The following is a 54,627-nucleotide window of genomic DNA, read 5'->3' on the forward strand; positions in this document are numbered from 1 at the left end:
AGATACCAATCTGCGCCGTCGTCATATCAATCCCCGCCCTGTGTCTGTCAGGCAAGGCTATGACTTCAGACGCCCAGACACCAGCGCATCACCGCCTTTTGCGCATGCAGACGGTTTTCCGCCTCGTCCCAGATCACAGAATGCGGGCCGTCCATGACGGCACTGGTCGCCTCGTCCTCGCGATGCGCAGGGAGGCAGTGCATGAACAACGCATCGGGTTTGGCGTGTTTCATCAGCTCTTCGTTCACCTGATAAGGGCGCAACATGTTATGGCGACGTTCCTTGGTGGACTGACTGTCATGCATGCTGACCCATGTATCCGTCACCACCAGATCGGCCCCCTCGACGGCCTTGGCCGGATCGCGTTCGATCTGCACCGTGCTGCCCGCCTTGCGGGCAAGACCGACGAACTCATCCTCAGGATCGAGTTGCGACGGGCCGGTAAAGGTGAGATCAAAACCGAACTGCGCGGCGGCATGCAGGAACGATGCGCAAACATTATTCCCGTCGCCGGACCAGACCACCTTTTTCCCGGCGATCGAGCCCCGATGCTCTTCATAGGTCAGAATATCGGCCATGATCTGGCAGGGATGGGTGCGGTCGGTCAGGCCGTTGATCACCGGTACATCCGCATATTCGGCCATTTCCAGCAACACGGATTCATCGAAGGTGCGGATCATGATAAGATCGACATAGCGGCTGAGCACGCGGGCGGTGTCGGCGATGGTCTCACCATGACCAAGCTGCATATCAGTCCCGGAAAGTACCATGGTTTGCCCGCCCATCTGGCGCACCCCGACATCAAAGCTGACACGCGTCCGCGTCGAAGGTTTCTCAAAGATGAGGGCGACCATATGACCGGCAAGCGGCGTGTCATCGTCGACCGTTCCGCGTAGACGACCCTTGCGGGCTTCTTTCATCGTGCGGGCGTTGTCGATCATGCTCCGCAGGTCGGCGGGGTCGGTTTTGTGGATATCAAGAAAATGGTTCATGGTTACGGCCTTGGTTGTCGGGGTCAGGGGGCTCTGCCCCCGCCGCGCCATACGCGACTCCCCGGAGTTTTTCGGGACAGTGGAAATCAGGAATCCTGGCTGGTTTCGATCTGGACAGCGGCGGTTTCAAGGCGGGCAAGCGCCTCGGTCACCTCATCGTCGCTGAGGTTGAGTGGCGGCAGCAGGCGCACCACATCGTCGGCAGCCGGCACCGTGATCATCTGCGCGTCATAGGCGGCGCCCACCACATCAGCGGCAGGAACCTTGCATTTCAGCCCAAGCATCAGCCCCGAGCCGCGCACATGGTCGAACACCTTCGGGTGCGAGGCCACCAGCCCCTCCAGCCCCTGCCGCAACCGTCCTGCCTTTTCATTGACCGATTGCAAAAAATCCGGGTCCGACACGATGTCCATCACCCTTGCCCCGACCGCACAGGCCAGCGGGTTGCCGCCATAGGTCGATCCGTGCGTTCCTGCTGTCATGCCGCTGGCAGCGTCCTCGGTGGCCAGTACCGCCCCCAGGGGAAAACCGCCGCCGATACCCTTGGCCACCATCATGATATCCGGGTCCACCCCCGCCCATTCATGGGCGAACAGCTTGCCCGTGCGACCCATGCCACATTGAACCTCGTCGAGGATCAGCAAAATGCCCTTCTCGTCACACAGATCGCGCAGCCCCTTGAGGCATTGATCGGGCAGCGGGCGAATACCGCCCTCGCCCTGAACGGGCTCGATCAGGATTGCGGCGGTGGTCTCGTCAATGGCGGCATGCAGACCGTCATGATCGCCCCATGCCACCTGTGTGAAACCCGGCAAGACAGGGCCAAAGCCCTTGACCATCTTTTCCGACCCTGCCGCGGCGATGGCCGCATGAGACCGCCCATGAAACGCCCCTTCAAAGGCAATGATGCCGATGCGTTCCGGTTCGCCCTTTTCATAGAAATACTTGCGCGCCATTTTAACGGCCAGTTCACAGGATTCCGTGCCGGAATTGGTAAAGAACACCGTATCGGCAAAGGTCGCATCGACCAGTTTGTCGGCCAAGGCCTGCTGCTCGGGAATCTGGTAGAGGTTCGAGGTATGCCACAGCTTCCCGGCCTGTTCGGTCAGCGCCTCGATCAAATCGGAGTTCGCATGGCCAAGCGCATTGACGGCGATCCCGGCCCCCATATCCAGAAATCGGCGCCCGTCAGCCTCGATCAGCCAGCTGCCTTCGCCTTTGACGAAACTCAGCGGTGCCCGATTATAGGTCGGCAGAACGGACGGGATCATGTGCGTATCCTTTGCTAGGAAAGCCCCTTGAGTGCATCAGGTGCGGGGGCAAGTCAATATTTTCGCGAAACTGCGGCGCATGCGGCGCCAGGGATCAAACAGGCGGACGTCTCAGACGCAGGAGCGTCGACGTCGGCAGGCAATATGAGTACGGCGTTTGATCATGCACATCCCTTAGCGCCTCCGGCCCGTTACGGAAAGCAAAATCTGCACAGCGCTTTCGCGCTTGCCGCCATACGGTTTTACGGCCACAGCTTTTTACATGGAAATACCGCGCCCACAGAACCCGGCCCTTGCCGCCATGCTGACCCTGGCGGCCTCGGCCTTTGCCGCCGGAACCACCCTGTTGGCCAAGGCCCTTGGAACAGGCGTTCTCGGGCCTGAGATGCACGCATTGCAGATCAGCCATGGGCGGTTCCTGTTCGCCTTCATCGCCATCACCATGATGATCGCCGTCATGCGCCCACGCATGACGCGTCCCGATTTTCGCCTGCATGCCGTCCGTTCGGCATTCGGCTGGGGTGGGGTGACACTGATGTTCGCGGCGGCGGCGTTCATTCCGCTGTCGGACGCCACGGCGATCAGTTTCCTTAACCCTGTATTCGGCATGATGCTTGCCATCCCGCTGTTGGGCGAAAAAGTCGGGCCGATCAGATGGTCCGCAGCCCTGATCGCGCTTGCCGGGGCCGCGATCCTGACCCGTCCTGGCGGTAGCGCGATCGAGTTCGGCGCAATGCTGGCGCTAGGGTCGGCCCTTCTTCTGGGGGCCGAGTTGATCGCCATCAAGCGGCTGTCCGGACGCGAGGGACCCTATCAGATCCTGCTGGTCAACAACGGTATCGGCCTGCTCATCGCAACTCTCGCCATGCTCCCCGTCTGGCAGATGCCGACGGCGCAGCAATGGGCGGCCCTTGCCGGAGTCGGTGTGTTGATGGCCATGGCGCAAGCCTGTTTCGTCAACGCAATGGCGCGCGCCGATGCCAGTTTCGTTGCCCCGTTTTTCTATGCGGCGCTCGTGTTCGCCGCGATCTACGATGCGTTGGTCTTTCACGTATTGCCCGACACAGTTTCAGTCGCCGGAGCGCTCATCATTCTGACCGGCGCCGGGTTGCTGGCCTGGCGAGAAGGACGCAGACCCCGCGCCCCCGGCAGTGCGGGGCAATAGGGCGGGTTTGACGCTACGCCACCTTTGACAAACCGGCATGGATTTTGGCTAGATCAACGGGAGGGAGGAACATGCCATGCCGCTTGGCATTCTGGTGCCGTTGGTGATCGCCGGGATCGCAGGGATCGCGGTGCTGCTGCACATTCTGGGGCTGTCCCGCCCCGCGACACTGGCAAGCGAAGACGCTGCGCGCACGGCATGGCTGGATGAATTTCCCGACGATCCCGCGCTCCGTATCGTGCTGAGCCACGATCATACCGCTGCCCTGATCGAAACCCGCGACGGCCATGGCATCGTCTGGCCGATGGGGGCCGATACAACCGCCCGTTACCTGACAGGCGCCAGGATCGAACGAACAACCAATGGGCTTCGTATCGACCTGCCCGACTATACCGCGCCGCGCATCCGGCTTCGCCTCGCCCCGGACGAGGCAGAGCTTTGGCCCCACCTGATGGAGACCCCGGCATGACCGATCAGATCACCTTTCCCGATATTGTCAGTTGGGCAGTGCCCTTTTTCATCGCCGCCATTCTGATTGAGCTGCTTTGGATCGTGATCAAGGGCCGTGGCGGGCGCTATGAAACGCGCGATGCGCTGACCTCGTTGATCATGGGGGCGGGCAATGTCGCCTCGGGTATCCTTCTGGGGTTCATTGCCTACGGATTCTTCATGGCCTTGTGGGCGACCACACCGCTGGACCTGGGCACATCGTGGTGGGTAATCGCGCTTTGTTTCGTATTGGACGATCTGCGCTATTACTGGGTGCATCGGTTTGGCCACCGCATCCGGTGGGTCTGGGCCAGCCATGTCAATCACCATTCAAGCCAGCACTACAACCTGACAACCGCACTGCGGCAGACCTGGACCGGCACATTCACATTCATGATGATCGTGCGCGCACCGTTGATCCTGCTGGGGTTCCATCCGGCCATGGTTCTGTTCTGCGGGGGGCTGAACCTGATCTATCAATTCTGGATTCATACCGAGGCCATCGGAAGAATGCCTCGCTGGTTCGAGGCCGTGATGAACACCCCAAGCCATCACCGGGTTCACCACGGACGCAACGCACGGTACCTGGATGCCAATTACGCCGGCGTCTTCATCGTCTGGGACAAGATGTTCGGCACCTTCGTGCCGGAACTGGAACAGGAAAAACCCCGGTACGGGCTGGTTCACAACCTGGGCACCTTCAACCCGATCCGGGTGGCCTTTCACGAATGGGTGGGCATTTTTCGCGATGCCACGCAACCGGGCCTGACCTGGCGTGACCGGCTGATGTATTGCATCGCCCCGCCGGGATGGAGCCATGACGGCAGTCGCGACACGTCAGAGGAAATCAAGCGCAAGCATCTGGCTCATCATCCAGAAGACCGCGGATCGCCGGGGTTTTCCGCTACCGATTGATCCGCTCAGCCGGTTCCGACGCGATCCAGATGAGAGCGCAGTTGCTCGGCCTCGTACCGGGCCTCGCGCAGCCCGTCCATCGTGGCGGCAAGTTCAGCCTCGGTTTGTGCCAGTTGATTGGTCAGTTCGGCTTCACGCTGTTGCAGATAAGTGATCGCCTGATCGCGCGTTTCCTCGGCCTCGTGCAACTCTTGCGCCATTTTTTCGAGTTCACCCACGTCCGATTGCGCAACGCGGATGAAACGATGCACCAGCCAGTTTGCAAACCACCCCATGCAGAAAGCCACGAAAAGAATAATCGCCGTGACGATAATGAATTCAGTTCTGTTCATCTGACGTGTCTTCCTGACCTTGCTGGGCCTGATCGTCACCTTCTTCGCGCGGTTCTTCAAGGCTTTCAAGCGTTGTCTGCTCTTCTTCGACCGGCTTGGGCCGAATCAGGCGAAACTCGATACGGCGATTGGCCTCGCGGCCTTCTTCTGTATCGTTGTCCGCAATCGGCTGACTTTCACCATACCCCTTGGCGGTAAAGGACGATGTCAGAACCCGGCGTTTGCGCAACTCGTTCAGAACCGTCTGCGCACGTTCCTGACTCAGGTTCTGGTTCATGATTTCGCGGCCCTGACTATCGGTATGACCGCCGATTTCCATGCGAATATCGCCGCATTCCTTCAGGATGGTGGCGATATCGTCCATGATCGCCACCCCGGCCGCGTCAAGCCGCGACGACCCCGGTTCGAAGTTGATCTTACGCTCGGTCAGGATTTCGGCGATGTCGGCTTCACATTCGTCGGGGGTCGGCAGGCTGGCAATCGGATCGAGCTCTTCCTTATAGGTGACATCTATCGAAAACTGTTCTCCCTCGCCCAGTTTGTCCGACAGAAAGCTCGAGATCATCGCATTGGCGTCCTTACGCCCGGTATTGCCATTGACTGTCACCTCATCGGGCTTGACCATGACCGAACCGTTCGACAGGTAGCTGAGTGCTTCAACCCCTGTCAGCACACGCAGGGACCAGTCGCGCGGCAATCCCTCGACCACTCGGGCGGTTGTATGCACCGCATCCGAGGTGAACCGCGCCTTGGCGAAACTGTCGACCGTTTCCCGCGCCAGTTCACTCGCGACGCGCCCCCGGATTTGCACCAGTCCTTCAGGCGACAGCGTCGCGGTAAATTCCGGCTTGATCGTTTCCTGGTCCTCAGGCTTGGGCAAAACCGCATGCAATGCGAACACTTCGGGCAACGAGGTTTCAAGACGGCCGACGACTTCGTCGAACTGCGCCTCGGACGTACCGGTTGCCGCGATAAGTGAGATATCGGCATCCGAAAATGTCAGGCTGCCATTTCCCAGTTCGGCAAGCGCATCGATAGCCATTTCCACCGCCTGCCCCCATTTCGGGGAGGGAACGCCAAGGCCGATGACACATTCCGCTTTTTCCGCAAGGCCAGCCCTGCCCGCAGCGGTCAATATACGGTCGCGGGCCTCTTCGGTGTCGGCGGCGCAGGCATCGAACCGCGCTTGACCATCTTCGATCAGAAACCGCAAGGCAAACGGTGTGATCACGGGACGCGGAGCAGAAATATCCAATGCCAGACGAATATCGGTCGGAGCATTGCGCGCAAGATCGATCTCGAGCTGGCGTTTCGCGGCCTCGCTGTCGACCATGGCCGTGATCAGAACGCGCTCGGCATCCACGGAGATCTTTGCGCGCGGCAACAGCTTCAGGGAGTCGACCGCATATTCCAGCGCTTCTTCCCAGGCTTCGGGCTGTGGGTAATCCGCCGATTCCAGCAAATCCGACGCTGCCGCTCCATCCGCGACGTCGGTGATCTCTTCCATCAACGCGTCACGGTCGGTTGCGGCAGGGACCAGCCCGATAAGCGAGATGCCACTGTCATTTCGCAAGATTTCAATGGAAAATCTGGGCGGTGCGACATTCTCGCTGTCTGCCACCAGCATCTGGTCGATAACCCGGGCGGCGTCTACCACGGTTCCAGCAACGGACAACGCCTTGAACCTGACCGCCTCCGACGGGGCTGTGCCAGCCAGAAACACTTGTAAGCCGTTGGCATCGACCTCGGCCCATACCATGTCATTCTGGTCGAGCGTGTCACGCACGGCGGTGCGCGACGAATCCTCAATCGCGGTGACGGCGAAACGGGCCGCCATCAGACACATGGCGGCGGAAATCAGAAAAGTGGCTGCGATAACCAGTATCGTAGACAGGCGCATGAGGGTGAGGCCCGCAAGTTATTGTTGAGGCAGTGTTTAGGCCCTGCCGGAGCCGAGTTCAATCACAGCAACAGCGCGACGGCGAAAATCAGCACAGGCAGCAATCCGGCATCGCGGTTCGACCGAAACAGCCTGAGCAGCCGCTCACCATCGTCGAGCTTCAGCCGACGCAATTGCCAATGCATGTGAAGCCCCATGGCCCAAGGTGCCAGAAGCGCCACCAACAAGGCAAGCGAACTTCCCCCGATCCCGGCCAGTATCACCGCAAGCATCTGCAAAAGCATCGTCAGGATCATAAAGCCCAGCAACCAACGTGGTGTCGCATCGCCAAACAGGAGGGCCGTGGATTTCACCCCGATCAGCGCATCATCCTCTTTGTCCTGATGGGCATAGATCGTGTCATAGAACAGTGTCCAGGCGATCCCCGACAGGTAAAGCAGAACCGCAGGCCATTCCAACTGGCCGGTATGCGCCGTCCAGGCCAACAGCGCGCCCCAGTTGAAGGCCAGGCCCAAAAACACCTGCGGCCACCACGTAAACCGCTTGGCAAACGGGTAGATGGCCACAGGCAGCAACGCCAGAATACCCAGCCCGATGGCGGCCAGATTGAAGGTCAACAGGATGCAGAACGCAATCAGGGCCTGCACGACCAGCCACATCAGCGCCTGCCTGACACTGACCTGCCCCGACGGAATCGGGCGCGATGCGGTACGCGCCACACTGCCGTCGATATTCCGGTCGGTAATATCGTTCCACGTGCAGCCCGCCCCACGCATCAGCCACGCACCGATCCCACATCCCGCGAATATCCACAGATCATGCCAGCCAGCCAGCCCGTCATGCAGCATCGCCAGCAGCAAACCCCACCAGCAGGGCAGCAACAACAGCCATGTCCCGATCGGGCGGTCGGCACGAGCAAGCCGCAGATAGGGACGTGTCGAGGCCGGGGCTAATCGGTCCACCCAGTTGCCCTTGACCGCGTCGGCCACCTGACCTGTCGTGGCCTCTGGCGTCTGGTTCTTGCCGGTCATATGTTGCCCCCATGGCAGATGCGAAAATCAGGCTTTATGTAGATCACCCCCTGGGGGAAGGGCAAACGGTTCCTCTGGACCGCGATCAGGCGCATTACCTGTTCGGCGTAATGCGACGCGGCGAGGGCGATACCGTGTTGCTGTTCAACGGGCGGGATGGCGAGTGGCACGCGACAGTGCAGGCGGCCTCCAAGCGAAGTGGTCTGCTCAGGACCGACGAGCAGACGCGCGCGCAGCAAATGCCCCCCGACCTTTGGCTGCTCTTCGCCCCGATCAAAAAGGCCCGCACCGACTTTATCGTCGAGAAAGCCACCGAAATGGGCGCGGCGCGGATTCTGCCGGTACAGACCGCGTTTACCAATTCCGAACGGATTCGGCAGGACCGCTTGCAAGCGCACGCGGTCGAGGCCGCCGAACAATGCGGGGGCACCTATGTGCCCGAAGTCGCCAATCTGCAAAAGCTTGATCGCCTGCTGTCAGATTGGCCGGAAGACCGGCACCTGATGTTCTGTGACGAGGCTCTTGTCGGTGCGGCTCAGACCCTTGGAACGGTGGGTGGCAACAAATGGGCGATCCTGATCGGCCCCGAAGGCGGCTTTTCCGACGATGAGCGTACCCGGCTGAACGCCCTGCCCTTTGCCCACCCCGTCAGCCTTGGCCCACGTATCCTGCGCGCCGATACCGCTGCCGTGGCCGCCTTGACCGTCTGGCAAACGACGCTTGGGGACTGGTCATGAGTTTCGTCCGCCCGCAGGCCCGCGCCGCACTTTGGCGTTGGCGCGAAGGGCTGACCGGCGCGGCATTGCTTGCACTTGGACTGTGGTGGGCTCTCGGCACGTTTGGCATGCTGCACTGGCTGGGCTATGCCCTGATCCTGGCCGGGATTGTATTGGCCATCGCCGGGTTTCAGCGGGCCCGTTTTCGTACCATCCAGGGTGGCCCCGGCATCGTACAGGTCGATGAACGGCAGATCGCCTATTTCGGGCCGCTGACCGGCGGCGTGGTGGCCCTTGGTGAGATGACCCGCCTGTCGCTCGACCGTGCCGCCCATCCTGCGCATTGGGTTCTCAGCCAGCCGGGGCAGCCGGATCTTTACATCCCGCTCACCGCCGGCGGTTCGGATCTTCTGTTCGATGCTTTCGCCACGCTTCCGGGAATTCGGACGGAACGGATGCTGGCGCAAATGCGGCGTGACAGCCATGACTCCATCGTGATCTGGCAGAAACACACAAACGCCCTGCATTGACACCCCGCGAGAATACGGCCACTTGTGGCAGTCATTGTTGCGCGGCAAGGCAGGAGAGACGCTCATGTCCATACCCCAATCCGGAGGCGGGCCGATCGAACGGCACGAACAACTGGCGGAGTATATGGAAAGCGGCTGCAAACCGCCCGAAGACTGGCGTATCGGCACCGAGCATGAAAAGTTCGGCTATTGCAAGGACACCCTCAAGCCCCTGCCCTATGAAGGCGAGCGTTCGATTTTGGCCGTTCTCGAAGGCCTGCGCGACCGTCACGGCTGGTCCGAACTGCGCGAGGCCGACAAGCTGATCGGCCTGATGAAGGACGGTGCGAATGTCAGCCTCGAACCCGGCGGGGCACTGGAACTCAGCGGTGCACCTCTGGAAACGATCCATGAGACATGCGACGAGGTCAACGAACACCTGCGTGAGGTGAAAGACATCGCCGACGAAATCGGCGTCGGTTTCATCGGGCTCGGCGCAGCGCCGATATGGACGCACGAGGAAATGCCGCTGATGCCCAAGGGGCGTTACAAGCTGATGGATTCCTACATGCAATCGGTCGGCACCATGGGAACGTCGATGATGCGCCGAACCTGCACCGTTCAGGTCAATCTGGATTTCGGCTCCGAGGCGGACATGGTGCAGAAGATGCGTGTCGCGATCGCCCTCCAGCCCGTTGCGACCGCATTGTTTGCCAATTCGCCGTTCTTTGAAAACAAGCCCAACGGCTTCAAAAGCTGGCGCAGCCGCATCTGGCGCGATCTTGACGCAGACCGCACGGGAATGGTGCCCTTCATCTTTGACGAAGGCTTCGGGTTCGAGGCATGGGTCCAGTATGCCCTTGATGTCCCTATGTATTTTGTCTATCGCGACGGGGTTTACATCAATGCGCTCGGTCAGTCCTTCCGTGATTTCCTGAAGGGCGAACTGCCCGCATTGCCCGGTGAAAAACCCACCCTCTCGGACTGGGCCGATCACCTGACCACGATCTTCCCCGAGGCACGGATCAAGAAATTTATCGAGATGCGCGGTGCCGATGGCGGGCCTTGGCGGCGGCTGTGTGCGCTGCCCGCGTTCTGGGTCGGATTGACCTACGATCAGACCGCTCTGGACGCCGCATGGGATCTGGTCAAAGGCTGGGATGCGGAGACCCGCGAAGCGCTGCGTGTGGCAGCGGGCAAGGACGCGTTGCAGGCCAAGGTGGGCGGGATCGACATGCACGATCTGGCGCGCGAAGTTCTGGCGATTTCCGAGGCAGGCCTCAAGGCGCGTGCGCGCACGGGCGCCAACGGGATGATCCCGGACGAGACCCATTTCCTCAATGCACTCAAGGAAAGCGTGGAAAGCGGACAGGTGCCTGCCGACGAGTTGCTGGAGCATTACAACGGCGACTGGCAGGGCGATCTGACCCGGATTTACAAGGAATATTCCTACTGATCACCGGGGGCATTTTGCCCATCGGTACAACGTCGGTATCATGTCGGTATGACGTCGGTATCTGCCAGACGGGCAGGCCGGAGGATCACGGCTTATTTCTGGCCGATCTTCGGTTCGGTTCCGGCCTTCAGCCGTACGATATTCGCGCGGTGCCGCCAGAAAATCAGCAGCATCAGCAGGAAACCGAGCACCACCATTTTCCCCTGACCGAGGAAGAACATCCAGATCGTCGATGACGCTGCCGCCACGATCGCGGCAAAGGACGAAATCCGCACGATCAGGGCGGTCACCAGCCATGTCAGGCAACAGGCCAGACCGACGGGCCAGGCCAGCGCCAGCATCAGGCCCAGAAAGGTCGCCACTCCCTTGCCACCCTTGAAACCCAGCCAAACGGGATAGCAATGCCCGAGGAACGCCATCAGCGCCGCAAGCTGTGCGGCGTCTTCACCACTGACCGCCCGCGCCAGCAGAACGGCCACCGCCCCCTTGGCCCCGTCCAGCAGCAACGTGGCCGCCGCCGCCCCCTTGGAGCCGGTACGCAAGACGTTGGTCGCCCCGATGTTGCCTGACCCGATCTCGCGCAGATTGCCGAGGTTCATCGCCTTCGCCAGCACCATGCCGAACGGAATGGAACCAAGCAGGTACCCGATGACGGCCCACAGGATCAAAAGCGACTGGCTGGTTTCAAAATCAGGCATCAGGCGGCCTCGAAAACGGGGGTTCCCGCAACATAGGTCGCCAGCACCTTACCTTGCATGCGCTGACCGTCAAACGGCGTGTTCTTGGATTTCGAGCGCAGCGTCGTGCGGTCCATGACAAAGGGTTTGTCGGCATCGAACAACACCAGATCGGCAGGCGCGCCCGCCGACAGCCGCCCCGAAGGCAGGCCGAGCCGCCGCGCCGGATTCAGCGCCATGGCCCGAAACAGCGTGGGCAGGTCCAGATCGCCCGAATGATACAGGCGCAGCGCGGCAGGCAGCAGGGTTTCCAACGCCACCGCGCCGCTGGCAGCCTCTTCGAACGGCAGGCGCTTGGATTCCTCGTCCTGCGGGGTATGCATGGAACTGATCACGTCGATCAGGCCCTTGCGCACGGCCTCGATCACTGCCTGCCGGTCGTCTTCCGAGCGCAGGGGCGGCTTGACCTTGAAGAAGGTGCGATAGTCGGCCACGTCCAGTTCGTTCAGGGTCAGGTGATGGATCGAGGTACCGGCGGTGATGTTCAGCCCGTTACGCCTGGCGCGCTCAAGCGCGGGCAGCGCGCGGGCGGTGGTGATCTGGTCGGCGTGATAGGCCGCGCCCGTCATTTCCAGCAGGGCGATATCGCGGTCCAGCCCCATGCGTTCCGCCATGGGCGACACGGCAGGCAACCCGCGCAGAGAGGCGAACTTGCCGCTGGTGGCCGCCGCCCCGGCACTCAGACCCGGCTCTTGCGGGTGGGCGATGATCAACGCGCCAAGGGAACGGGCATAGGTCAGCGCGCGGCTGAACACCTTGGTGTTGGCGATCACATGATCGCAATCGGTAAAGGCCACCGCGCCCGCATCCATGAGAAACCCGATCTCGGTCATCTCGCGACCTTCGCGCCCCTTGGTCAGCGCCGCCATGGGGCGGACATGCACGGGGCCGGCCGCATTGGCGCGGCGCGCGACGAATTCCAGCGTCTCGGGGCTGTCGATGGCGGGGCTGGTATCGGGGCGGGTGACCATGGTGGTGACCCCGCCCGCCGCCGCGGCCAGACCGGCGGAACGATAGGATTCCTTGTGCCGCTCCCCCGGCTCGCACACCTTGACGCCGATATCGACGATACCCGGCGCAAGGCATTTGCCCCCGCAATCGACCATCTTGTCGGCCTCCGGCCTCTCTGCCCCCACCCCAGTTGCCGCGATAGCACCGTTTTCGATCAGCAGCCAACCGGGCGCCTCGGTGCCTTGTTCCGGGTCGATCAGGCGGGCATTGGTGAGAAGGGTTGTGGTCATTGCACGGCTCCGGTGATCGCGGTTTCGATCCGCTTGCAGGTGGCGTCGCGGTCGGATTGGTATTTCAGAAGATGCTTGTCGCCGGAGCGTGTCACGATCTGCACGGCGCTTCCCAAGGTGCGGATGGTCTGAATGTCGCGCAGGAAAACGGCGCGGGTTTGCGGCCCCAGAAGGCGGCGGTCGGTCAAATCCCACCGGGCCTGCATTTCGTCCGAGGCCACGTAAAAGGCGCGCACCGCCACCGCCGCCAGCCCGCCGACGGCCCCGGTCCAGACATGCGGATTTCCCATCCCCCACAAGATCACCATCCCGATGGCCATGGCCCCGGCGGCCAGCCACGCGTGATCGCGCCAATAGGCCGCCCTGTCCGGGTGGAAACTGTGCATAACGCGCTCGCCCTCGGCGAGGGGGGTGGTCGGCGTCATGGAATGGATCAGGCTTTCACTCATGACGCGATCCAGATGACGACCGCGACCAACAGGAACAGCACCAGCAGCGCCAGACTGGCAATGCGCCCCGACATGGCGGCATCGTTTGGGCCGGGTTTGTCACCAGTCGTGCCGCGCGCGGCCTCGGACGGCAGCGGATCGAACGACACCGGCGCGGTTTCCTCGTTGAAGCTGGCGATCAGGTGCAGGGGGGCACGGGGCGTCAACACCTGCGCTTGCCCGTCAAAGGCGCGGGAGGTCACGATCAGAACATGGCCCGCCAACCCGTCAAGCCGCGCCCGCATGCCTGCCAGTTCGGCAACGGGAATCCCGTGGCCTTGTTCCAGATAGCCGCTCAACCCCAGTTCATCGAGATCGGAGAGCGGGAACAGTTCGACATGATCGGGGTTCAGCGCTTCCGCGCCAAGCGCCTGTTGCAGCGGCCAGTTGCCGTTCCGGCGATTGAACGCCTCGACCTGATCGGGGGTCAAATCGACGGTAAACACACGGACGACGCCGTGTTCCGTCGGTTTGATCTCGATCCGGTCGCTCATACCAGCACCTCGTGCGGGCGGGCGCGCAGGTTACGCGCCAGAAGGTCCATCGCGGCCATGCGCACGGCAACGCCCATCTCGACCTGTTCCTGAATGACGCTGCGATTGATGTCGTCGGCGATCTCGCCGTCGATCTCGACGCCCCTGTTCATCGGGCCGGGATGCATGACGATCGCATCCTCCTTTGCATATCCCAGTTTCTCGGCGTCCAGACCGTAGCGGAAATAATATTCACGCTCCGAGGGGATAAAGCCGCCGTCCATCCGTTCGCGCTGAAGGCGCAGCATCATCACCACGTCCACATCGCGCAGCCCCTCGGCCATGTCGTCATAGACCTCGACCCCGAAATCGGCGATGCCGGAAGGCATCAGCGTGGGCGGGCCGATCAGGCGCACACGGTTTTCCATCTTGCCCAACAGAAGGATATTCGAGCGCGCCACACGGCTGTGGGCGATATCGCCGCAAATGGCGATATTCAGCCGGTGCAGGCGGCCCTTGGCCCGGCGGATGGTCAGCGCATCCAGAAGCGCCTGCGTCGGGTGTTCGTGGCGTCCGTCGCCGGCGTTCAGAACGGCGCAGTTCACCTTCTGCGCCAACAGGTCCACCGCGCCGGAATGCGGGTGGCGCACGACCAGGAGATCGGGGTGCATGGCGTTGAGCGTCATCGCCGTGTCGATCAGGGTTTCACCCTTTTTGATCGAACTGGCCTGCATCGCCATGTTCATCACGTCGGCCCCCAGACGTTTGCCCGCCAGTTCGAAGCTGGCCTGCGTCCGGGTGGAGTTTTCGAAAAACATGTTGATCTGGGTAAGGCCCGCCAAAGCATCGGAGTGCTTCATGTCCTGCCGGTTCAGGGCCACGTATTGATCGGCCAGATCCAGAATCTCGGTGATTTCGGGCGGCGAGAGGGGTTCGATCCCCAGAAGGTGGGAGTGTGAAAAGGTCATCCGCCGCTCCGTTCCGTGATCCTGCCCGCTTATAGGAAGGGTCGCGGTCAGGGGCAAGGTGTCGCTTTGCCCGCTTTCCACCAGCGCGACAGGGGAGTAGCCTGCGCATATCATGGAATCGGCTTTGGACTATCATACCGCAAAGGCCCTGCTGGACTGGCAGATCGAACTCGGCGTGACCGAGGCGATTTGCGACGCGCCGGTGAACCGCTATGAGGTGCCCGAAAAGGTGGCGAAACCTGCCGCCGCAACGGCCCAAACCGCGCCGCCCGCCGCCGTCCCTGCCGCCGATCCGGTGCAGGAGGCCAGGGCCGCCGCGCAGAACGCCGGATCGCTTGAGGCTTTGCAGGAAGCGATGGCCGCGTTCGAGCATTGCGATCTGAAGCGCGGCGCGCGCAACCTTGTCTTTGCCGATGGCAACCCGACCGCGCGCGTGATGATCATCGGCGAAGCACCGGGGCGGGACGAGGATATTCAGGGCAGGCCGTTCGTCGGACGCGCCGGGCAATTGCTGGACCGGATGTTTGCCGCAATCGGTATGGCGCGCGATGCGACGGATGCCGAGAAATCCGTGTATATCACCAATGTCCTGCCGTGGCGCCCGCCACAGAACCGCGATCCGAAACCCACGGAAATCGCCATGATGGTGCCCTTCGTGCAGCGCCATGTCGAGTTGATCGCGCCCGAGGTGATCGTGCTGATGGGCAATATCAGTTGTCAGGCGGGTCTGGGCAAACGCGGCATCACCCGGCTGCGGGGCCACTGGACCGAAAGCTATGGCAAACCGACCCTGCCGATGTTCCACCCCGCCTATCTGCTGCGCAGCCCGCATGCCAAGCGCGAGGCATGGGCGGACCTGTTGGAATTGCAGGCGCGGCTGAGGGGGGGATCGTGAAAATCCTGGCCTTCTCGGATCTGCACCTGTCACGGGGGCATGCCGCCGATCTGGTTGCCGCCAGCGAAGATGCCGACCTGGTGATCGGTGCAGGAGATTTCTGCAATCACCGGCAGGGGCTGAAACAGGCCATGGCAATGCTCGATGGTATCACGGCTCCGATGATCGTGGTGCCCGGCAATGCCGAAAGCGACAAGGAATTGCGCAACGCTGTGGGCACAGGCGCCACGGTTTTGCACGGGCGCGGAACGGAAGTTGAGGGGCTGCGCATTTTCGGCCTTGGCTATGGCGTGCCTGTCACGCCCTTTGACGACTGGTCATGCGATCTGAGCGAAGCAGAGGCCGAAACCCTGCTGAACGCATGTACCGATGCTGATATCCTGATCACCCATTCGCCGCCCAAGGGTGTCGCCGATGTCACCTCGCAAGGGGCGTCGGTCGGCTCGACCGCCATTCGCGCCGCGATTGAACGCCTGCACCCCGAACTGGTTCTGTGCGGTCATATCCATGACAGTTGGGGGCAGCGCGGTATGATTGGCAAAACCCAGGTGGTCAATCTGGGCCCGACGCCAAACTGGTTCGAGGCCGGCCCATGATCGTCGATCCGCTTGTCCTCTTGGCATTCATTCCGGCCGGTCTGGCGCTGAACCTGACGCCGGGGGCGGACATGATGTTTTGCCTCGGGCTCGGGCTGCGCTCGGGGCCGCGGCCAGCTATTGCCGCAAGCGCCGGAATCGCGGCGGGCGGCGTGGTGCATGTCACGCTGGCCGGGCTGGGCCTTGGCGCGGCATTGGCGGCGCTGCCGTGGTTGTTCGACGTGATCCGCTGGATCGGGGTGGCCTATCTTCTGTGGCTGGCATGGGCCGCGTTGCGCCGTCCGGCGCCATCTGTGGCAACGCCGCTAAACATCCCCGCCACGCGCGCCTTTCGTCAGGGGCTGGTGGTCAACCTGCTGAATCCCAAGGTGATCCTGTTCGTGCTGGCTTTCGTGCCGCAATTCGTGGACCCCGCGCGCGGCGCGATCCTCGGGCAGTTCCTGATCTACGGGCTGATCCTTGGCCTTGGCGGGTTCATCATCAACGGGGCGGTGGGAATGTTTGCCGGGGGCGTTGGCCGCCGTCTGGCCACCTCGGCCCGGTTTACACGCGGCCTTGGCTATGCCAGTGCCGCGATATTCGCAGGGCTGGCCGTGCGGCTCGCCCTAATCCAAAGGAGTTGACCCGCATGGGACGTATCGACGAAAGCAAGGAATTCATCCCCGTTCGCATCGCCGTTCTGACCGTCAGCGACAGCCGCGACATTTCCGAGGACCGTTCCGGCGAAGTGCTGGTGAACCGGATCGAGGCCGCGGGCCATGTGCTGGCCGACCGGATGATTGTGCGCGACGAGCGCGACCAGATTGCCGACCAGCTGCGCGAGTGGATCGCATCGGACGAGGTGGATGTGGTGATTTCCACCGGCGGCACCGGCCTGACGGGACGCGACGTGACGGTCGAGGCGCATCGCGATGTCTACGAGAAAGAGATCGACGCTTTCGGCACCGTCTTCGCCATGGTCAGCTTTCAGAAGATCGGCACCAGTGCGGTTCAGTCACGCGCCACGGGCGGCGTGGCCGGAGGCACCTACCTGTTCGCCCTGCCCGGCAGCCCCGGTGCCTGCAAGGATGCGTGGGACGACATCCTGAGCCTGCAACTGGATTATCGCCACCGCCCCTGCAATTTCGTCGAGATCATGCCCCGGCTGGATGAGCACCAACGGCGCAAGTAAACCCGGAACTTATCCCCCCGGACAACCGCGAATATCCACCGCGCGTTTTTCACCGATCACCGTGATCCGCAGCCCGGAACGATCCAGCGCAAAGGTGCCGCCGTTGACATGATACATATCGGTTTCGGCCACCAGCCGACCGTTCCGGCGCGCGGTGTCGGCCTGCGCCACCCATATCGCCGGGTTGGGCGTTTCGATTACCGCAACTTCCTGGCCGCCGGTATCGGGCAAGTCCACCTCGGCGCGCAGCCGCAGCCCGCCCTTGATCGGGCTGATCGAGCACGCCACGCGCGTTACCCCTGCCTCTTTCGCGGAAAACGGTCGCGCAGCCATCGCCGCCACGATTCGCGGGTCACGCTTTGACGGCTGTGCCGCCAGATCCTGCGAGAGACGTAAGGTGACGGGAACGCAGACATCCTTGCAAACCCCGATTTCGATCGTTCCGTCCAGCACGATGGGCTGACCCGGTGTTTCCGGTATCAAGGTCAGCGGCAAGGTCATGCTCTCGGCATAACCGATCGTGCGCACACCGCTTTGGCGAATGGTGCGCGGTGTCGGCCACGTAACCTGCACCCCCGCAAGATTGCGCGATTTGCGCCAATCGAACTGAGGGGGAATACCAGCATCTCCCGGAGCCCGCCAATAGGTTTTCCAACCGTTCTTCAGCGTCAGATGCAATGCCGAAATATGGCGGCCATCCTCTTGCCGCCAGCCGGTCAGGATATGGGCATCCACCATGTCGGGATCGGCCTGCGCTGTCTGGACCGACAGGAAAGGCGCCCACAGTACGGCAAGGAAAAGAAGGATACGAGCGTTCATATCCCTCAAATGGGCGATCCTGCCTGAAATTCCAACTCACTTTCCAGCGAGCACACCGAGAGAAATGTCGCGCACACAGGATTGCAACGCTTGAACTGTGCCTCCAGTCGTCCCATTCTTGATCGTGAACCCTGCGGAGTGCACGCTTGACCAGCCCAATCGACCTGACCGGAAAACTTCTGATCGCCATGCCCGGCATGGGCGATCCGAGGTTTGAGCATTCCGTAATCTTCATGTGCGCCCATTCCGACGAGGGCGCCATGGGACTGGTGATCAACAAACCCACCCGCGACCTGCAATTCAAAGACCTGCTGGAGCAGCTTGCCATAAAACCCGGGCCCGACCTGCCCGAAATGGCTGTGCATTTCGGGGGGCCGGTCGAACATGGGCGCGGATTCGTGTTGCATGACTATGGTTATCACTCGTCCATATCGACACTGGATGTGAATGACGATTTCGCGATGACCGCCACCCTGGACATACTCGAAGACCTGGCCGAAGGGCGCGGTCCGGCACGAGTCATCATGGCATTGGGATACGCCGGATGGGGGCCGGGGCAACTGGAATCCGAAATCGCACAGAACGGCTGGCTGACCTGCGACGCCGACCGCGGGCTTGTTTTCGACACGCCCGATCCCGAAAAATGGGAAGGCGCCCTGAACACGCTTGGTGTCAGTGCGCTGACGCTGTCCGCGGATGCGGGACGCGCCTGAAAACGAACACGCCCGCATCACACACCTGCCGAATATACTGCCGTAACGCCTTTCCGCAGGTTATCACGCACATCAAGCATGATGAGTGCGACAGCAACCACTCAGGCGAACCGGGATAAAATCGCCTTCATCTCGCCCATGATGTGGGCTTCGGAGGTAAGCTCCCGGACATGGGCCATGCGCTCGCTCGCCTCCTGCCAGGCGGGGGTGTCGTAAAGCTCCCTGGCCTTTTCCAGTCCGGCCAGAATCGTGCTCTCCTCCGCATCATCAAGCAGGAAAGGATAGTCGGGACCAAGGTAATACTCGGCATCCGCAGTGTCGCGTGTGGTCATCACATTCGCCCCCAAAGCGGCAGCGTTGAAGCCCTTGGTAAAGGGTTTGGCCATATTGCGCGCCAGAGCCGATTGTTGCCGAGGCCTCACACAATAGTGCATGTTGAAACAGCACAGCGCCGAGAACACATCCCCAATGCTTGAATCGTCGAAATAGTTCAGCAGAGACACATGCCTCGCCGCCGCTTCGGGCAGGAACAGGTTTTGGGGATGACCCATATACACTGTCCGCAGGCTGTGCAGCTTCTGCATTTCGTATCGATCAAGGCGGGGATCGGCGTGATGCGTCAAAAGTGCGACTTCGGACTGCCCCACGACTCGACTGGATTTTCCCAGATGGTCCTCGAGAATCGCGCATCCCGCATGCGAGGCCCCGATATGCACAGCGGCAAAGGGCGAGAAACTTTCGGCAACGGTGGCATCTACATAGTCGATACAAATGCCACGCGTCTTTTCGTGCAGCATCTCCATCCCCTCGGAGCCGAAGAGCTTGGCAACGCCTTTGAGCAGGATCACAATTGCGCCCTGCAAATCTTGGACCGACTGGCGCAGCATGTCGCCATCGCGCATCGGGGATTGAGACTGCACGGAGAAATCGTAAGCATTCCCGAGATGCCGCGCACATATCTGCGAAAGCTGATCGCAACGCATGATCTTGGCTCCGCTGGACACATGCCCCCGCCGGTGCAGGAACACCACGCGCTGCTTCGAACCGGTACCTGTACTGCTCTTACTCATTTTGGGATTTTGAAACCTTGCATGCTCGTACTGTCAGCTTTGGTTTACCCTATCTTCCAATGGTTTTCACATACCTCAGATCCCCTGCGCGCAATATAATGCGTTCAGCGGCCCGCAAATGTATGTCGTGCTTGGAGACTCCCCGATGTGACAGCGCCTGATCCCCTGCCAATCAATCCTGCCGCTGCCCCGATTTCCATTCCTGCCAACGGAACTTGGCCACGCGATAGGCATCCATAAAGGCGATAGCATGAATCATGAACCCACCCGCATAGCGCCCGACAAATGAATGCTCGGGCGTCGTCAGGTTGTAGCTGACCCAGGCCAGCGAAAGTGCGGTAAACGCCATCATCAGGCCCCGGTTCGCCTGCCCGTTCATGACCTGCCCCATTCCGGTCAGAACAGCAGCAACCGCCATCACGAGAGCCGGGCTCGACGGCTTGGGCATGTCAATCGGCTTGGTCATTCGGCATGTCCTTCAGGCTTTCGGCAACGGCAATGGCCTGTTGAATAAGAGGGTCCACGGTTTCGAACGGCACCTGATCCCCGTCGAACCTGGGCAGCCGGGTCATAAGGTAGTGCCCCCGGTCGCTTTCGCACAGGCGATGAACCAGACGCACACCGCGCGGGGTGATCAGCATCTCCTTGCCCCGGTTATCGGCCACGAAGGCCTGCACGTGATCCGCAACCTTGTCCAGAACGGGGCCTGCCGCCTGCGGGTCATCGGTGCGGATATTGATTTCGTTCGGCCATCCTTGCGGCAAGGGCAGCGCGACAGGCAAGTCGTTATGGGGCGAGAATATCTCGGAATTGGTGGCGCGGGTCATGATATCGACCACACCCGTGACAGGCACGGACCGCTGCACGGTCACCATCAGCCACAGCACCGGCAGTTTGCGCAGTTGAATCGTGTCCACGGCAAGACGGATTTCCACCTCGGTTCCGTGGTAGCGCCCGGTCACTTTCGGATACCCGGTCTCCTCAAGCGTCACGCGCTCGTTCTCCAGATACCCCCGGCATCCCTCGAACGAAAGAGCCCGGCGCGATTTCTCGCGCCGGTTATCCTTGACATAGAGCGTCCCCAATCCGGCCACGCCGGCGGCGACAAGGGCAAGCGTCGTCGCGCTCATACCACCGTGACCGGCGGATGATTCTGGCTGAGCACATCGTCCACGATCGAGCCGGTCAGCAAACGCCCGAACGCGGTGTGCCCGGTCGAGCCCATCACGATGTGGTCATAACCTTCGGCCATGGCATAGGCCACGATCGCATGGGCGATGTCGCGCCCCGAGATCGTCGCGCAACTGGCCTTGACCGAACTGCCGGACGCCTCGCGCATGGCATCGCCCAACTCGCGCTCGATCAATGCCTCGCCCGCGTCGAACAGCTTGGTATCCCAAAAGGGGCTGTCCGCCGCGCTGGATTGCGACACCGTCGAGACCGTGACAAAGCACAGCTCGGCATTGCATTTCTCGGCCAGGGCGATCCCGAAGGTGACGGCGCGTTGCGCCGCCTTCGACCCGTCGATTGCACACAGGATTCTGTCCATCATGGTCTTTCCCCCTCAGTAGCCCTGCGGTTTCGGCCAGTTCATCGTGAACTGATCCGACCGGCGGACGTATTTATAGCGATGCACCGAGAACCAGATCGACACGACGATGTAGAAGACCATCATCGCCAGCAACTGCACCCCAAAGCCCAGGTAAGTGGCAAAGAAGGTGGTGATGCAAAGCACCATCAGCACAATTGCTGGAATCGGGTGGAACGGATGCACATACCCGCGCCGGATCGTCCCCAGAGGCCATTTCTTGCGGAAGATCACCATATTGATCGGCATGAACGTATAGCCCAGCAGACCCGACAGGATCGAGAAGGTGATCACCTGGTCCAGCAGCCCGGTAAAGGCAAAGGACACGGCAATCGGGATCAGGAACAGAATCGACCGGTACGGCGTCCGATAACGCGGATGCACGGCCCCGAACCACAGCGGCATGTAACGGTCACGCCCCATCGAGAACCACGCCCGCGATGCGTCGTTGATACAGCCGTTGGCCGACGCCGTCGCGGCAAACATCGTGCCTACGAACAGGAAGATCTGAAGCGTGGTGCTGCCGGTCATGCGCGCGGCATCGTAAAGCGGCACAGTGGCCTGACCCAGATACTCCCACGGCAACAGCCCCGAGCAGACATACCATGTCAGCGTCGCGGCGATCAGCAGCGTCATGATCCCCGTCATCGTACCGAGCGGCAACGACCGGCTGGGGGAACGGACCTCTTCGGCGGCCTGACAGGTGCCTTCGATCCCCAGATAGTACCAGATACCGAACTGGAACGCCGCGATCACCCCGATCCAGCCATACGGCAGGTCGGTCAGAAGATCGCTGTGCTTGAGCATCGCGCCGGGCTGCCAGGGCTGAACGCCGAGGAACAGAATGATGATCGATACGAACGCCGCCGCCGTGATGATGAAGTTGAGCGTCAGCGTCATGAAGACACCGCGATAGTTCAGGAAAGCCAGAAACGCGATGATCAGGATCACGAATGGCTTGGGATCAAGCGCCTCGTATCCTGTCTGCTCGGCCAGAATGACCAGAAGGTCACCGACGATCAGCGCATCCGCCGCCTCGAGCATCGTGTAGGCCATCACAAGGTAAAGCCCCACGTTGAAAGCCATCAGCGGCCCCATGATATGCTTGGCTTGCGCATATTGCCCGCCAGCCGCCGCGACGGTCGATGTCACCTCCGAATCGATCATGGCGACGCAGGTGTACAGCAGGCCGATCACCCAACAGGCGATCAGCGCGCCCATGGCGCCCCCTTTGCCCACCGAGAAATTCCAGCCCATGAATTCGCCGACCAGAACGATCCCGACGCCAAGCGCCCAGACATGAACCGGCCCCAGAACCCTCAGCAGACCGACACGATCTTCCCTGACCGCAGCTTCGACCGCCGCCGTCGCTGAGCCATTTGCTGTTTGATCGCTCATTCTCAGTTCTCCTTCGCTTCGGGAACGTCACCGTGTTCCAGCAGTTCATCGATACCTTCGCGCGATGAAAGAAGGACATCCTCGTCAAACTCGCGGTTGACCCGCGCCGCATCCATCACCATCCACAGCAGCAACAGCGCCGCGATGGCCCAGGCTGCGTATTCCAACAAAATCCACATGATTTGTTTCCTCCCTGCCGATCAGATCACTGATCGAACTTCTCCCGGATAACCTCGCGGTATTCCTTGTCCGATACCTTCACGAGGAACACGAAATAGCCGATGATCACGATTGCGGTGATCGCCAGCAGAATCGGGTTGATCGTGTAGTCGAAGCGTGTGCTGATGATCTCGGCCGCGCTGTCAGGCGTGTAGCCCAGCTTTTCCCATTGGGCTTGCATGGTCGGGTTCTGCCCCAACGTATCCCAGTTCACCTCTTCCGGGATATGCGTGGTGCTCCCGGCCCCCGTCAGCCCCAGGATAAGCGGAATGAACAGGGCGACATAGACAAGAACCAGCAAGAAGGCCGAATCGAAAAGCTGGCCCAGTTTGCTTTGCTTGGGCGGTTCGTAATACTTTGACATTTCCGTCCCCTCAGCGATCGCGCTTGGCGCGCTTCATTTCGTCCAGGTGCCGGATATCCAGCCCATAGATGAAATCGCGCTCAGCCGCGTATTGACGGATCATGGCGAAGATCGCCGCCGTGTTGAACAACAGCACCAGTGCTCCGGCCACGATCAGCACATTGGCGATCGTGCCGCCCCCGATCGTGTCGCGGACACTGAAGTAGACGAACAACACAACCACCCAAAGAACCGCCACGAAACCCAAGGCGAATATCTTGTCGCCCCGGAACATCGCGGCAATGCGGGCTTGCATTTCCTCTGGCATTTAACTTCCTCCCTTGTTCACTTGGATTAAACTTTTTTAATTATGGTAGGGAGTCCGCGATTAAAAAATCAAGTTTTTTTTGAATTTTGCTCAAACCGTGATCGAAGTATGAACATCGCACCGTTTTTGGCGCTCAGCTTGCAGCGCCCAGAAATGTTCCCTGCCAGTAAAACAGGCATTTCCGGCGCAGAAACTCGCCCTGCCCGGTTATTCATGACTTGAGATTTCATATGCATGATCAAGGTCTTGACCATGCACGCCTTATCGCCCGGCGCACTTCGTGCACCGGGCCAGCAAGGTCAGATATCAAGCGTGTGATCACGCTCCCATTGACTGAAATGGGTAATGAAGGAATTCCATTCCTCGTGTTTCATCTTGATGTAGGCCTTGGAAAATTCCTCGCCCATCATCGTTTTCAGTTCCTTGTCCTTGTCATAGGTGCGCAGGGCATCCAGCATATTCAGCGGCAGTTTCGGGGCGCCGCGCACCTTGTGACCGTCGGCATACATGTCGATGTCATGGCGTTTGCCCGGATCGGCCTTGCTGCGGACACCGCTCAGGCCGGCGGCGATGATCACCGCCTGAAGCAGATAGGGGTTCACCGCCCCGTCCGGCAGGCGCAGTTCAAACCGGCCCGGCCCCGGCACCCGCACCATGTGGGTGCGGTTGTTGCCTGTCCATGTCACCGTATTCGGGGCCCATGTCGCACCAGAGATGGTGCGGGGCGCATTGATCCGCTTGTAGCTGTTCACCGTCGGATTGGTGATCGCGGCCAGGGCGCTGGCGTGTTTCATGATCCCGCCCAGGAAATACGTGCCCTTCTCGGACAGGCCCAACTCGCCCGCCGGACCGTTCCCCGTGTCGGTGGCAAAGACATTGGCCCTGGACTTGTCGCCCGGTGCATCCCAGACGGAAATATGCGCGTGACACCCGTTGCCGGTCAGTCCTTCGACGGGCTTGGGCATGAATGTGGCGCGGAACCCGTGCTTTTCGGCCACGGATTTTGTCATGAACTTGAAAAACGAATGCTTGTCGGCGGTGCGCAACGCATCGTCGAACTCCCAGTTCATTTCGAACTGGCCATTCGCATCCTCATGGTCGTTCTGATACGGCCCCCAGCCCAGTTCGAGCATGTAGTCACAGATTTCGCGCACCACATCATAGCGCCGCATCACCGCTTGCTGATCATAGCAGGGTTTGGCGGCCGTATCGAATTCATCCGACAATTCCCTGCCATCTGGAGTCAGCAGGAAAAACTCGGCCTCGATGCCTGTTTTGACATGCATCCCTTCCTGAGCGGCCTCATCGATCAGGCGGCGCAACACATTGCGCGGAGCCTGCGCCACGTCTTTGTCTTCCATCACCGGATTGGCGGCGACCCAGGCGACCTCGGGTTTCCAGGGCAGCTGAATCACGCTGTCAGGATCTGGCAGGGCCAACATGTCGGGATGCGCCGGGGTCATGTCCATGTATGTCGCGAAACCGGCAAACCCGGCTCCGTCTTCCTGCATGTCCGAAATCGCCTGAGCGGGCACCAGTTTGGCCCGCTGCCCGCCGAAAAGGTCGGTGAATGAGATCATGAAATACTTGATGCCGTTTTCGGCGGCAAAGGCGGCCAGATCTTTCGTCATAGTTGTTTCCTTGTTCCCTGTTGGCATGAAATGGGGCGGCTTACCGCCGCCCCTTGTGTTTTATGTTTGCGATCAGAACTGGGTGCCCGGTTTTCCCGGCCACCAGCTGGTGCCCGCCAGCGGCACCTGGGCCATGGCCGCGGCCTCCATCGTCAGGGCGACCAGATCTTCGGGCTCCAGATGCTGGACGTGGTTCTTGCCGCAGGCGCGGGCCAGCGTCTGCGCCTCCAGCGTCATGACCTTGAGATAGTTGCGCAACCGGCGCCCGGCCTCGACGGGATCGAGCCGTGAGGACAATTCCGGGTCCTGCGTGCTGATACCGGCAGGGTCCTGCCCTTCGTGCCAGTCGTCATAGGCATCCGCGGTCGTCCCCAGCTTGCGGTACTCGTCTTCCCACTTGGGGTCATTGTCGCCCAGGGCGATCATCGCCGCCGTGCCGATGCTGACGGCATCCGCGCCAAGCGCAAGCGCCTTGGCCACATCGGCGCCCGAACGGATACCGCCCGACACGATCAGCTGCACCTCGCGATGCATGTTCAGATCCTCAAGCGCGCGCACCGCTTCGCGGATACAGGCCAGTGTCGGAATGCCCACATGTTCGATGAACACGTCCTGCGTCGCGGCCGTGCCGCCCTGCATCCCGTCGATCACGACCACATCCGCCCCGGCCTTGACCGCCAGCGTGGTGTCGAAATAGGGCCGCGTCGCGCCGACCTTGACGTAGATCGGCTTTTCCCAGCCGGTGATTTCACGCAGTTCGAGGATCTTGATTTCCAGATCGTCCGGCCCGGTCCAGTCGGGGTGACGGCAGGCGCTGCGCTGGTCGATCCCCTTGGGCAGATCGCGCATCGCGGCCACACGGTCGGAAATCTTCTGCCCCAGAAGCATACCGCCCCCGCCCGGCTTGGCGCCCTGCCCCACGACCACTTCAATCGCATCGGCCTTACGCAGATCGTCGGGGTTCATCCCGTAACGCGACGGCAGGTACTGATAGACCAGAGTCTTGGATTCACCGCGTTCCTCGGGGGTCATGCCGCCATCGCCCGTGGTGGTCGAGGTGCCCGCAGCGGACGCCCCCCGACCAAGGGCCTCTTTGGCCTGCGCACTGAGCGCCCCGAAGGACATCCCGGCGATGGTGATCGGAATATCCAGCTTGATCGGCTTCTTCGCATAGCGCGTGCCCAACACCACATTGGTATCACAGCGTTCGCGATATCCTTCCAGCGGGTAGCGGCTGACCGACGCGCCCAGAAAGAGCAGGTCGTCGAAATGCGGAACCTTGCGCTTGGCCCCGCCGCCGCGAATGTCATAAATCCCGGTGGCCGCAGCACGGCGGATTTCGGCATTTATCTCAGGCGTAAAGGTGCTCGAGTAAACCGGCATGGTGCGCGGCACATGTTTATCGTCCTTGGCCATGACAGGTCTCCTCAGTAGGCGTTGTCGATGTCGAAGTTGTATAGCTTGCGGGCCGAGCCGTAGCGCCTGAACTCTTCCGGCTTGGCGTCCACGCCCGACCGTTCGATCAGGTCGGCCAGGATTTCCAGATGCTCGGGGCGCATCTCTTTCTCGACACAGTCCGCGCCAAGGCTCTTGACCGAACCACGCACGAAAAGCCGTGCCTCGTAGATCGAATCCCCCAGTGCATCGCCCGCATCGCCGCAGACCACAAGATTGCCCTTTTGCGCCATGAAGGCCGACATATGGCCCACATTGCCCTGCACCACGATGTCGATGCCCTTCATCGAAATCCCGCAGCGACTGCTGGCATTCCCCTTGATGACAAGCAAACCGCCATGCCCGGTAGCCCCGGCATACTGGCTGGCGTCGCCCTCGACGATCACCGTGCCGCTCATCATGTTCTCGGCCACGCCCGGCCCGGCGCTGCCCTCGACGTGAATCGTAGCCTGCTTGTTCATGCCGGCGCAGTAATACCCGGTCGAACCCTTGACGGTCACTTCGATCGGGGCATCCAGCCCGACAGCGACCGCATGAGACCCGCGGGGGTTCACAACCTCCCACGCCGTGGCATTGGTTGTCTGGCTCTGCGCCTGTAGCGCTTCGTTCAGGCCACGCAGGCCGTTGGCTTCCAAATCGAATGTCTGCATGTCAGTGCTTCCAGAAATAAACGGTTGCGGGTTCCGGCTCCCATACGCGGGCATCCTCGATACCGGGCAGGTTCACCAGCGCGCGGTATTCGCTGCCGAAGGCGACATACTGATCGGTTTCGGCCATCACGGCGGGCTTGCAGCTGATCGGATCGCGGACAACACCGAACCCGTCCTTGGTACCCACCACAAAGTTGAAGAACCCGTCCAGATCCTCGAGGCTCGCCTCCAGCGCATCGCCCAGGCTCTTGCCCTGCTGCATCTTCCACGTCAGGTAAGCGGCGGCGACCTCGGTATCGTTCAGCGTGTTCACCTTGATGCCTTCACGCGCCAGCTTGCGGCGCAGCGAATTGTGATTGCTCAGCGAGCCGTTGTGCACAAGGCACTGATCCGCGCCGGTCGAGAACGGGTGCGCCCCAAGGGTCGTCACCGCCGACTCGGTCGCCATCCGCGTGTGCCCGATCCCGTGGGTGCCATGCTGATGAGCGATATCGAAACGCTTTGCCACATCGGCGGGCAAGCCCACCTCCTTGTAGATTTCGATGACCTCGCCCTGGCTCATGATCCGCGCCTCGGGGCGCAGTTCAGCCAGTGCGGCACGGGCCTCGTCCAGCTTGGCCTCGGCCAGTTCGATCACCGCATGGGTATCCTTGACCTCGACACTGACATCGGTGCCAAGCGCCTTCGACATCTCGTCGCCAAGCCCTTCGAACCCTGCGGGGTCGTTCATTTGCACGGTCAGCTTGGCAAAGCCTTCGCGATCCTCGGAATAGATCGCAATGCCAGCGCTGTCAGGGCCTCGGTCGGTCATCGTGACCAGCATATCGGTCAGCAATGCCCCAAGCTGCGGCTCCAGCGATTTGTCCTTCAAAAACAGTCCGACGATTCCACACATCGACGCCTCCATAAATCTGTCAGAATCGAGGCTAGCGCCAAGCTGTGCAAGTTTCAATAAAAGAATTTAATTTTCCACTGAGGAATATTTTCAAGGCCGGATAGGCCTGTTTTTTCCTCATGGGAAGCCGCACCTTGAGCTAGAAACAGTTCCCCTCAGACGAATACGGCCATTTCCCAGACCGATGCCGCCATCGGTCCGGGGACGTTCTGCTGATGATTCTCATGTAGACGGGTAGACGGGGCCAACGCCCCGCTCGAACCCGGCCTGCCCGCTCAATTACCCTGCGGATACGAGATGACGGAAAGATACCGGATCGGCAGTTTCTTCAAATCGTCCGGGCCATGCGGGGCGTCGGCATCGAAAAACAGGCTGTCACCGGGCTTGAGGTGAAAACTCTGGTCGCCATACCGATAGCCGACCTCCCCTTCCAGAATATACAGAAGTTCGACGCCCTCATGCTGGAAGGTCGGGAAGACGTCGGATTCCTCGCTCAGGGTAATCAGGTAAGGCTCGACCACCACGCCACTACTATTCGCCCCCAGATGCCCCAGCAGATTGTACTGATGCCCCGCGCGCGTTCCGGCGCGCTCGATCTCAAGCGCCTCCCCCGCCCTGACGTGAACCGCCTCGCGCCGCTCCTCAAAACGGCGCAGGAAACTTGTCACCGGCACGCTCAGAGCGCTGGACAGACCTTGCAGAGTGGTCAGCGACGGCGATGTCAAACCATTCTCGATCTTCGACAACATCCCGACCGACAACCCCGCCGCAGCCGCCAGATCGGCCACCGTCATGCCCCGGGCCCGGCGCAGATCACGCACCTCACGCCCGATCGCGATCTCGAGATTCTTCTCGCGCCCTTCACGCAACTTGTGCGGGTCTTGGCTCAGCTTGCTTTCCGCCATCATGACTCCTGTCAGCACCGCCGGATCAGCGGCATCCCAAGATCAAAAATCCGGAGGGGAAATGCAAGTATCGTCAAAATTCCGCGCCATCCACACCACGAACGGCACCGATCCCAAACGGCCATCGATCCGCGCAACCAGTCAAGCGACAGAAATTTTGGTGGATGGCGGAGACGAAGTCCCCACACTATATCTCACAACGTATTAATATAAAATAAAAATCCGAAATATACTGATGAAGATACCACATTTCATACCACAGAGCCAACGGTTCTCGCTGTTTGCACATCACTTCGCCGTCCGCGAGAACGCTGAGCGAATCAGAACGGTATTTCATCATCGACGGAAGATGAGTCCGGTGGCGCATTAGAGCCAGCATCGACTTCTGGTTCTACATTGTCCTCAATCCCTAACCCCCAATCATTGATCACATCAGACAATGGGAATGCATTATCACTTTTCCAATCGACGTATGGTGCAGCCGTAGCGCTCCAAGGCTCTTTCGACGGCAGCTTCACTTGAACACGGACAGGCACATGAAACGCGCTCCCGAATACAATGGCCTCACCAGACGCAAGTACAGTTACCTGATCCAGAAGTCGTTGCGCTTGTTTAGGTATGATCCGACGAAAATGATCAATGTCATCTGGATTCTGGAGGCGATGCGAAAAGAAGTTGGCGCATTGGCTGACTATTGTAGGACTCACTTCGCTTGGTCGCTGGCTTGCAACAATAAGTGAAAGCCCGAATTTTCGTCCTTCTTTCGCTACCCTTTCAAAAGCGCGACGGGACAAGCGATGCCCCCGATCCTCGGCGCGTCCCGGCGGTCGCGCATAATTGTGAGCCTCCTCTAGAACCAGAACCCATGGATAGCGACTGCGGATCTCAGGTCGCAGCATCTCACGGGTTTCGAGCAGCAAGCGCCCAAGCAGAGCGCAAGCGAACGGCAGTACCTCGGCTGCAAGCATCGAAAAGTCCATTATGGACACGCGTGCACCATCCGATTGTGAGATTCCGAGCTTCTTGATCCAGCCTTCAAACGACCGAATGCCCTGATCTTCATAGGAAAAGAAGGATTGCCAGCGGCGGTCATCGAGGCGCGTGCGCAGCCTGAGTTTCAGGGTCAGCAGATATTGGTCGATCTTCTTGCTGCTTTCCTGATCAGGCGTGCGGTCTACAAGGTGCGGATCGCGAAACTCGTGCACGGGAACAAAACGCGGTGAGTCGGCTGTCTTCGCGAAATTGATACCTTCATGCTGCCGTGCCGAAATCGCCTCAAGCAGTTTCGCGCGTATTTGTACAAGACGATCCCGTACCGCACGGTCATTCGACACCTTGCGCCATTGATCGCTGGAATTCGGCGTCCAATTGGCGAGTCTGTTTAAACCATCCCAGTCAATGGCCGTGGCATATTGCGACGCGTGGTCGATAAAGACATCGAAACTACCTCCAGCAGGTGATCGCGGATCATCTAGCCATGCAAGAGCCGAGTCGATTTTCCCGATGGCAACTTGCAAAGGGTCGTAAGCTTCTGCTCCGGCGCGCGATGCTTTTGAAATCGACCACCAATCCTTGAGCACGGGCTCTTGCGTAGCTTCCGAGGCCTGTAACCAATCGCAGATCTCTTCCCCGTTCATCAACCAAACGGGGAGACAAAATTCTTGACCATTCAGATAGACCTTGTTCGGCTCGCGCGCGTATGAAGCGCTCTCTTGTGACAGAAACGCGTTGGCGTATTCCCCGTTGATATCGAGAATGAAGATATGGGGCTCGGCATTCTCGACGACGGTGAAGGCGCTGTGCTCAATGATGCCGCGTAAAATGCTGGCAACCGTGTAAGACTTTCCCGACCCTGTATTTCCGACAACCGCAAGTGGACGGGAAAAAAGATCGTTGAACGACGCTTTGACGTGGGTGTTCTCGTCGCCCGCTTGGTGCCCGATTTCCAGCGGATAGTCATAGTCTTCGTCGTGGTATCCAGCGGGACAGTTTCGCTTGGGAGGATAGGAAAAAATGCCCTCAAGCACATCGTGGTCGGCCACTTCGGCGGGCGTATCGAGGGTAGGAAGGACGGTTATTCCCGTATCAAATTTCCATCCATGAGGCCGTGTCTGCTTCACCGTACCCAATAGCTGTACGGACGCGATCCGGCGCGGCTTGGTGAGTTCGAGTGACAGTTCTTCATCTCGGCTCGGATCATAGCTCTCGCGTGCTTCCAAATCGCTCAAAATACCTATGGCGTGCGAACCTGCACCAAGATCGAAGGTCAGAAAGGAGTTGATCGCCACAGCCCGCTGGACGCCATCGGGTGTTGCGCGAGCAGATGATTTGGCATCCGGCGATAGTTCAACTTTCAGCCGGAAACCATTGACGGAGACAACATGGCCGATGATACGGGGTTGCTCCATCAAGCGCCTCCTGCGTCACCTTGCTGACCACGGTCATCGGTCTTCCGGATTTGCTCTTCGAACACGCGCAAGCGCCTATAGTCGTCGAGCCACTTCACATCGGGCATCACGTTGCGTGCAAAGTCGGAGAATGTCGCAGTGCCGTAGGTGCAACTCTCTCCTTCGCACAAGCGCTCGGTCAGTACGAATGCCCGTTGGCCGAGGCTCTGGTAGCGGCGAATCCGCCTCACAATCTCGCTGTCAGGGTTCGGCTCAACCACAAGCATTACGAGCGAGGGGTTCATTAGGGCCGTTTCGATGATACGTGTGACATGATCGTCGCCGAACCCGTACCCCATCACGAGAAGAAAAGTCTGCGGCTGGTTCAGGCGCGCATGGAAAAGCCGGAAGAGATGCGCGTACGGCATGCCCAATGTCTGCGTGAATTTCTGTGATGTCGGGAGGATTCCGAACGAACCGACACCCGAGAACGCTTCAGATTCAAGGGCGATAGCTTTATCCTCTGCTGACGCAGTGCGATATGAGCCAGCGAAGGAAAGATCGCGGTGACGCGCCCTGTAGATGCCCGCGTCATCGACATACCAATGAAGCGAACCATGCAACTTATAAAACTGCATGAACTTGTCGAAACGCCGGACACGCCCTTCGGCCACATCGCCAGGGTAGTAAATATCGAGGCCGTAAATTGCCGGATCAAACCGAGAACTGGTCTTGCCTGAAAATCCGTCAAAGTACTGGATACCCAACTCTTCCATCGCTTGCTCGAACAACGTGTCATAGTTGAGCGTAAAGAGGTGGGTACGACCAAGATTGGTATCGCGGGCACTCAGCTTCGCTAAGAACGGTATGTGACCGGAAGTGCCTTCCGTGCTTGCACCAGACAGCTCCTTCCGGTTGATTTGTAGCGCACATTCCGCAAAGATCGCCTTCTCGATCCGCGAACGCAGTTCGCCGAGGTCGTGATCGGAAATGCTGAGCGGGGTTTCGCCTCCCTCGGTATTCTTGCCCTTCCATTCAATGGAATGGATCGGCGATTGGTTGGATGACGTCAGGCCTGAGACGTTGAATAAATAGCTGAGCCAATCTTCAAAACCGAGAGGGCCGTAGCCGCCGTCGGGCCACTCTGACATTCTGTGTCGAATAACGGCCTTTGCCGCTTCAGGGACAGGCGTGTGCGAAATTGCATCAAGCACGAGGCATTCAAGATTGTTGGCCTTGGGTCCCGCCATAAGACGGCCGCCGCAACCGACAGAGCATCCCGCCGCGGTCAGAACGACAACGTTCTCCATCCTGAGCCAATCCGCGAGGAGCGCTTGAATACGGCGAATACCCTCTTCGGGTGTCTTACCTTTCAGAAGGTCATCGCTTTCTCCCGCCGAGACAGGCGACAACAGCTTGTACGGAGTTATTTCGGTCATGTACTAATCTCCAGCCCCGGCAGGCCGTTTACAATCCGCATCGTCTCAAGGCTCACCGTGATCACGCGTTGGAACAGTTCCAGCGGGTAGCGCGGGTCGCCAACCGTTTCGTTGGCATAGTCGTTGGCATCGTTGACGATGCCGCTGGCCTTGTCGGTTTTGACCACCTGCCGTTCCATCACCCATTCCAGCGCGGGCTTGCCGTTGACGACGTAATCATAGGCCTCCAGCGGGATGTTCTGCATGGTGATGTGTTCGTTGTAGATGACGGTGGTGCGGTCCTTTTCCTTGCCCTTGCCACCAAACTTCATCTTTTTGACGCGGTAGAATTTCTTGGGGTTCGCCTCGGCCTCGGGGATCAGGCGGTGGTCGCCTTCCTTGAACGTGACCATGTAGGGCGTGACGGATTCAAAGTTCACATGCAGATCACCAAGCGCTCGGCCTGCGTCGCGGAAGGCGGCGAAGTCGGCAAAGGTTTTGACCGCCGGGATGCGGGGGAGTTGCTTGGCGAGGTTGTTGGCGAAACGCTCGCGGTAGTCGGGCGAGTGCAGCAGGCCGTAGATGTAATAGAACAGATCTTCCTTGCTGATCTTTTCCCCCGGATAGGCGGCTTGGAAATGCGCGAGGCCTTCATCGGTGATCGCGTCGCGGCGGGTGAGGCCGCCCGCCTGATCGCCTGAGGTGGCGAAGAGGCCGTCATCGGGTTGCTCCTCTCCAAACAAGTAGAGGGGGAAACACTGGCCGGAATCGACGGTGTGTAGATTTGGCAGGGAGTTCATCATTAGCGCGGAAAATCCTGCCCGTGCTCCGATGCCTGACACCTGAATGACCAGATTATTCACGTCGTCATTTGGGAAAATGCGCGGAAGTTGACCGCGACGATCATTGAACTGTGCAGAGTAAAACGCCCATGAGCGTTCAAACGGGCGGTAAAGAGATTGCGCCGCAACCCCACTATCCGCAGTGGCGCGCGCGCCACGTTTTACGCCCGCAAACAGGTGGTCGCTCCACGAAATGCGCGTGGAGTCGTAATCGACGGCCTTCTTTATGTCGTCGATGGACTGTCCGCCCACCTGATCAACCGCCTCGTTATAGGCCTCGATCATCCGGCCCATATTGGCCGCCAGCTTGGCAGGCGAGAAATTGTAGGCCCAAGCGTCTCGCTGGGTTTTCAGGCCATTCGAGAAATCCTCGAAGATCAGGGGCTCGTCTTTATTGCGCTTGTCGCCAAGCAACATAAACTTGTCAAAACTGCTGTCCACCTGATCGAGCCAGTCGTTTTTTTCATCAGGCGTGATCGTGCTCCAGCCGCCAGCCTTGGAAATGCCATCGACCGAGGCAAAGTCGCGGATGATCTTGAGCTTCTGCGTGGTCGTCAGGTCCGGGCCGATATCATGGAAATGGATCTGCCCGTGCTTCTGTGCTTTCGGGTTCTTGACCAGCACGGCAATGGAAATACCGGTCATGCTGCCCGAAGCGAATACGTTTTGTCCCTCGCGCGCGGCGCCTTTTGAAAGCATGTTTTTGCGGATGTCACCACGAAGGTGAAAGACGTAAAGATCGCTGAACTCTTCGGCCAGACACTTTCGCATCCCGTCGGCATATGACCGTTCAATCCATGCACTGCCCGAAACAAAAGCCATGACGCCTGCGTCACCAATCCGTTCGCTCGCCCACCGAAACGCCCGAATGTAGCTATTGTAGAGCGCTGTTTTCAGAGACGCAGTTGAATGTGCGGCGTAGGTATCGCGGATGGAGCCGTCCAGCTGCGGGTAATTGACCTTCTGGGCGTTGTCGTTCGCACTTTCCTGCCCCGCCGAATAGGGCGGATTGCCGATGATAACCCGAATATCCAGCGCCTTTTGCTTGGTCCGGCGTTCCGAGTTGTCGGGCAAGAGGTTGGCGACCATGTCGCGTTCCTGCTCATACATCTGGAAGGTGTCGGTCAGCAGGATGCCCTCGAACGGGTCATAGGGCGCGTTGGCGGATAGCGAGCCATAGGCCAGTTCGTGATAGACCGTCTCAATGTTCACGGCGGCGATGTAATAGGCCAAGAGCACGATCTCGTTGGCGTGGATCTCGTGCTTGTATTTGTGTTCCAGCTCATCGGGCGCGATCAGGCCCGATTGCAGCAGGCGGGTGATGAAGGTGCCGGTGCCGGTGAAGGGGTCAAGTATATGCACGCCCTTCGATCCAAGCGTCTGGCCGAATTGCGATTTCAGCACGTCATTGACCGAATGGATGATGAAATCCACCACCTCGACCGGGGTGTAGACGATGCCAAGCCGCGCGGTGAGCACGGGGAAGGCTGTCCGGAAGAACTTGTCGTACAGCTCGGTGATGAGCGTCTGGCGGCCCTGCGCGGTTTTCACATCCGCCGCGCGGCGTTCCACGCTGGCGTAGAATTTGGCGAGGCTGTCGGATTCCTTTTCCAGATTGTGTTCATGAAGCTGGCCCAACACGATCTCCATCGCGCGGGAGACGGGATTTTCCTTGGTGAAGCGGCTGCCCTTGAAGAGCGCGTCAAAGACCGGCTTGGTGATAAGGTGCTGGGCCAGCATCTCAATCGCCTCTGCCTCGGAAATCTCGGGGTTCAGGTCGTCATGCAGCTCCTCAAGGAAGGCGAGGAAAGCGGTACGTTCCGGCCCGTCCTTGGCCACGATGGTGGTGATGCGGGTGATATGGGTCTGGGCGATCTTGGCGATGTCTTTGGCCCAGGTATCCCAATATTCGCGGGTGCCGCATTTCTCGACGATCTTGGCCATGATGGCGCGGGTGAATTCGTCAAAGACAAATTCACCTTGCTCGTTGATCGCATCGCTTTGGCGGCGTTCGAGCGTATCGCGGCCGATATCCGATCTTTTGGCGGGCTTGGCCTTGGAGGTGGCAAAGTCATCGACCACGGCGGTCAGTTCGCGCAACTCGGATTCCGAGGAGATGCGGACCAGCTCCACCTTGTCGCTGATATCCTCGCCGATCTTGGCTTGGTTGATGCGGGCGTCGAGGCGTTCATCGTGGGCGCGCAGGGCGTTGAGGATTTGCCAGACGACCTTGTAGCGTTCGTTGTCGTTCAACGCTTCTTCGGGCTTGGTATTGGGCGGGATGGCCACGGGCAGGATGACATAGCCAAGCTTCTTGCCCTCGGCGCGACGCATCACGCGGCCCACGGATTGCACCACGTCGATCTGGCTCTTGCGCGGGTGCATGAACATGATCGCGTCCAGCGCAGGCACGTCCACGCCCTCGGAGAGCACCTTGGCGTTGGTCAGGATGCGGCAGGTATCATCGCCCGCATCGGCCTTGAGCCAATTCAGCATTTCCTCACGCGCACCGGCGTTGAAGCTCCCGTCGATGTGGCGCACTTCGGTGTAGAGATGACGGGCGTCGTCGATCAGCTCGTTGCCGGTGTATTCCTCGACAACCTGCGCGAATTCGTCCTCGATGATCTTGGATTTCGCGATGCTCTGGCAGAAGGCCAGCGCGCGGCGCATAGGGCGCGGATCGAATTCCAGATCGGCGGCGAGGTCGGATTTGGTCAGCGCCTTGTAGCAGCCGATAATCTTGGTGGCGTCGTCAAGGGTCAGCTCCGCGCCGTCCTTGAGGCGGTTCTGGATGGTGGTCGAGATCAGCCCTTCATCCACGGCCAGCACGACCACCTTGTAATCGGTCAGTAGTTCGTTCTCGACGGCCCAGCCGAACCCACGATGGAAAAGGTCTTTGCCGAACTTGCTCTCATCGTCCATCGAGGCCAGCTCGGCGTCGTGGTCATCAGCCTTGCGCTTTGCTGCATCCCCAAAAATCCGGGGCGTGGCCGTCATGTAGAGCCGTTTTTTTGCAGCCACATGATCATTGCTGTGGATGCGGACGAAGTTGCTGTCGTCCTCGTCCTTAAGCGTGACGCCGGTCGTGCGGTGTGCCTCGTCACATATAACCATATCGAACTCAGGCAGCCCATATTGTTTTTGCGCCCGTGTCAGCACGTCAATCGAGTGATAGGTCGAGAAAACGACCGTCATTTTGTCGGTGGGGGCGTCATTGACCTGACGAGCCAGCCGCTCCGGGTCAGTCGTCGCGGGGAAGGCCAGATCATGGACGTTAAGATCAAGGCTGTCGGCATCGGCGTTGCGCCCGACCTTGGTATCGGAACAGGCCGAAAACGCGGTAAAATCCTCTTGGCAGTCGTTCTTCCACTCGCGCACGGTTTGCGACATGAGCGCGAGCGACGGCACCATGAAGAGCACACGTTTGCCTTTGCCCGCGATGGTTTCGGCAATCCGCAGCCCTGTAAAGGTCTTGCCGGTGCCGCAAGCCATGATCAGTTTGCCCCGATCAGCCTCGGCAAAACCATCCATGACTTCTTTCAGCGCATCGCGCTGATGGTCTCGAAGCTGCTTCTTGGGGGCAAGGCTGATCGTGCCGGTGCGGATGAACTGCGACCAGTCGATCCGGCTCGCTTCAAGCTCATTAATCCCGATCCTGTTCCAGTCCTTTGACAGCTTGTCGAGAGTTTCGCTGGCGTTCCTGCCAAACTCCTTGCGAGTGGTGTCGGCGATGATCAGGCGTGTGAACAGATCATTTGACGCCGCCGAGATGAAGCTGTCGATGTCGGGTTTCTGGATGCTGTGGTTCGGCGCGTAGAACTTGCACTGGATGGCCGCGTATCCAGAACCATCCGCGAGTGTGGCGACGAGATCAATCCCGGTGTCCGTCTTGCTCCAACCCTGCGCTTTCGCCCAATCGGCGAACGGCACCACCTCAGAGTAGTACTGCTTCTGTGTGTCGTCGTTCTCAAGGAAGACGCGAACCAACCGCTCGAAATAGTCGCCCTTCTCGCGCTCGCTCCGCGCAGATTCACGATACGCATTCAACAATTCTTGTAGCTGCATCCGCCCAAAACCCTCAAATCCCGCCTTATTCGGTGACGAGTCGTCTTACCTATTGTTATTCATTTTCTAGCGGTTTCAACGGATTGAATCCACCAGTGAATGTATCACCTTCCGGCTTCGGCACGCCCCACATCGTCTAGGATCGCACGACCATCACAGCCGATAGCTCTCACGATCTGCACGAACTCGACGACTTCCACCCTCCGCTCACCGTTCTCGTATTTCGCGACGAAGGACTGGGGCCGTTCGAGGCGATCTGCCAGCTCGGTCTGCGTCAGCCCAGCGTCCAGCCGCGCCTGCTTCAATGCCGCCATGAGGGCCAGATGCCCCGGACTGCGTAGGGTTCTTCCCATATCTTGAACTCCGAATAAATCCGGAATTCGGATAATCCCACTTGAGGATTATCCCATTTCAGGTTATTGCTTTGGCGTTTTCACACCAAAGTGCTGAGTAGCCCCATGCCTCAATGCCCCCACTACATGACTGATATCCATGAAGAGGCGCGCGTCTGCCCGTCCTGCGGCGCCAAGAAAGGTGTTCTGGGTGCGGGCTTCACCGGGCGCGTCCTCAAGGCGCGGGCGGGCATCGTAACGGCGATTGGTTTGCTACCGCTCCTCGTCGGGCTTGGCTTTCTTGTAACAGGCGACGTCATTGGCTTCATGCTGCTGGCTGGCCTTGCCGCCATCCCCTTCGCCATCGCCGCCGGGATCTTTGTCGCATCGGAGGGGCGCGAAAAATGGTATCGCTGAACCTCCACGATCCCGATGACGCGCAGCGCCGTTTGCAGGCTTTTCTCGTCCAGTTCACCGCGCCGCAATGGGTGACACAGAGCCAAACCGACGCGACGATTGAGGATCAGGAACGCGCCGCCGAGGTGCTGGACATCGTTCTGGATATCCTGCTCGATGCGCAACTCGGGCTGATGGCCGATCTGGTTCCCGCCGATGAAGAGCAGTTTTGGCACAGCCCGCGCCGCCTGCACGCGCCAGAAACGGGGGCACGGTTTGACATCCGGGTGGGCGCGCGCGGCGGCTATGATTTGCGCGTCACGGTGGGCAACACCGTGTTCACCGACCACGCGATGAGCTTTGAGGCCCTGACCATGGCGCTGCGCAGTTTCGCCGCCCTGCGCCGCGAGGCCGCCGCATGAGCGAGCAGAAACACACCTCGTTCTACATCAGCGCTGATGGCCACAAGGCCCTGCGGCTGGAGGCTATCAAACGCGGCCTGTCGATGAGCCAGCTCATCGCCCGCGCGCTGGCCGATGCGGGCGTCGATATTCCGGCAGAGGATTTGAAAAAATGAAGAATTTACTTGTTGCAGCTATCACCGCCTTCCTGCCCATTGCCGCCCAAGCCCAAGCCCAAGACCACCTGACCGAAACGTTAACGCCGGAGCCGCGCCCGTACCCCTACGCCATTCTCGACATTCAGCCGGGAACGGAGGCGATGGAGGCGAGCAGCATGTTCGGGGAGCGGATGATGCTGATCCTCGTGCCCGAACAGGTCGCTCTGCGGGTCGAGAATGGTGAGGGGCGCGCCTTTGCGCTGACCTTCGACCAGAAGCTGGTGACGCAGGGCGTGGGGCTGCACACACGCATGGGCCGCGATCCTTACGCCGAGATCAACGCCACGCTGGCCACCGAGGCCATGGGAGGGCGGGTGCTGCAAATCCGGCGCACAATCCGCGAGCCGAACGAGAACCTGCCCGAACCCGCTGCGCTGATCGCGCAGTTGGAAGAGCGCTATGGCCCGCCGTCAAAGCGCGACGGGAGCAGCGCAACATGGGCTTGGGGCGAAGGGGGTTTCATCCCCGATCTCGACGGCCAGCCGCTGCATGAGATCACCATCGTCAGCCAGTTTGGGTCGCGCAAGACGATCCAGTATCGACCCTGCTCAACGGGCTTCAGTGCCGATGCCGAATACCGTTTTCGCCAACACCGTGAAACGCCGATCATGCCTGGTTGCACGGCGCTGTTCACGGTTGGGGTTAGCGGCGGCGCGCAGCTCTCAACCGTCAGCTTTTCGCTGACCGATTTCGACCTGATCCGCCAGCATGTGGCCGAGGTGGATCGTCAAATCCTCGAAGCCTTGACCACCGACACGCCAGTCGCGCCCGCCGACATGGACCTGTGATGCCATGACAAATGGCACAGCGGAAACCCGGACCTGCCCGTTCTGCTACACTGAGATGGACGCTCGGGCAGATGTTTGCCCCAGTTGTCAGGCAATCAAGGACACGACGCCCGAATGGGCCAAGCGCCTGAAGGTCTACTGGACGGCTGCTGTCGTCATATTCATAGGGTTTGCGCTCACGTTCATAGACGGCAAGGGCATGAACTGGTGGGGGATGCCTTTTGTGGGCGTGGGCGTCTTCTTCCTGCTCAAGGCCCGCAAGGTAGACGTCTCGGATGTGATTTGGCACCGCAAGGAATAGGATAGCACTCTCATGGAAACTCATTGGATCGACAGCCCAGATCACCAAGCCGACCGCAAGGAACTGGCCGACCTCTGTGGGCGCCCCCGCACTCCGGCTGAAGACGCACGGCTTGCGGAGCTGAAGGCACGGGTGCGAGACTGGGCACATCTCAATCAGGCCGCAGAGGAGTTCGTGAACGGCGCGCCATAGGCAACTGGCCAAAACGGTTCAAACCGGCTATGAGAACCATATGATCACAGTACGCGCACATATCACCCTGATTTAGCGCCCGCGAGACAGGCGGGCGGCTTCGAGCTGTGCGCCGATAGATGATCTCCCATCACCGCAACGCCTCTGACGCCGCCGCCATCAGGCATGACGGAGGCAAGGACATGACCAACTGGTATACGGCAGACACCCATTTCGGGCATGAGAACGTCATCGCGCTGTGCGGGCGGCCCTTTCGCAATGCCGGTCATATGGACACGGTGTTGATCGAGAACCTGTGGTCTAGGGTCCGTCCCGAGGATGATCTTTGGATCATCGGTGACTTTGCCTTTGGGCCAAAGGCCAAAGAGGCCAGCTATCTGGAAACCCTTTTCGGGCAGCTTCCGGGCGCGCGTAAGCACTTGGTGATCGGCAACCACGATCTGGAGCCGACACTGGCCTTACCGTGGGACAGCATTTCGCTCCTGGCGGAGGTCAAGGATGGCCCCGACGACCAGGCGCATACCCTGTGCCACTATCCCATGATCACCTGGAACCGCGCCCGGCGCGGCGCGCTTCAGATCTTCGGGCACGTCCACAACAACTGGAAAGGGTCGCGCAACAGCGTCAACGTGGGCGTCGATGTCTGGGATTTCATGCCGGTTCGTTTCGAGGATATTGCCCGCCGCGCCAAAACCCTGCCGATGAACAGGCACTGGGCGGATGTCGAGCACAAGGCGAAGGAATTCTGACATGTCCCGGTCCTACCGGAAAACCCCGATCTGCGGGATGACCACCGCCGCGAGCGACAAAGTGTTCAAGAAAGCCGAGCACAAGCGCGCCCGCCGCGCTGTGAACGCGCGCGATCTGACGCTGGATGATGCCCCGGCGGGCAAAGAGTTTGGCAACCCATGGGGCGCACCCAAAGACGGCAAGCAGTGGATCGACCCAGAGCGCTTTCCTGAAATCATGCGGAAGTAAGCGCGATGACACGTTTTCTGTTTTGGAGCGATCTGCATGATGAATTCTGGGAAGGCTTTGATCTTCCCGACCTGTCCGCGCCAGTGGATGGGGTGCTGATCGCGGGCGACACGCATACCATGGGTCGCCATCTGGATATTCCAGCAGACGCCGCGCGCAAGTATGGCTGCCCTGTCGTGGCAATCTGGGGCAACCACGAACCTTACGGCTCGATCTGGTCGGAGCTTCTGGCCGACGAGGAACGCCAGCTTGCCGAGCTGCGCGCCGATGGACTCGATATTCGCGTGCTGCATGGCGCAACCACCGAGATCGCGGGCGTCCGCATCATCGGCGCGCCGCTCTGGACGGACTTGAAGCTCTTCCCTGAGCTGGAGGGCCTCGCATGGGGCATGGTCGGGGATTGCCTGATGGACTATCGGCGGATCGGCGTCACGCCCAAGCGCATGTTTTGCGTGCGCACGATGCTGGACCATCACGCGATGGACAAAGCGGCGATCTGGGACGCTCTGTGCCAGCCCTATGCCGGGCCGACCATCGTCATGACCCACCATATCCCGGTGCGCCAGCTCGTCCACCCAGCCCGCGAAGTGGGCAATGACAGCAAACGCGCCCTCTGTGCGGGGTTCGCCAGCGACCTATGGGGCGAGATCAAGGGCTTCGACATCCACACCTGGATCTGCGGCCACAGCCACGACAACAAGACGTGGACCGGCAAAGGCAAACACGGCCCCATCCGCTTCGTCATGAACGGGCGCGGATATCCGGGCGAAGAGGTCGAGTTCGATCCGGCATTCGTGCTGGAGGTCTGAGCGTGGCGGTATAGGGCGATAGTGCTATGGCCCTATTGGGCTGCGACCAGACATAACCCGCTAATCTTCTTGGAAATGACACAAAGCTATTGAAGATGATCCAAAAATTTAGCCGATAGCATTGGGGATTTTTGTGCTTTCACTGGCAGTAATTGGATTTCAGGCAATGATCGCCGCGTCTCTGGTCGTGGCACGAATTCTGGGGGCCGCGAACAATAAGCCCGATTGGCTTTTCTGGGCCGCATTCGGCTGGACCGCCTTCACCTTTGTCTTCGTGTTCGCGTCACCGCTCATTCTATTGCAGCTCGTGGTGATTTGGGGCGTCACCGCGTGGATCAGTCCTAAGGACAAAGATGAGCCCAGTCCTCCCAGCAAGCTGGAAACGCTGACCGCAGACGACGAGAACTGGCACCGATATTTCCAGCACCATTGCGAATCTCCGGCGGAAGTCGCCTTTCTCGACGCTATGGTCGAAGCCTTCAATCTCACACCTGAAAAGGGCCGCTTACGCGGCGGCGGGCTGACCTTGCAGATGCAGGTGCCGGTGATGAATTACCGCCTAGATTTCCTGATCGACGACGGCCTGATCGTCGAAGTCGATGGCGCACAATGGCATTCCTCGCCCGAAGCCATCGAGCGCGATGCCGAACGAGACAAAGCGCTTGCGGCGAAAGGCTATGAAATCCTGCGCATTCCCGCAAAAGTCACGCTTTACAAGCGCGATGATGCAATCAAGCAGGTTCGCGAAGCGCGCTCAGGCTGGCTCGCCCGCAAGGCGAAGGCGCGCGCCAGCCGCGCGCATGGGGCGGATGGAATGATCGCAAAACATAAGACTCAAACGAAGAGGCCAAAATTCAGCATGTCCGGACTCGCGGCCTCCGTGGAAAATGGTCTCGACAGCTTCACCGCTGGCATGAACAACATCAACGCGGAACTAAGGCAGTTCAATGAGCGCGCAGAAAAATGGGCTGAAGAAGATCGCAAGCGCGTCGCTCAGGAGGCTCATGAAAAAATGAAGCGCCTTCAAGCAAAATTGGATGCCGACCCCGAACTTGCAAAAATATACGAACAGATTTCGGCAGAGTTTGACGACAAGCGTTGAAATACGCCGGAAACCCCACAATCGCTCGATACTTGACGTCTCGCTCATGTGGATTTTCCGGCTCCCGTTGCACACCCAGCCCCACCTGACATCGCCCCTCAAATGGCAGGGGAAGGTGGGGCTGGCCTGGACGCCATCGTTTTGTTGTCTCTGGACTGTCGATTGAGAATAGATATCTTGACGTCGAGCTAAGCCCTCCACTCTTGCGCATTATGCGAAAAATACGTATATTACGGCAAGCTAGGAGGTTTGCATGTCCGACATTCAGAATTTTCCCGCCGCCGATCTGGCGCGCAAGACGGGTGACATTCTCGACGCGGCCAGTCGTGCGCCGGTGGCGATCACCAAGCATCGCAAGCCACGGTTCGTGCTGATGAGCCTTGAGCGCTACGAGGCGCTGACAGGCACAACGGATCAGCAGGCGCACACCTTGGAGGATATGTCCGCCGAGATGAAGGCCATGATGATCGCCGCTCTGGAACGAGACCTTGCCGGTGGCGCTAAGCCAGATGCGTAAGCCCGCCGCCGGTGACGTCTTCACCTATCCATTTCTTTGGAAGCGCCAGCAAATCCAGGGCGAAACAGAAGGCCGCAAGCCTCGCCCGGTCTGCATGGCCGTCACTACGGCAAACGCGGGCGGCAATACATTGCTGTTCATTGTTCCCATCACAACGCAGCCACCCACGGACGGGCGGATTACTATTGAAGTTCCTGAGATCGAGGCCAAACGCGCGGGCCTTGATACCGAAAAGCCCTGCTGGGTCATGCTGGACGAGTTCAACAGCGATGTGTTTGAGCGCTCCTTTGTCTTTGAGGATCGAACTCCGCTTGGTGCATTCAGTTCGAAATTCACGGCGCGGCTACAAGGCATCCTGCTAGATGCCGCCAAAGACGGCAAAGCCCGTATCGTGAACCGGCAAGACTGATCGGCTGGAAAATCATGTCCGCCGCCTGACAAGTTAGCGCGGTTCGGTGTGCTTGTCCTGCGTTCGGGGTGTTTTGGGTGCTGACGGTTCGGCCTCTTCTCCTACCGTTTCGGCGTTGCTAGCCAAATCATCCAGAAAGCCTGTGTCTTCCATTTCGCCCAATGCGCTCTGAATCTGGTCGATGATGCTTTTTCCGGTCTTCATGGTTGTGTCCTTTCGTTTACCTAGAATTTCGGGCCATTTGACAACGGCGCAGGGGCCGTGCCTCGTGGTTTCGGTTTGCTCTGCTCAGCTTCTTCCCGGTGCGCAGACCGCCGGGTCAGCCAGTCTCCAACAATCTCCGCAACTCCGCCTGCTGCCGCTCCAAGGCGGTCAAACGTTTCTCCAAGTCTGTCGCGAAACGATTGAATGCGCGATGCAAGGTCTCGAATTCTCTCGGTGAGGCGCTGGCGCTCTTCAAACCAGCCTCGAATGTCGTGTTCAGTTCTTCGACAGCGCGCAGCAATGCGGTCTCGAAGGGCGTCAACTGCGGGTGTGCCATGGTTTACCTCGTGGTTGCGGTCTCGACGCAGACTTCGCCGCCGTTCAGGTTGGGGATCGGACAATCGGCCAGCGTGACGCCGCGCGGCAGGCTCAGCACCTGGCCCAAGCCGCCAGGGCCACGGCTCACCCTCGCCCCTTCGAGGCCGAACATCGCCAGCCCCGGCTCCACCGTCGCGTTTTGCGGCTTGGGAAAGGTCAGCTGCACTGCCATCAAGAGCACCCAGAAGGTCAGCAAGACCCCAGCCAGATAGGTCGGCAGCATGGTCTTCCATGTCACTGTGCGCCATTCTTTTCGGCTGGCTTCCAGCTCGGCTGTCGCCTGCCGTATCTTGCGGGCCTGTTCCTCGACCTGGGTGGCTGTCCCGTCGTGGATAATCTCGCTCAGCTTTTGCAACTCGCGCATATCTTGCATGATTTTTTGCTGCGCGGCGCTCAACGCTTGCGATAAATGCTGCTCGAAGTCGTTCAACATCTGCTGCGTCTGCGCTTCGGTTGCATGGGTCTGCGTCTCGACCTTCGCTTGCAGGCTTTGCAGCAAAGTATTCATCTGCGGTCCAGTCTTCATGGAAAATTCGATCCTCTAATCGGAATGTGTTCTGGCTGTCCGAGGTGCCCGCGACGCGCATGGTGATGCGGGTGTCGCGTTTGCGGGGCTTGCCGCCTCGGGTCTCTTCGGCATCGGCCTTGCGACGTTTCTCAAGCTGCTTGTCAGGCAGCGGTTTGAATTCCAGGCCATCCAGTTCAGCCAAAGCGGCGCGGACATCAGCATGGTTGCTGATCTCACCAGCTTCGATCCGCTGGATGATCAGCGTCTGGATCGTTTCTTTAATGCTCTTCCGGTCTCCGAAATCGAATACCGGCTTCACCATTCGCTTGCGGGAGGGTTCCTCCGGGCTGATCCAGCCCGCGCGGGCATTCCAATAGTCTCGAAAGGCGTTGAAATAGGCCTCCGATCCCGGTGGTGCGGGGTTGAATGATAGGTTCTGGTAAAGCTCCAGTCGCGGAATCAGGAAATGTAGTTCCACGTTGCCCATATGTTTATGGCGCACCCAGAGAATATTCGCCTGATCCCTTTCCAGCCCAGCAAAGGCGGCGCGCTCGAAGTCACGCATCACAGCCGCCTGCTGTGTTTCGGTGGGATCGTCCTCCGCATGAAAGGCGACCACACCGCTGGTGTAGCGCCATTTCCGGGAGTTGCTGTCGATCAGGGCGCGGGTCAGGTCGGGGTCGCCTGACAGCACCTCCGGCAACACATCTCGGCGAACGGTCTGGCCCGCGATGCGCTTGCGGTCCTCACAATAGGCCGCGACCTCCTCGGCCAGCAAGTATTCAACCGCCGCGCGTCCGGAGCCATCGCCATGCGTGAAAAAGCGCACCATCATCTTGAGTGCTCCGCGACGATCTCGGTCAGTTGGCGATCCAGAGTCATCAGCAGAGTGCGCACCGCGATCAGGTCGATGGCGCGTCCGGCCTTGCGGTCTGTGTTGATGGCGCGAGCGATCTGGTTGAGATTATTGCCCGCACGTCCGACGGTCGCCAGCAGCACGGGATCGACCTCGGGTGGTCGCGCCCGCCGCTGCATGGGTTCGCCGGACAAAAGATGGCGGGTGTACTCGGATAGCGAACTCTCCTGAGCGCGGGCCTTGCGCAACCAGGTGACGCGCTCCTCCTCCGTGCAGCGCACCCGCAAAACCAGATCGCGCACCACACGCGGTTTTGGCTCTCGGTTACTCATACCAGCCACCTGACGCGCTCCGCGCGCCGGGCTTGGGGTGAAGGGGAAAGGGCTTGCCCATTCCCTTCCAAGGTGCATGTCGCGTAGCCACATGCGTAACCTTGCTCCTGCTTTCTGGCAGCATACGGCACACCATCAGTAGACTACTCCCGCGCGCCGCAACTCATCCTCGGAAACCAATCCGCGCAACAAGAGCTTACCAGCCTCAGCAATCGAGATATGTGCGCACATCCAGTGGTGATTTTTCACATAGTCTGCGCGCTGCTTCAGATGGTTTTCTGCTTGTTCAGCTTTCTCAATTTTTGCCTTCCGCATTTCGTCGACATGTCGCTGCCAACGCTGTTCGCGGAACCAGTTGTCTGAAAAACATACCTTCGAGCGAGTGTAGCCCGAAGTTTCAGTCGCATAAGACTTTATTGCTCTGCCAAGCTCCTCTGCCGTTAGACCTTCCTCAACTGCTTGCAGAAAATGCTGGTGACATGAGGATTTGTTTCGTCGCCGATCTGCGGGGTAGGCGTTCCATGCGGCTTCAAAATTCTTACCCATCCCCTCGGGCATTCGCGCGCGCGTAGGTGGTTTCAGGATGGTTTTAGGATTGTTTGGGGTCCGCTCTGGACCCGGTGCCCCGTCCGGAACGGACCCCGTTCCCCGTTCAGTGTGACCCCCGTCCACTCTGGACCCGGTTGGGTATCCGACTTTGTCGTATGGTTCCGAAATCAATTCGAGCGTTTGAACGATTGCGAGGTTCATGTGGTAGACGACCGTGTAACCGTGCTTACAGCGACGATGCTGCCCGGTTTCGATCAGAATACCTTCCTGGACCAGTTCGTTCACAGCGCGTTTGACCGTGCTTTCACCCAGTTCAGTGTGCCGGTGAATGGTGCCTTTAGAGCACCAAATCCCCGATCCATCATCACTGGCCTTGTCCGCTAGAAACATTATGATCTGCTTCCGCACGGGACTGCCGAATTTCCTTTCGGAACAGAGCTTGGCAACTTCCCAACTCATCTCATTCAACCCAGACCGCGTTCACCTGCAACGAACAATCAAGTTCACACATGCGAGCCAGATTCCGTCGGCAGGACACGATTTTGATCAATCCAGGCATTCAGGTCGGCACCCGCATATTTTACGCGCCTCCCGAATTTGATGAATGCAGGCCCGACGCGTCGATGCCTCCACTGAGCGCGCTTTGATTTGCCTGCGATGATGTTTAGCTCCGGGTCAGAATCGTCATAAATTCTTTTCGGATCGAATACTTCGACATCGGTGGATGACATTCAATTTCTCCCAAACAACTGGTATGAAATCGAATATGAACGGCAGAGACCGCATCCTCACGCAAAACCAACAATACAATTTTTCCAAAATTTGTCGTCATGCGGCAACGCGTTTAGCTATGCCCGAAAGTTGGTGATTGCCTGACTATCTGTCAGCCGGACTGCCTCGTCATCGCGAGGAGGCACAAACAGACCAATATTAAATTCCTACTGCCCCGGAACGACGTCAACCCCGTATGATTGGCGCACCGTTTACAAGTAGATTATGTGGCCCCTGGGAGTTGGAGGTTCCTCAACATAATGCTCTTGAAGGATATCTATGTATTTTTTCAGTTGATGATCATCCCGCGCGAGCTGTCGAGCTTCTCGCGCATAACGGTAGAAGTTGACTGGAATACCTGCCCACGAGAAAACCTCTTGCAAACACTTGCCAAAGCTACCTTCGGGAACCTGCTCAGTTATGCCGAGGGTGATGCGCTCGTCAGAATGAACTTCAAAGAGCGCCCGCACCACGATCGCTACAGTTCGTGCCCGCTGATGCCCAGAATTTCCCCCGCGCTCCTTGGCGTACTCAGAGAAAAGAACGTCGATATGATCTAATAGGCCTGCCCATTCCAAATGTGTCTGACAGGCTGCATTTTCGATCCAAAGTGAAACCGGAGGTGGAAGTCCCTTCATCCGGCGCAGTGCGCGAGCCAGTTCATCATCTGACGCACCTTTTTCTCCAGCATATTCGAGACGAATGGATTCTTTGACCGATTTTTTGGCTCTACGCGTCTGTTTGATGACGGTTCTTATGTCACCGATTTCCTGCCCCTGATCGGAGTGCATCCAAACTGGCCCTGCGTATGGGTTTAACATCAATACCGCTGGCAAAAATGTTTCGTTGTAATCCAAAGGAACTTTCAGCCATTTTTCTAAGCAGTGCGTTATCTCGTATGCCGCACGATACATTATGTAATCATAATTTGACGCACCGGATCTCAGGGCGGGAAGTTTCAATTTTCTCCCATCATTCCAAATTTCACGAGGCAACATACTCGCACCACCTTTCCATCAACTGCCGCCGTTTTTCCAACAAGTCTGACCGCGCATAGGCGCGCTCAACGTCCGACCCCACCTTGTGGGCCAAGCTCATCTCCGCCACCTCGCGGGATACATCAGGCCGCTCTGCCGCCCAATCGCGAAAGGTCGAGCGGAAGCCATGCACGGTGATCCCCTCGATCTTCATGCGCCGCAAAAGCATCAGCATGGCCATGTTCGACAAGGGCTTATGGCGCTTCTGTCCCTCAAATACCGCCTCTGATTGCAGCGCTTTCAATGGCTCCAAGATGGCGATCATCTGGGGCGTCAGCGGTACGCGGTGCTCTTCCCCGGCCTTCATCCGCTCATGCGGGATCGTCCAAAGCATCGCATCGAAATCAAACTCTTCCCAACGGGCCTGCAAGACCTCGCTGGTCCGGCTTGCGGTCAGGCAGGTGAACATCAGCGCCTTGGCCGCTGTGGCGTCCCGCGTCGCAAGGTCGGCATAGAAGGCGGGCACATCTTGCCAGCGCATCGCCTTGTGGTGCTGCACCTTTTGTTTGACGCGCGGCAACACCTTGGCATCGCGGATCGTGTTGACGGGGTTTTCGCCGGTATAGAAGCCCTTCGACTTTGCCACATCCAGCACGGCCTTGATCCGCTGCGCCACGCGCTTGGCCGTTTCGTGTTTCTCGGTCCAGATCGGAAGCAGAACCTGCAAAACCTCGGGCTGCCCGACCTCCGACACTGGCAAACGCCCGATCTTCGGGAAGGCATATTCGGCGAGCGTGTTGATCCATTGCTGCCCGTGCTTGGGGTTCTTCCATGTCGGCAGCCGCTCGATGTGAACCTGCTGGGCGATCTCTTCGAAACAAGGCACCTCTTGGCGGACATTGTAGCGCGGGTTTAAGCCTTGCTTTGCCATGCGGCGATATTCGAGGGCGCGGTCGCGCGCTTGGTTCAGCGTCACGATATCGGCGCCGCCCAAACCAAAATCGGTGCGCAGGGGTTTGCCTTCCCGATTCCGCTGCCCCTTGACGGTGACGCGCACAATCCAGCGCCGTGCGCCACTCGGGTCAACGACAAGATAGAGGCCATTCCCGTCGCCATGCCGACCGGGGCCAAGCGTTCGCACCAGATTCTTGGTCAGTTTGCCGCTATGGAGAGCCATGTATATACCACACTTTATACCACCCAATGAACAGAAACGAGTGTAATCGAAGAAATCCGAAGATCAACAACGAATGCGGATAATCAAACAAAAACAGCGCCATATGGCGCTGAATGGGTCTGAACACAACTGTATGAAAATGATGGGTGGCGGAGACGAAGGGATTCGAACCCTCGAGACCCTTCCGGGCCTACTCCCTTAGCAGGGGAGCGCCTTCGACCACTCGGCCACGTCTCCGCCGACGCGTATAGCCGGGCAAGGGTTGGATTTACAAGGCAAAAATTCAAACACTTAGCAACCTGCCGCAGACCCGTCCAAGCCCTTGAAATGGCATGGAAAGGAACGACGCGGAATAGAAAGTGGGAAAGATCTGGTCATTTCCCCAACCTGCAAAAGTGCCTTCGGCAACGCGATGGAGCCCTCACTGCAAGCCTTCAAAGCTGCGTCGCACTTCCTCAAAGCTCCGTTTCTCAGCGTGATGAAGTGAACCGATCTCCTGGATACTAAGGAGATTGACCCATGAAACCGGAAGCCCCCCACGACAAGTTTCAACATCGTTCAGCAGGCACAAACCACCCCCCTGAAGCCACGAAAGGAGAAGGTAAAACTACTCCAAGCCGAAGCGCGGCAGAAACGCGAGAGATAGCTCGTGCGCTCGCAAAGCATCCGATACCAGAGTTTACGAAGAAGACGATTTCGAAACGGTGGTCCGTTGGTGCTGATACGGTTCGGCGCTTGTTGCGCGACTCTGGTCTCAATCCCGGTAGAACGCGCGACCTCACCGTTCCGCTCACCGACCTACTCGCTATCGAAGGCGTAAGCGACCCTCTGAAGACCTGGGCACTCTCCTCGGATGACGAGCGGCTGATATTACTCGCGGACCTCCTCACGCCGGAAGACAAGCGTGATGACGATAATCGCATTTTGAAGTTGCACTTGGGCACTTATCGGCGGCACGCCCGCGAAGGGCGACTCTTCTCCATACGCATCGGTAAACAGCACCGGTTCCGGCGCGATCTGGCATCCGCGCTGTACCGGCACGAGATGCTCCGGAGCAAACCGAAATGACACCGATCCAAGAAGGAAATTCGGTTTTTATGACGCGGAAAGTGCGATCCACGCACTTTGTGACGAACCACGCCACATTGACACAAACGCCCTGTTGGACTTGGACCAAGGGCCCAACAGGGCGTCCATGTCAAACCTCTCCCCCGAACTCCGATTTGCGCACATTGCGCGTCATTGCGCACCCCCGCCCGCCCCGGTCGTAAGGGCGGCGCGGATGGCGCAACTGCTCGAAAGAATATTCAAAGGAAAACTCAAAATGACGGTCATGCATAATCCCGGCAACCATTACTCTTGCGACGCAGTCCAGATGGATCTCGCCACCGCTAAAACCCGGTTTTCCGCCGGTGTCTGCGACGAATATTGGGCCGAAACCCGGCGCCTCAAAATCCGGGGATCGGTGAACAAGGCCCTCAAGGTCTACAACGCCATGGGCATCGCGGACGCCGAGGAACTCATCCTTTGCGACCCAGACGAACCAAAACGTATATATGCCGAAATCAAGAAGACTGGGCACATCCCGAGGGGGTGCAATTTCAAAAGCCTCGCGTCAGTCAAAGTCTGGGCCAGCAATCTTTCCGCTTTTTTCGATGTCGTTTCGGGACGTCGGGCTACGATCAATGTGTTTCGTTCGGTTGACGATGACTGGGCCGCTTTGATCGACCATGTCGTTGGTCGCAACCAAGGGCCGGTACTTTTGAATACCTATGAGCGGCTTCCTCTCAATATCTTGGCAAGGGAATGCCGTCTGCGTGGTTTTTCCTTGCGCGAATTGACCAGCCTTCAGATCGAAGGGTTTGCGCGTGATCTCCTGCCAAACATCAAGGGTGCTGTGAAGCGCGGCGCCAAGCGATTGGATAAGTTGCGTGACGATGACCGTGTACCCAACTGCCTTCTCCCAATCGCGCCAATTGGCACACTTGGGCACCTGACAGCGGCTCATCAGCGCTCTACGCCTCCGATGCATCCGGATCTGGAGGCTGCTCTGGAAGATTACCTCGACCGGCGACGTCGTGGCGAACAGACCGTGGAATACGGAACAAAGAGTAGGAGCATCGAAACGGATGGTATCAGTAACGACCGCGCGAAAAACATCGCGACAGCGGTGCGCTGGTACTGGCATGGTGCGGTCGAATTGGGTTTGGTTAGCTCGGACAGGCCGTTTGATCGCGAAGCGTTCACTCAACCTGAAGTGCTGGCCGATGTCGTGAAGGTTTGCGCGGAGGGCGGGCTTGGTCCGATCTGCCAACCAGATGTTCGTCGAGCGCACGCAAATTCTGTAATCCAGTTTCTCAGTGATCTGTGTCCTCTCTACCGCGGCCGATGCCAGCCGTCGCTATTCCACGCCAGATCACTGCGTCGCCGCACCGAGGAAGAAAGCGCGACCGCGGCGTACAAGCGAGAACTCTGTCTGCGCTTCATCGATGACGAGAATTTTCAACGGCAGTTTTTCTCTATGCCGAAAGTCTTCTTCGACGAGGCCAAGCCACTGATCGCTGGTTTCGACGCCTTGAAGAACTCAAATGAACCGGGATTGAACAAGGCCCAACATCGGGCGCTGGATCTCGCAATCATGGCCGTCCATACGGTGATCGCGACGAGGTATCCCCTGCGCTTGGCAACCCGTCAAAGACTGTTGTCGGGCGGGTCCCAGCCGCACGTGGTTTTTCCTGAACATAATCGGGGTGAAAAAGAGCTCACCATCCTCGTCCCCGGCCATATCGTCAAGAATGGCTACTTTTCGGAGGGAGTACCTCTGCTTGAAACACGGGCCATATTTCCCAGGGAAATTTTCGAATGGTACCTAAAAACTGCTCACCCTCTTATCCTCAAGCACAAACCGCCCCACGCGAAATACAGGCAACCAAACGCCTTGTTCTGCGGTCTGCATATTGAGACCCTACGGCGCATTTGGCGGAACTACACTTCTGAGATTGGGCTCAACGTGGCGCCGCATATGTGCCGTCACATTGTAGCCAGTCATCTCTATGCCAATGGCGTGCCCGTTTGCCAAATCGCCGAACTGCTTGGAGATACCGAAGCCACCGTGCGAAGCGCCTACATGTTTGTCGACCGGGCCCGGCAGCTTCGGGATGTCATGCAGGCACAGGCAACCATCTACAGGAGACTGGGCGTATGACAATGAAAATACCAGCGGAATGGCCCGTCGACTTTCAGCATGTTCTTGCGAGCCGGCTGATGAAGGCATCCAAGCCGATACGCTCGCGGATCCTCCGTACCGTGAGATTGTATTGCATGTGGTCCCGGGATGAGTTCCCGGGACGTCCTGTGGTATTCGATCTTGAAGGGTGGAAGGCCTTTCGCTGTTTTTTGGGCAAGTCCCTTACCGAAGGCGTGACACCGCAGTATATGCGTGTCCTCTACGACTTGGGCACGTCAGGGCCTGACAAGGACTTGCGTGACTGGCTGTATGAAAACGAGATCGACAATCGATCCGTTAACGACATCATCGCTGCCCGGTGGTGGCCGACCGGAATGCGGCACCTCGCCAAGGATCTACGCGTACCAGAGGTGCGCCGCTACCTAAAAGAAGTCGACGCCTATCTGCGTTGCATCGACCGACTTGGAGTCTTACCTGCCGACCCTTTGCGCCACCTGTATCTCACTGAGGCGATTACAGAACGCACACGGTATCAGCGCCTCTCCCGTCTTTGCGTCGCGATGGATTTATTGGTCCCTGGTCATCCCCACCTTGTCGTGTTTCGCCACGAACAGACTGATCTTTATTCAAGAGTGTGGCCACCAAAACCATCTAAACGGCCTTCTAAAAAGCGCGTGATCGCGGACGTAGAAGCGCTTCTGAATGACCTTACATCGCGGGATACGGCGAATGATTGGAGTGCTTCAACTATTGGAAATCGCCGGAAAAGCCTGATGCTGCATCATAATTTGCTTGCTTCACAGGGGCGAGCGATCAGCTTTGAAAAGAGCGCCCTCGATATCTTTGCAGACTACGCATTGGACCGCTTGGAACTTTGGACACAAACAAACGGCGAAAAGGGCTGGTGCCGACGTAGCGTCGCCACGTACTGCGAACAGCTTCGGCCATTCATCCACGACCCAGAGGAACGCCGAAAATGGAGTCGTTTCACAAACCGGTTTTGGGCCCTCGCAGACAAAAACGGCGACCCCAAGAGGAAGGAACGGGCGCTATGTGAACGTCCGATGTCTCTCGAGGACTATTTCCTACGCGCACATAACCTTATCGATCAGGCGGATAATACAAAGAACGTACAGGTTCGAAGGGGAGTCCTGACTGTTGTAGGCGTTCTTGG

The 54,627-nt window shown here is 59.2% G+C and carries 62 protein-coding genes and 1 tRNA gene (2 of these 63 only partly in view); 26 read left to right on the top strand and 37 right to left on the bottom strand.

Annotated features, from left to right (window positions below):
• From gndA to BUB53_RS14665, 3 genes are all read right to left on the bottom strand, one after another.
• On the bottom strand, positions 1-25 hold the 5' portion of the coding sequence (gene gndA / locus BUB53_RS14655; protein ID WP_073035531.1) for an NADP-dependent phosphogluconate dehydrogenase. Its footprint begins 1,376 nt before the window's first position; 25 of the gene's 1,401 nt are visible here — the first part of the coding sequence; its start codon is at positions 23-25; its stop codon lies off the left edge, out of view.
• 40 nt (positions 26-65) lie between these two features.
• Positions 66-992: an ornithine carbamoyltransferase gene (gene argF / locus BUB53_RS14660; RefSeq protein ID WP_073035623.1), complete on the bottom strand. Its 927-nt coding sequence runs from the start codon at positions 990-992 to the stop codon at positions 66-68.
• 86 nt (positions 993-1,078) lie between these two features.
• Positions 1,079-2,263 (bottom strand): aspartate aminotransferase family protein, encoded by a 1,185-nt coding sequence (locus BUB53_RS14665; RefSeq protein WP_073035532.1) that lies wholly within the window; start codon positions 2,261-2,263, stop codon positions 1,079-1,081.
• A gap of 262 nt (positions 2,264-2,525) precedes the next feature.
• On the opposite strand from BUB53_RS14665, the gene BUB53_RS14670 reads away from it, so the two are divergent.
• The 3 genes from BUB53_RS14670 (at position 2,526) to BUB53_RS14680 (ending at position 4,832) form a co-directional block, all read left to right on the top strand.
• Complete coding sequence (locus tag BUB53_RS14670) at positions 2,526-3,428, top strand: DMT family transporter (RefSeq protein WP_073035533.1); 903 nt, start codon at positions 2,526-2,528, stop codon at positions 3,426-3,428.
• A gap of 76 nt (positions 3,429-3,504) precedes the next feature.
• Positions 3,505-3,897: a hypothetical protein gene (locus tag BUB53_RS14675; RefSeq protein ID WP_073035534.1), complete on the top strand. Its 393-nt coding sequence runs from the start codon at positions 3,505-3,507 to the stop codon at positions 3,895-3,897.
• Positions 3,894-4,832, top strand: coding sequence for a sterol desaturase family protein (locus tag BUB53_RS14680; protein ID WP_073035535.1), 939 nt, complete (start codon positions 3,894-3,896; stop codon positions 4,830-4,832). The genes BUB53_RS14675 and BUB53_RS14680 overlap by 4 nt, the downstream gene beginning before the upstream one ends.
• Positions 4,833-4,837: 5 nt before the next feature.
• Here the strand turns inward: BUB53_RS14680 and BUB53_RS14685 are convergent, their stop codons facing one another.
• From BUB53_RS14685 to ubiA, 3 genes are all read right to left on the bottom strand, one after another.
• Positions 4,838-5,164, bottom strand: a complete 327-nt coding sequence (locus BUB53_RS14685) for a hypothetical protein (protein WP_073035536.1) — start codon at positions 5,162-5,164, stop codon at positions 4,838-4,840.
• The gene (locus BUB53_RS14690) at positions 5,151-7,064 is read right to left on the bottom strand and encodes an OmpA family protein (protein WP_073035537.1); all 1,914 of its coding nucleotides are present in this window, start codon (positions 7,062-7,064) and stop codon (positions 5,151-5,153) included. The genes BUB53_RS14685 and BUB53_RS14690 overlap by 14 nt, the downstream gene beginning before the upstream one ends.
• Positions 7,065-7,126: 62 nt before the next feature.
• Positions 7,127-8,095, bottom strand: a complete 969-nt coding sequence (ubiA, locus tag BUB53_RS14695) for a 4-hydroxybenzoate octaprenyltransferase (RefSeq protein ID WP_073035538.1) — start codon at positions 8,093-8,095, stop codon at positions 7,127-7,129.
• An 11-nt stretch (positions 8,096-8,106) separates the two neighbouring features.
• On the opposite strand from ubiA, the gene BUB53_RS14700 reads away from it, so the two are divergent.
• The 3 genes from BUB53_RS14700 to BUB53_RS14710 all read left to right on the top strand — a co-directional run bounded on the left by BUB53_RS14700 (position 8,107) and on the right by BUB53_RS14710 (position 10,776).
• Entirely contained in the window at positions 8,107-8,832 is a 726-nt protein-coding gene (locus BUB53_RS14700; RefSeq protein WP_073035539.1) for a 16S rRNA (uracil(1498)-N(3))-methyltransferase, read from the top strand.
• Complete coding sequence (locus tag BUB53_RS14705; protein WP_073035540.1) at positions 8,829-9,341, top strand: hypothetical protein; 513 nt, start codon at positions 8,829-8,831, stop codon at positions 9,339-9,341. Before BUB53_RS14700 ends, BUB53_RS14705 begins: the two co-directional genes overlap by 4 nt.
• Positions 9,342-9,405: 64 nt before the next feature.
• Positions 9,406-10,776, top strand: a complete 1,371-nt coding sequence (locus tag BUB53_RS14710) for a glutamate--cysteine ligase (RefSeq protein WP_073035541.1) — start codon at positions 9,406-9,408, stop codon at positions 10,774-10,776.
• A gap of 92 nt (positions 10,777-10,868) precedes the next feature.
• Here BUB53_RS14710 and plsY read toward each other — a convergent pair whose 3' ends face one another.
• The 5 genes from plsY to BUB53_RS14735 are packed head-to-tail and all read right to left on the bottom strand — an operon-like array spanning position 10,869 to position 14,683.
• The gene (plsY, locus tag BUB53_RS14715; protein ID WP_073035542.1) at positions 10,869-11,474 is read right to left on the bottom strand and encodes a glycerol-3-phosphate 1-O-acyltransferase PlsY; all 606 of its coding nucleotides are present in this window, start codon (positions 11,472-11,474) and stop codon (positions 10,869-10,871) included.
• Complete coding sequence (pyrC, locus tag BUB53_RS14720) at positions 11,474-12,754, bottom strand: dihydroorotase (RefSeq protein WP_073035543.1); 1,281 nt, start codon at positions 12,752-12,754, stop codon at positions 11,474-11,476. Before pyrC ends, plsY begins: the two co-directional genes overlap by 1 nt.
• Positions 12,751-13,203, bottom strand: coding sequence for a hypothetical protein (locus tag BUB53_RS14725; protein ID WP_084729165.1), 453 nt, complete (start codon positions 13,201-13,203; stop codon positions 12,751-12,753). Before BUB53_RS14725 ends, pyrC begins: the two co-directional genes overlap by 4 nt.
• A complete protein-coding gene (locus BUB53_RS14730) occupies positions 13,200-13,736 on the bottom strand; it encodes a hypothetical protein (protein ID WP_073035545.1) in 537 nt (178 codons plus the stop codon). The genes BUB53_RS14725 and BUB53_RS14730 overlap by 4 nt, the downstream gene beginning before the upstream one ends.
• Positions 13,733-14,683, bottom strand: a complete 951-nt coding sequence (locus tag BUB53_RS14735) for an aspartate carbamoyltransferase catalytic subunit (RefSeq protein ID WP_073035624.1) — start codon at positions 14,681-14,683, stop codon at positions 13,733-13,735. The genes BUB53_RS14730 and BUB53_RS14735 overlap by 4 nt, the downstream gene beginning before the upstream one ends.
• Before the next feature lie 112 nt (positions 14,684-14,795).
• Here BUB53_RS14735 and BUB53_RS14740 point away from each other — a divergent pair, with 112 nt between their 5' ends.
• Genes BUB53_RS14740 through moaB form a run of 4 tightly spaced genes read left to right on the top strand, consistent with a single transcriptional unit; the run spans position 14,796 to position 17,345 of the window.
• Complete coding sequence (locus BUB53_RS14740; protein WP_073035546.1) at positions 14,796-15,578, top strand: uracil-DNA glycosylase; 783 nt, start codon at positions 14,796-14,798, stop codon at positions 15,576-15,578.
• Positions 15,575-16,174: a metallophosphoesterase family protein gene (locus BUB53_RS14745; protein WP_073035547.1), complete on the top strand. Its 600-nt coding sequence runs from the start codon at positions 15,575-15,577 to the stop codon at positions 16,172-16,174. Before BUB53_RS14740 ends, BUB53_RS14745 begins: the two co-directional genes overlap by 4 nt.
• Positions 16,171-16,797, top strand: coding sequence for a LysE family translocator (locus BUB53_RS14750; protein ID WP_073035548.1), 627 nt, complete (start codon positions 16,171-16,173; stop codon positions 16,795-16,797). The genes BUB53_RS14745 and BUB53_RS14750 overlap by 4 nt, the downstream gene beginning before the upstream one ends.
• A 5-nt stretch (positions 16,798-16,802) precedes the next feature.
• The gene (gene moaB / locus BUB53_RS14755; protein ID WP_073035549.1) at positions 16,803-17,345 is read left to right on the top strand and encodes a molybdenum cofactor biosynthesis protein B; all 543 of its coding nucleotides are present in this window, start codon (positions 16,803-16,805) and stop codon (positions 17,343-17,345) included.
• A 9-nt stretch (positions 17,346-17,354) separates the two neighbouring features.
• On the opposite strand, the gene BUB53_RS14760 is transcribed toward moaB, so the two are convergent.
• Complete coding sequence (locus tag BUB53_RS14760; protein ID WP_073035550.1) at positions 17,355-18,164, bottom strand: protein-disulfide reductase DsbD domain-containing protein; 810 nt, start codon at positions 18,162-18,164, stop codon at positions 17,355-17,357.
• A gap of 146 nt (positions 18,165-18,310) precedes the next feature.
• On the opposite strand from BUB53_RS14760, the gene BUB53_RS14765 reads away from it, so the two are divergent.
• On the top strand, positions 18,311-18,877 hold the full coding sequence (locus BUB53_RS14765; protein ID WP_188745011.1) for a YqgE/AlgH family protein: 567 nt from the start codon (positions 18,311-18,313) through the stop codon (positions 18,875-18,877).
• Positions 18,878-18,978: 101 nt separating this feature from the next.
• Here BUB53_RS14765 and BUB53_RS14770 read toward each other — a convergent pair whose 3' ends face one another.
• The 17 genes from BUB53_RS14770 to BUB53_RS14845 all read right to left on the bottom strand — a co-directional run bounded on the left by BUB53_RS14770 (position 18,979) and on the right by BUB53_RS14845 (position 38,424).
• Positions 18,979-19,947, bottom strand: a complete 969-nt coding sequence (locus BUB53_RS14770; protein ID WP_073035551.1) for a hypothetical protein — start codon at positions 19,945-19,947, stop codon at positions 18,979-18,981.
• A gap of 172 nt (positions 19,948-20,119) precedes the next feature.
• The gene (locus BUB53_RS14775) at positions 20,120-20,413 is read right to left on the bottom strand and encodes a hypothetical protein (RefSeq protein ID WP_073035552.1); all 294 of its coding nucleotides are present in this window, start codon (positions 20,411-20,413) and stop codon (positions 20,120-20,122) included.
• Positions 20,397-21,077 carry a hypothetical protein gene (locus BUB53_RS14780; protein WP_073035553.1) on the bottom strand — a complete coding sequence of 227 codons (681 nt, stop codon included), beginning with the start codon at positions 21,075-21,077 and terminating at the stop codon, positions 20,397-20,399. Before BUB53_RS14780 ends, BUB53_RS14775 begins: the two co-directional genes overlap by 17 nt.
• Complete coding sequence (locus BUB53_RS14785) at positions 21,074-21,499, bottom strand: universal stress protein (RefSeq protein WP_084729166.1); 426 nt, start codon at positions 21,497-21,499, stop codon at positions 21,074-21,076. The genes BUB53_RS14780 and BUB53_RS14785 overlap by 4 nt, the downstream gene beginning before the upstream one ends.
• A 12-nt stretch (positions 21,500-21,511) precedes the next feature.
• A complete protein-coding gene (locus tag BUB53_RS14790; protein ID WP_229709559.1) occupies positions 21,512-22,933 on the bottom strand; it encodes an APC family permease in 1,422 nt (473 codons plus the stop codon).
• Positions 22,934-22,935: 2 nt separating this feature from the next.
• Positions 22,936-23,112: a hypothetical protein gene (locus BUB53_RS23000; protein ID WP_188745012.1), complete on the bottom strand. Its 177-nt coding sequence runs from the start codon at positions 23,110-23,112 to the stop codon at positions 22,936-22,938.
• A 26-nt stretch (positions 23,113-23,138) separates the two neighbouring features.
• Positions 23,139-23,516 (bottom strand): hypothetical protein, encoded by a 378-nt coding sequence (locus tag BUB53_RS14795; RefSeq protein WP_073035554.1) that lies wholly within the window; start codon positions 23,514-23,516, stop codon positions 23,139-23,141.
• A 10-nt stretch (positions 23,517-23,526) separates the two neighbouring features.
• Positions 23,527-23,823, bottom strand: coding sequence for a hypothetical protein (locus tag BUB53_RS14800; RefSeq protein ID WP_073035555.1), 297 nt, complete (start codon positions 23,821-23,823; stop codon positions 23,527-23,529).
• Positions 23,824-24,122: 299 nt separating this feature from the next.
• Positions 24,123-25,454, bottom strand: coding sequence for a type III glutamate--ammonia ligase (glnT, locus tag BUB53_RS14805; protein ID WP_073035556.1), 1,332 nt, complete (start codon positions 25,452-25,454; stop codon positions 24,123-24,125).
• Between the two features lie 72 nt (positions 25,455-25,526).
• On the bottom strand, positions 25,527-26,870 hold the full coding sequence (locus BUB53_RS14810; protein ID WP_073035557.1) for an FMN-binding glutamate synthase family protein: 1,344 nt from the start codon (positions 26,868-26,870) through the stop codon (positions 25,527-25,529).
• Between the two features lie 11 nt (positions 26,871-26,881).
• Complete coding sequence (locus BUB53_RS14815; protein WP_073035558.1) at positions 26,882-27,559, bottom strand: GltB/FmdC/FwdC-like GXGXG domain-containing protein; 678 nt, start codon at positions 27,557-27,559, stop codon at positions 26,882-26,884.
• A gap of 1 nt (position 27,560) precedes the next feature.
• A complete protein-coding gene (locus BUB53_RS14820; protein ID WP_073035628.1) occupies positions 27,561-28,454 on the bottom strand; it encodes a class II glutamine amidotransferase in 894 nt (297 codons plus the stop codon).
• Positions 28,455-28,729: 275 nt separating this feature from the next.
• Complete coding sequence (locus BUB53_RS14825; RefSeq protein WP_073035629.1) at positions 28,730-29,359, bottom strand: helix-turn-helix domain-containing protein; 630 nt, start codon at positions 29,357-29,359, stop codon at positions 28,730-28,732.
• 320 nt (positions 29,360-29,679) lie between these two features.
• Positions 29,680-31,767 carry an ATP-binding protein gene (locus tag BUB53_RS14830; RefSeq protein WP_073035559.1) on the bottom strand — a complete coding sequence of 696 codons (2,088 nt, stop codon included), beginning with the start codon at positions 31,765-31,767 and terminating at the stop codon, positions 29,680-29,682.
• On the bottom strand, positions 31,767-33,185 hold the full coding sequence (locus tag BUB53_RS14835; protein ID WP_073035560.1) for an SIR2 family protein: 1,419 nt from the start codon (positions 33,183-33,185) through the stop codon (positions 31,767-31,769). The genes BUB53_RS14830 and BUB53_RS14835 overlap by 1 nt, the downstream gene beginning before the upstream one ends.
• Positions 33,182-38,071: a DEAD/DEAH box helicase gene (locus BUB53_RS14840; protein WP_073035561.1), complete on the bottom strand. Its 4,890-nt coding sequence runs from the start codon at positions 38,069-38,071 to the stop codon at positions 33,182-33,184. Before BUB53_RS14840 ends, BUB53_RS14835 begins: the two co-directional genes overlap by 4 nt.
• Before the next feature lie 104 nt (positions 38,072-38,175).
• A complete protein-coding gene (locus BUB53_RS14845) occupies positions 38,176-38,424 on the bottom strand; it encodes a helix-turn-helix domain-containing protein (protein ID WP_073035562.1) in 249 nt (82 codons plus the stop codon).
• 126 nt (positions 38,425-38,550) lie between these two features.
• Between BUB53_RS14845 and BUB53_RS14850 the strand changes: the two genes are divergently transcribed.
• The 12 genes from BUB53_RS14850 (at position 38,551) to BUB53_RS14900 (ending at position 44,514) form a co-directional block, all read left to right on the top strand.
• Complete coding sequence (locus tag BUB53_RS14850; protein WP_073035563.1) at positions 38,551-38,820, top strand: hypothetical protein; 270 nt, start codon at positions 38,551-38,553, stop codon at positions 38,818-38,820.
• The gene (locus BUB53_RS14855) at positions 38,808-39,221 is read left to right on the top strand and encodes a hypothetical protein (RefSeq protein WP_073035564.1); all 414 of its coding nucleotides are present in this window, start codon (positions 38,808-38,810) and stop codon (positions 39,219-39,221) included. The genes BUB53_RS14850 and BUB53_RS14855 overlap by 13 nt, the downstream gene beginning before the upstream one ends.
• The gene (locus tag BUB53_RS23005; protein WP_188745013.1) at positions 39,218-39,376 is read left to right on the top strand and encodes a hypothetical protein; all 159 of its coding nucleotides are present in this window, start codon (positions 39,218-39,220) and stop codon (positions 39,374-39,376) included. Before BUB53_RS14855 ends, BUB53_RS23005 begins: the two co-directional genes overlap by 4 nt.
• Positions 39,373-40,206: a hypothetical protein gene (locus BUB53_RS14860; protein ID WP_073035565.1), complete on the top strand. Its 834-nt coding sequence runs from the start codon at positions 39,373-39,375 to the stop codon at positions 40,204-40,206. The genes BUB53_RS23005 and BUB53_RS14860 overlap by 4 nt, the downstream gene beginning before the upstream one ends.
• A 4-nt stretch (positions 40,207-40,210) precedes the next feature.
• Positions 40,211-40,507: a hypothetical protein gene (locus BUB53_RS14865; RefSeq protein ID WP_143163234.1), complete on the top strand. Its 297-nt coding sequence runs from the start codon at positions 40,211-40,213 to the stop codon at positions 40,505-40,507.
• A gap of 12 nt (positions 40,508-40,519) precedes the next feature.
• Positions 40,520-40,699 carry a hypothetical protein gene (locus tag BUB53_RS14870; protein WP_073035567.1) on the top strand — a complete coding sequence of 60 codons (180 nt, stop codon included), beginning with the start codon at positions 40,520-40,522 and terminating at the stop codon, positions 40,697-40,699.
• Positions 40,700-40,881: 182 nt separating this feature from the next.
• A complete protein-coding gene (locus tag BUB53_RS14875) occupies positions 40,882-41,448 on the top strand; it encodes a metallophosphoesterase (RefSeq protein WP_073035630.1) in 567 nt (188 codons plus the stop codon).
• A gap of 1 nt (position 41,449) precedes the next feature.
• The gene (locus BUB53_RS14880) at positions 41,450-41,677 is read left to right on the top strand and encodes a hypothetical protein (protein WP_073035568.1); all 228 of its coding nucleotides are present in this window, start codon (positions 41,450-41,452) and stop codon (positions 41,675-41,677) included.
• 5 nt (positions 41,678-41,682) lie between these two features.
• Positions 41,683-42,486, top strand: coding sequence for a metallophosphoesterase (locus BUB53_RS14885; RefSeq protein ID WP_073035569.1), 804 nt, complete (start codon positions 41,683-41,685; stop codon positions 42,484-42,486).
• Positions 42,487-42,652: 166 nt separating this feature from the next.
• Positions 42,653-43,588: an endonuclease domain-containing protein gene (locus BUB53_RS14890; protein WP_143163235.1), complete on the top strand. Its 936-nt coding sequence runs from the start codon at positions 42,653-42,655 to the stop codon at positions 43,586-43,588.
• Between the two features lie 253 nt (positions 43,589-43,841).
• Positions 43,842-44,105 (top strand): type II toxin-antitoxin system prevent-host-death family antitoxin, encoded by a 264-nt coding sequence (locus BUB53_RS14895; protein ID WP_229709561.1) that lies wholly within the window; start codon positions 43,842-43,844, stop codon positions 44,103-44,105.
• Entirely contained in the window at positions 44,098-44,514 is a 417-nt protein-coding gene (locus tag BUB53_RS14900) for a type II toxin-antitoxin system PemK/MazF family toxin (protein ID WP_159437837.1), read from the top strand. The genes BUB53_RS14895 and BUB53_RS14900 overlap by 8 nt, the downstream gene beginning before the upstream one ends.
• Positions 44,515-44,547: 33 nt before the next feature.
• Here the strand turns inward: BUB53_RS14900 and BUB53_RS22785 are convergent, their stop codons facing one another.
• From BUB53_RS22785 to BUB53_RS14935, 8 genes are all read right to left on the bottom strand, one after another.
• Positions 44,548-44,718, bottom strand: coding sequence for a hypothetical protein (locus BUB53_RS22785; RefSeq protein ID WP_159437838.1), 171 nt, complete (start codon positions 44,716-44,718; stop codon positions 44,548-44,550).
• A gap of 20 nt (positions 44,719-44,738) precedes the next feature.
• Complete coding sequence (locus BUB53_RS22520) at positions 44,739-46,439, bottom strand: relaxase family protein (RefSeq protein WP_073035571.1); 1,701 nt, start codon at positions 46,437-46,439, stop codon at positions 44,739-44,741.
• The gene (locus BUB53_RS14910) at positions 46,436-46,792 is read right to left on the bottom strand and encodes a plasmid mobilization protein (protein ID WP_159437839.1); all 357 of its coding nucleotides are present in this window, start codon (positions 46,790-46,792) and stop codon (positions 46,436-46,438) included. The genes BUB53_RS22520 and BUB53_RS14910 overlap by 4 nt, the downstream gene beginning before the upstream one ends.
• Positions 46,793-46,927: 135 nt before the next feature.
• A complete protein-coding gene (locus BUB53_RS14915) occupies positions 46,928-47,731 on the bottom strand; it encodes a helix-turn-helix domain-containing protein (RefSeq protein ID WP_229709562.1) in 804 nt (267 codons plus the stop codon).
• A gap of 113 nt (positions 47,732-47,844) precedes the next feature.
• Positions 47,845-48,072, bottom strand: a complete 228-nt coding sequence (locus BUB53_RS14920) for a hypothetical protein (protein ID WP_073035573.1) — start codon at positions 48,070-48,072, stop codon at positions 47,845-47,847.
• A 252-nt stretch (positions 48,073-48,324) separates the two neighbouring features.
• On the bottom strand, positions 48,325-49,110 hold the full coding sequence (locus BUB53_RS22525) for a hypothetical protein (RefSeq protein ID WP_143163236.1): 786 nt from the start codon (positions 49,108-49,110) through the stop codon (positions 48,325-48,327).
• Positions 49,097-50,266 (bottom strand): tyrosine-type recombinase/integrase, encoded by a 1,170-nt coding sequence (locus BUB53_RS14930; RefSeq protein ID WP_073035575.1) that lies wholly within the window; start codon positions 50,264-50,266, stop codon positions 49,097-49,099. Before BUB53_RS14930 ends, BUB53_RS22525 begins: the two co-directional genes overlap by 14 nt.
• Before the next feature lie 147 nt (positions 50,267-50,413).
• Positions 50,414-50,503, bottom strand: a tRNA-Ser gene (locus tag BUB53_RS14935).
• A gap of 282 nt (positions 50,504-50,785) precedes the next feature.
• Between BUB53_RS14935 and BUB53_RS22530 the strand changes: the two genes are divergently transcribed.
• From BUB53_RS22530 to BUB53_RS14950, 3 genes are all read left to right on the top strand, one after another.
• Positions 50,786-51,334, top strand: coding sequence for a helix-turn-helix domain-containing protein (locus BUB53_RS22530; RefSeq protein WP_143163237.1), 549 nt, complete (start codon positions 50,786-50,788; stop codon positions 51,332-51,334).
• 214 nt (positions 51,335-51,548) lie between these two features.
• Positions 51,549-53,471 (top strand): site-specific integrase, encoded by a 1,923-nt coding sequence (locus BUB53_RS14945; protein ID WP_159437840.1) that lies wholly within the window; start codon positions 51,549-51,551, stop codon positions 53,469-53,471.
• Positions 53,468-54,627: the 5' portion of a site-specific integrase gene (locus BUB53_RS14950; protein ID WP_073035578.1), read on the top strand. Its footprint extends 526 nt past the window's final position; only the first 1,160 of its 1,686 coding nucleotides appear in the window; its start codon is at positions 53,468-53,470; its stop codon lies off the right edge, out of view. Before BUB53_RS14945 ends, BUB53_RS14950 begins: the two co-directional genes overlap by 4 nt.

Source organism: Roseovarius pacificus (genome assembly GCF_900142665.1).
Classification (GTDB): Bacteria; Pseudomonadota; Alphaproteobacteria; order Rhodobacterales; family Rhodobacteraceae; genus Roseovarius; species Roseovarius pacificus.

What these genes read in the sequence shown, in the direction of transcription:
- moaB (WP_073035549.1), top strand. Translation starts at nt 16,803, where the DNA reads ATGGGACGTATCGACGAAAGCAAGGAATTCATCCCCGTTCGCATCGCC.
- BUB53_RS23005 (WP_188745013.1), top strand. Translation starts at nt 39,218, where the DNA reads ATGAGCGAGCAGAAACACACCTCGTTCTACATCAGCGCTGATGGCCAC.
- BUB53_RS14845 (WP_073035562.1), bottom strand. Translation starts at nt 38,424, where the DNA reads ATGGGAAGAACCCTACGCAGTCCGGGGCATCTGGCCCTCATGGCGGCA.
- BUB53_RS14705 (WP_073035540.1), top strand. Translation starts at nt 8,829, where the DNA reads ATGAGTTTCGTCCGCCCGCAGGCCCGCGCCGCACTTTGGCGTTGGCGC.
- BUB53_RS14920 (WP_073035573.1), bottom strand. Translation starts at nt 48,072, where the DNA reads ATGTCATCCACCGATGTCGAAGTATTCGATCCGAAAAGAATTTATGAC.
- BUB53_RS22520 (WP_073035571.1), bottom strand. Translation starts at nt 46,439, where the DNA reads ATGATGGTGCGCTTTTTCACGCATGGCGATGGCTCCGGACGCGCGGCG.
- BUB53_RS14815 (WP_073035558.1), bottom strand. Translation starts at nt 27,559, where the DNA reads ATGCAGACATTCGATTTGGAAGCCAACGGCCTGCGTGGCCTGAACGAA.
- BUB53_RS23000 (WP_188745012.1), bottom strand. Translation starts at nt 23,112, where the DNA reads ATGTGGATTTTGTTGGAATACGCAGCCTGGGCCATCGCGGCGCTGTTG.
- pyrC (WP_073035543.1), bottom strand. Translation starts at nt 12,754, where the DNA reads ATGACCACAACCCTTCTCACCAATGCCCGCCTGATCGACCCGGAACAA.
- BUB53_RS14810 (WP_073035557.1), bottom strand. Translation starts at nt 26,870, where the DNA reads ATGGCCAAGGACGATAAACATGTGCCGCGCACCATGCCGGTTTACTCG.
- BUB53_RS14870 (WP_073035567.1), top strand. Translation starts at nt 40,520, where the DNA reads ATGGAAACTCATTGGATCGACAGCCCAGATCACCAAGCCGACCGCAAG.
- BUB53_RS14780 (WP_073035553.1), bottom strand. Translation starts at nt 21,077, where the DNA reads ATGAGCGCGACGACGCTTGCCCTTGTCGCCGCCGGCGTGGCCGGATTG.
- BUB53_RS14750 (WP_073035548.1), top strand. Translation starts at nt 16,171, where the DNA reads ATGATCGTCGATCCGCTTGTCCTCTTGGCATTCATTCCGGCCGGTCTG.
- BUB53_RS14690 (WP_073035537.1), bottom strand. Translation starts at nt 7,064, where the DNA reads ATGCGCCTGTCTACGATACTGGTTATCGCAGCCACTTTTCTGATTTCC.
- BUB53_RS14915 (WP_229709562.1), bottom strand. Translation starts at nt 47,731, where the DNA reads ATGTTTCTAGCGGACAAGGCCAGTGATGATGGATCGGGGATTTGGTGC.
- BUB53_RS14860 (WP_073035565.1), top strand. Translation starts at nt 39,373, where the DNA reads ATGAAGAATTTACTTGTTGCAGCTATCACCGCCTTCCTGCCCATTGCC.
- BUB53_RS14825 (WP_073035629.1), bottom strand. Translation starts at nt 29,359, where the DNA reads ATGGCGGAAAGCAAGCTGAGCCAAGACCCGCACAAGTTGCGTGAAGGG.
- BUB53_RS14665 (WP_073035532.1), bottom strand. Translation starts at nt 2,263, where the DNA reads ATGATCCCGTCCGTTCTGCCGACCTATAATCGGGCACCGCTGAGTTTC.
- glnT (WP_073035556.1), bottom strand. Translation starts at nt 25,454, where the DNA reads ATGACGAAAGATCTGGCCGCCTTTGCCGCCGAAAACGGCATCAAGTAT.
- BUB53_RS14795 (WP_073035554.1), bottom strand. Translation starts at nt 23,516, where the DNA reads ATGTCAAAGTATTACGAACCGCCCAAGCAAAGCAAACTGGGCCAGCTT.
- BUB53_RS14710 (WP_073035541.1), top strand. Translation starts at nt 9,406, where the DNA reads ATGTCCATACCCCAATCCGGAGGCGGGCCGATCGAACGGCACGAACAA.
- BUB53_RS14820 (WP_073035628.1), bottom strand. Translation starts at nt 28,454, where the DNA reads ATGTGTGGAATCGTCGGACTGTTTTTGAAGGACAAATCGCTGGAGCCG.
- BUB53_RS14865 (WP_143163234.1), top strand. Translation starts at nt 40,211, where the DNA reads ATGACAAATGGCACAGCGGAAACCCGGACCTGCCCGTTCTGCTACACT.
- BUB53_RS14725 (WP_084729165.1), bottom strand. Translation starts at nt 13,203, where the DNA reads ATGAGTGAAAGCCTGATCCATTCCATGACGCCGACCACCCCCCTCGCC.
- argF (WP_073035623.1), bottom strand. Translation starts at nt 992, where the DNA reads ATGAACCATTTTCTTGATATCCACAAAACCGACCCCGCCGACCTGCGG.
- BUB53_RS14895 (WP_229709561.1), top strand. Translation starts at nt 43,842, where the DNA reads ATGTCCGACATTCAGAATTTTCCCGCCGCCGATCTGGCGCGCAAGACG.
- BUB53_RS14800 (WP_073035555.1), bottom strand. Translation starts at nt 23,823, where the DNA reads ATGCCAGAGGAAATGCAAGCCCGCATTGCCGCGATGTTCCGGGGCGAC.
- BUB53_RS14670 (WP_073035533.1), top strand. Translation starts at nt 2,526, where the DNA reads ATGGAAATACCGCGCCCACAGAACCCGGCCCTTGCCGCCATGCTGACC.
- BUB53_RS14840 (WP_073035561.1), bottom strand. Translation starts at nt 38,071, where the DNA reads ATGCAGCTACAAGAATTGTTGAATGCGTATCGTGAATCTGCGCGGAGC.
- BUB53_RS14835 (WP_073035560.1), bottom strand. Translation starts at nt 33,185, where the DNA reads ATGACCGAAATAACTCCGTACAAGCTGTTGTCGCCTGTCTCGGCGGGA.
- BUB53_RS14890 (WP_143163235.1), top strand. Translation starts at nt 42,653, where the DNA reads ATGATCGCCGCGTCTCTGGTCGTGGCACGAATTCTGGGGGCCGCGAAC.
- BUB53_RS14910 (WP_159437839.1), bottom strand. Translation starts at nt 46,792, where the DNA reads ATGAGTAACCGAGAGCCAAAACCGCGTGTGGTGCGCGATCTGGTTTTG.
- BUB53_RS22530 (WP_143163237.1), top strand. Translation starts at nt 50,786, where the DNA reads ATGAAACCGGAAGCCCCCCACGACAAGTTTCAACATCGTTCAGCAGGC.
- BUB53_RS14770 (WP_073035551.1), bottom strand. Translation starts at nt 19,947, where the DNA reads ATGAGTAAGAGCAGTACAGGTACCGGTTCGAAGCAGCGCGTGGTGTTC.
- BUB53_RS14900 (WP_159437837.1), top strand. Translation starts at nt 44,098, where the DNA reads ATGCGTAAGCCCGCCGCCGGTGACGTCTTCACCTATCCATTTCTTTGG.
- BUB53_RS14790 (WP_229709559.1), bottom strand. Translation starts at nt 22,933, where the DNA reads ATGAGCGATCAAACAGCAAATGGCTCAGCGACGGCGGCGGTCGAAGCT.
- BUB53_RS14775 (WP_073035552.1), bottom strand. Translation starts at nt 20,413, where the DNA reads ATGACCAAGCCGATTGACATGCCCAAGCCGTCGAGCCCGGCTCTCGTG.
- BUB53_RS14740 (WP_073035546.1), top strand. Translation starts at nt 14,796, where the DNA reads ATGGAATCGGCTTTGGACTATCATACCGCAAAGGCCCTGCTGGACTGG.
- BUB53_RS14680 (WP_073035535.1), top strand. Translation starts at nt 3,894, where the DNA reads ATGACCGATCAGATCACCTTTCCCGATATTGTCAGTTGGGCAGTGCCC.
- ubiA (WP_073035538.1), bottom strand. Translation starts at nt 8,095, where the DNA reads ATGACCGGCAAGAACCAGACGCCAGAGGCCACGACAGGTCAGGTGGCC.
- BUB53_RS14855 (WP_073035564.1), top strand. Translation starts at nt 38,808, where the DNA reads ATGGTATCGCTGAACCTCCACGATCCCGATGACGCGCAGCGCCGTTTG.
- BUB53_RS14675 (WP_073035534.1), top strand. Translation starts at nt 3,505, where the DNA reads ATGCCGCTTGGCATTCTGGTGCCGTTGGTGATCGCCGGGATCGCAGGG.
- BUB53_RS14945 (WP_159437840.1), top strand. Translation starts at nt 51,549, where the DNA reads ATGGCGCAACTGCTCGAAAGAATATTCAAAGGAAAACTCAAAATGACG.
- BUB53_RS14730 (WP_073035545.1), bottom strand. Translation starts at nt 13,736, where the DNA reads ATGAGCGACCGGATCGAGATCAAACCGACGGAACACGGCGTCGTCCGT.
- BUB53_RS14700 (WP_073035539.1), top strand. Translation starts at nt 8,107, where the DNA reads ATGGCAGATGCGAAAATCAGGCTTTATGTAGATCACCCCCTGGGGGAA.
- BUB53_RS14875 (WP_073035630.1), top strand. Translation starts at nt 40,882, where the DNA reads ATGACCAACTGGTATACGGCAGACACCCATTTCGGGCATGAGAACGTC.
- BUB53_RS14850 (WP_073035563.1), top strand. Translation starts at nt 38,551, where the DNA reads ATGACTGATATCCATGAAGAGGCGCGCGTCTGCCCGTCCTGCGGCGCC.
- BUB53_RS14830 (WP_073035559.1), bottom strand. Translation starts at nt 31,767, where the DNA reads ATGGAGCAACCCCGTATCATCGGCCATGTTGTCTCCGTCAATGGTTTC.
- BUB53_RS22785 (WP_159437838.1), bottom strand. Translation starts at nt 44,718, where the DNA reads ATGAAGACCGGAAAAAGCATCATCGACCAGATTCAGAGCGCATTGGGC.
- BUB53_RS22525 (WP_143163236.1), bottom strand. Translation starts at nt 49,110, where the DNA reads ATGTTGCCTCGTGAAATTTGGAATGATGGGAGAAAATTGAAACTTCCC.
- plsY (WP_073035542.1), bottom strand. Translation starts at nt 11,474, where the DNA reads ATGCCTGATTTTGAAACCAGCCAGTCGCTTTTGATCCTGTGGGCCGTC.
- BUB53_RS14785 (WP_084729166.1), bottom strand. Translation starts at nt 21,499, where the DNA reads ATGATGGACAGAATCCTGTGTGCAATCGACGGGTCGAAGGCGGCGCAA.
- BUB53_RS14880 (WP_073035568.1), top strand. Translation starts at nt 41,450, where the DNA reads ATGTCCCGGTCCTACCGGAAAACCCCGATCTGCGGGATGACCACCGCC.
- BUB53_RS14685 (WP_073035536.1), bottom strand. Translation starts at nt 5,164, where the DNA reads ATGAACAGAACTGAATTCATTATCGTCACGGCGATTATTCTTTTCGTG.
- BUB53_RS14930 (WP_073035575.1), bottom strand. Translation starts at nt 50,266, where the DNA reads ATGGCTCTCCATAGCGGCAAACTGACCAAGAATCTGGTGCGAACGCTT.
- BUB53_RS14885 (WP_073035569.1), top strand. Translation starts at nt 41,683, where the DNA reads ATGACACGTTTTCTGTTTTGGAGCGATCTGCATGATGAATTCTGGGAA.
- BUB53_RS14735 (WP_073035624.1), bottom strand. Translation starts at nt 14,683, where the DNA reads ATGACCTTTTCACACTCCCACCTTCTGGGGATCGAACCCCTCTCGCCG.
- BUB53_RS14760 (WP_073035550.1), bottom strand. Translation starts at nt 18,164, where the DNA reads ATGAACGCTCGTATCCTTCTTTTCCTTGCCGTACTGTGGGCGCCTTTC.